This is a genomic window from Pseudomonas linyingensis, from assembly GCF_900109175.1.
Lineage (GTDB): Bacteria > Pseudomonadota > Gammaproteobacteria > Pseudomonadales > Pseudomonadaceae > Geopseudomonas > Geopseudomonas linyingensis.
The window spans coordinates 1-55,332 of sequence record NZ_FNZE01000014.1; the positions used below are offsets into that span (position 1 = coordinate 1).

General features: G+C 68.1%; 52 protein-coding genes and 1 riboswitch (1 of these 53 only partly in view). Of the genes, 28 read left to right on the plus strand and 24 right to left on the minus strand.

Features of this window, described 5'->3' with window-relative positions; all coding sequences use genetic code 11:
* The 8 genes from BMZ19_RS16180 to BMZ19_RS16215 form a co-directional block, all read right to left on the minus strand.
* Positions 1–1,429 (minus strand): hypothetical protein (locus BMZ19_RS16180; RefSeq protein ID WP_090312618.1); only part of this gene is annotated, 1,429 nt, incomplete at its 3' end.
* Positions 1,430–1,531: 102 nt separating this feature from the next.
* Positions 1,532–1,607, minus strand: a riboswitch (cyclic di-GMP riboswitch).
* Positions 1,608–2,008: 401 nt separating this feature from the next.
* Complete coding sequence (locus tag BMZ19_RS16185) at positions 2,009–3,046, minus strand: RNA methyltransferase (protein WP_090312619.1); 1,038 nt, start codon at positions 3,044–3,046, stop codon at positions 2,009–2,011.
* Between the two features lie 149 nt (positions 3,047–3,195).
* Positions 3,196–5,301, minus strand: a complete 2,106-nt coding sequence (locus BMZ19_RS16190; protein WP_090312620.1) for a TonB-dependent receptor — start codon at positions 5,299–5,301, stop codon at positions 3,196–3,198.
* Positions 5,302–5,370: 69 nt separating this feature from the next.
* Complete coding sequence (locus BMZ19_RS16195) at positions 5,371–7,488, minus strand: TonB-dependent receptor family protein (RefSeq protein WP_090312621.1); 2,118 nt, start codon at positions 7,486–7,488, stop codon at positions 5,371–5,373.
* A gap of 461 nt (positions 7,489–7,949) precedes the next feature.
* On the minus strand, positions 7,950–9,959 hold the full coding sequence (rep, locus tag BMZ19_RS16200) for a DNA helicase Rep (protein WP_090312622.1): 2,010 nt from the start codon (positions 9,957–9,959) through the stop codon (positions 7,950–7,952).
* Positions 9,960–10,045: 86 nt separating this feature from the next.
* Complete coding sequence (betT, locus tag BMZ19_RS16205; RefSeq protein ID WP_090312623.1) at positions 10,046–12,007, minus strand: choline BCCT transporter BetT; 1,962 nt, start codon at positions 12,005–12,007, stop codon at positions 10,046–10,048.
* Between the two features lie 193 nt (positions 12,008–12,200).
* On the minus strand, positions 12,201–13,697 hold the full coding sequence (locus BMZ19_RS16210) for a YifB family Mg chelatase-like AAA ATPase (RefSeq protein WP_090312624.1): 1,497 nt from the start codon (positions 13,695–13,697) through the stop codon (positions 12,201–12,203).
* A 41-nt stretch (positions 13,698–13,738) separates the two neighbouring features.
* Positions 13,739–13,999, minus strand: coding sequence for an accessory factor UbiK family protein (locus BMZ19_RS16215; protein WP_090312625.1), 261 nt, complete (start codon positions 13,997–13,999; stop codon positions 13,739–13,741).
* Positions 14,000–14,465: 466 nt separating this feature from the next.
* Between BMZ19_RS16215 and glnK the strand changes: the two genes are divergently transcribed.
* The 4 genes from glnK to sutA all read left to right on the plus strand — a co-directional run bounded on the left by glnK (position 14,466) and on the right by sutA (position 18,044).
* Complete coding sequence (gene glnK, locus BMZ19_RS16220) at positions 14,466–14,804, plus strand: P-II family nitrogen regulator (protein WP_090312626.1); 339 nt, start codon at positions 14,466–14,468, stop codon at positions 14,802–14,804.
* A 53-nt stretch (positions 14,805–14,857) separates the two neighbouring features.
* On the plus strand, positions 14,858–16,177 hold the full coding sequence (locus BMZ19_RS16225) for an ammonium transporter (RefSeq protein WP_090312627.1): 1,320 nt from the start codon (positions 14,858–14,860) through the stop codon (positions 16,175–16,177).
* A gap of 75 nt (positions 16,178–16,252) precedes the next feature.
* Positions 16,253–17,506: an ammonium transporter gene (locus BMZ19_RS16230; RefSeq protein ID WP_090312628.1), complete on the plus strand. Its 1,254-nt coding sequence runs from the start codon at positions 16,253–16,255 to the stop codon at positions 17,504–17,506.
* 226 nt (positions 17,507–17,732) lie between these two features.
* On the plus strand, positions 17,733–18,044 hold the full coding sequence (gene sutA, locus BMZ19_RS16235) for a transcriptional regulator SutA (RefSeq protein WP_090312725.1): 312 nt from the start codon (positions 17,733–17,735) through the stop codon (positions 18,042–18,044).
* 75 nt (positions 18,045–18,119) lie between these two features.
* Here sutA and BMZ19_RS16240 read toward each other — a convergent pair whose 3' ends face one another.
* The 7 genes from BMZ19_RS16240 to lptM form a co-directional block, all read right to left on the minus strand.
* Complete coding sequence (locus tag BMZ19_RS16240) at positions 18,120–18,935, minus strand: CPBP family intramembrane glutamic endopeptidase (protein ID WP_090312629.1); 816 nt, start codon at positions 18,933–18,935, stop codon at positions 18,120–18,122.
* Positions 18,935–19,636 carry an HAD family hydrolase gene (locus BMZ19_RS16245; RefSeq protein ID WP_090312630.1) on the minus strand — a complete coding sequence of 234 codons (702 nt, stop codon included), beginning with the start codon at positions 19,634–19,636 and terminating at the stop codon, positions 18,935–18,937. The genes BMZ19_RS16240 and BMZ19_RS16245 overlap by 1 nt, the downstream gene beginning before the upstream one ends.
* Before the next feature lie 78 nt (positions 19,637–19,714).
* Positions 19,715–20,686: a tyrosine recombinase XerC gene (gene xerC, locus BMZ19_RS16250; RefSeq protein ID WP_090312631.1), complete on the minus strand. Its 972-nt coding sequence runs from the start codon at positions 20,684–20,686 to the stop codon at positions 19,715–19,717.
* A 144-nt stretch (positions 20,687–20,830) separates the two neighbouring features.
* On the minus strand, positions 20,831–21,517 hold the full coding sequence (locus BMZ19_RS16255) for a DUF484 family protein (protein WP_090312632.1): 687 nt from the start codon (positions 21,515–21,517) through the stop codon (positions 20,831–20,833).
* Positions 21,514–22,344, minus strand: coding sequence for a diaminopimelate epimerase (gene dapF, locus BMZ19_RS16260; protein WP_090312633.1), 831 nt, complete (start codon positions 22,342–22,344; stop codon positions 21,514–21,516). The genes BMZ19_RS16255 and dapF overlap by 4 nt, the downstream gene beginning before the upstream one ends.
* Before the next feature lie 13 nt (positions 22,345–22,357).
* Positions 22,358–23,605 (minus strand): diaminopimelate decarboxylase, encoded by a 1,248-nt coding sequence (lysA, locus tag BMZ19_RS16265; protein WP_090312634.1) that lies wholly within the window; start codon positions 23,603–23,605, stop codon positions 22,358–22,360.
* 55 nt (positions 23,606–23,660) lie between these two features.
* Entirely contained in the window at positions 23,661–23,795 is a 135-nt protein-coding gene (gene lptM, locus BMZ19_RS16270; protein WP_090312635.1) for an LPS translocon maturation chaperone LptM, read from the minus strand.
* 162 nt (positions 23,796–23,957) lie between these two features.
* Between lptM and cyaY the strand changes: the two genes are divergently transcribed.
* Positions 23,958–24,290 (plus strand): iron donor protein CyaY, encoded by a 333-nt coding sequence (gene cyaY / locus BMZ19_RS16275; RefSeq protein WP_090312636.1) that lies wholly within the window; start codon positions 23,958–23,960, stop codon positions 24,288–24,290.
* A gap of 272 nt (positions 24,291–24,562) precedes the next feature.
* Entirely contained in the window at positions 24,563–24,967 is a 405-nt protein-coding gene (gene rnk / locus BMZ19_RS16280; protein ID WP_090312637.1) for a nucleoside diphosphate kinase regulator, read from the plus strand.
* A 133-nt stretch (positions 24,968–25,100) separates the two neighbouring features.
* Here rnk and BMZ19_RS16285 read toward each other — a convergent pair whose 3' ends face one another.
* The 5 genes from BMZ19_RS16285 to argH form a co-directional block, all read right to left on the minus strand.
* Entirely contained in the window at positions 25,101–25,769 is a 669-nt protein-coding gene (locus BMZ19_RS16285; RefSeq protein WP_090312638.1) for a hypothetical protein, read from the minus strand.
* 384 nt (positions 25,770–26,153) lie between these two features.
* A complete protein-coding gene (locus BMZ19_RS16290) occupies positions 26,154–26,390 on the minus strand; it encodes a hypothetical protein (protein ID WP_090312639.1) in 237 nt (78 codons plus the stop codon).
* Positions 26,391–26,615: 225 nt separating this feature from the next.
* Entirely contained in the window at positions 26,616–26,852 is a 237-nt protein-coding gene (locus BMZ19_RS16295) for a TIGR02647 family protein (RefSeq protein WP_090312640.1), read from the minus strand.
* A gap of 72 nt (positions 26,853–26,924) precedes the next feature.
* The gene (locus BMZ19_RS16300) at positions 26,925–27,386 is read right to left on the minus strand and encodes a hypothetical protein (protein ID WP_170847794.1); all 462 of its coding nucleotides are present in this window, start codon (positions 27,384–27,386) and stop codon (positions 26,925–26,927) included.
* Between the two features lie 91 nt (positions 27,387–27,477).
* The gene (gene argH, locus BMZ19_RS16305) at positions 27,478–28,872 is read right to left on the minus strand and encodes an argininosuccinate lyase (protein ID WP_090312641.1); all 1,395 of its coding nucleotides are present in this window, start codon (positions 28,870–28,872) and stop codon (positions 27,478–27,480) included.
* A gap of 168 nt (positions 28,873–29,040) precedes the next feature.
* Between argH and BMZ19_RS16310 the strand changes: the two genes are divergently transcribed.
* The 9 genes from BMZ19_RS16310 (at position 29,041) to BMZ19_RS16350 (ending at position 37,347) form a co-directional block, all read left to right on the plus strand.
* Positions 29,041–30,120 carry a sensor histidine kinase gene (locus BMZ19_RS16310; RefSeq protein ID WP_090312642.1) on the plus strand — a complete coding sequence of 360 codons (1,080 nt, stop codon included), beginning with the start codon at positions 29,041–29,043 and terminating at the stop codon, positions 30,118–30,120.
* Positions 30,117–30,860 carry a LytR/AlgR family response regulator transcription factor gene (locus BMZ19_RS16315; RefSeq protein WP_090312643.1) on the plus strand — a complete coding sequence of 248 codons (744 nt, stop codon included), beginning with the start codon at positions 30,117–30,119 and terminating at the stop codon, positions 30,858–30,860. The genes BMZ19_RS16310 and BMZ19_RS16315 overlap by 4 nt, the downstream gene beginning before the upstream one ends.
* 157 nt (positions 30,861–31,017) lie before the next feature.
* Positions 31,018–31,956, plus strand: a complete 939-nt coding sequence (gene hemC, locus BMZ19_RS16320; RefSeq protein ID WP_090312644.1) for a hydroxymethylbilane synthase — start codon at positions 31,018–31,020, stop codon at positions 31,954–31,956.
* Positions 31,953–32,726: a uroporphyrinogen-III synthase gene (locus tag BMZ19_RS16325; RefSeq protein ID WP_090312645.1), complete on the plus strand. Its 774-nt coding sequence runs from the start codon at positions 31,953–31,955 to the stop codon at positions 32,724–32,726. Before hemC ends, BMZ19_RS16325 begins: the two co-directional genes overlap by 4 nt.
* A 56-nt stretch (positions 32,727–32,782) precedes the next feature.
* Positions 32,783–33,988, plus strand: coding sequence for a uroporphyrinogen-III C-methyltransferase (locus tag BMZ19_RS16330; protein ID WP_090312646.1), 1,206 nt, complete (start codon positions 32,783–32,785; stop codon positions 33,986–33,988).
* Positions 33,985–35,205, plus strand: a complete 1,221-nt coding sequence (locus tag BMZ19_RS16335) for a heme biosynthesis HemY N-terminal domain-containing protein (RefSeq protein ID WP_090312647.1) — start codon at positions 33,985–33,987, stop codon at positions 35,203–35,205. Before BMZ19_RS16330 ends, BMZ19_RS16335 begins: the two co-directional genes overlap by 4 nt.
* Before the next feature lie 129 nt (positions 35,206–35,334).
* The gene (locus BMZ19_RS16340) at positions 35,335–35,826 is read left to right on the plus strand and encodes a disulfide bond formation protein B (RefSeq protein ID WP_090312648.1); all 492 of its coding nucleotides are present in this window, start codon (positions 35,335–35,337) and stop codon (positions 35,824–35,826) included.
* A 199-nt stretch (positions 35,827–36,025) separates the two neighbouring features.
* Positions 36,026–36,484, plus strand: coding sequence for a sigma D regulator (rsd, locus tag BMZ19_RS16345; RefSeq protein WP_090312649.1), 459 nt, complete (start codon positions 36,026–36,028; stop codon positions 36,482–36,484).
* A gap of 98 nt (positions 36,485–36,582) precedes the next feature.
* Positions 36,583–37,347, plus strand: coding sequence for an AlgP family protein (locus tag BMZ19_RS16350; RefSeq protein ID WP_090312650.1), 765 nt, complete (start codon positions 36,583–36,585; stop codon positions 37,345–37,347).
* Here the strand turns inward: BMZ19_RS16350 and BMZ19_RS16355 are convergent.
* Positions 37,304–37,825: a TIGR02444 family protein gene (locus tag BMZ19_RS16355; protein WP_090312727.1), complete on the minus strand. Its 522-nt coding sequence runs from the start codon at positions 37,823–37,825 to the stop codon at positions 37,304–37,306. The genes BMZ19_RS16350 and BMZ19_RS16355 overlap by 44 nt on opposite strands.
* Before the next feature lie 66 nt (positions 37,826–37,891).
* Between BMZ19_RS16355 and BMZ19_RS16360 the strand changes: the two genes are divergently transcribed.
* The 6 genes from BMZ19_RS16360 to BMZ19_RS16385 all read left to right on the plus strand — a co-directional run bounded on the left by BMZ19_RS16360 (position 37,892) and on the right by BMZ19_RS16385 (position 44,417).
* Complete coding sequence (locus BMZ19_RS16360; RefSeq protein WP_090312651.1) at positions 37,892–39,802, plus strand: ATP-binding cassette domain-containing protein; 1,911 nt, start codon at positions 37,892–37,894, stop codon at positions 39,800–39,802.
* On the plus strand, positions 39,799–40,392 hold the full coding sequence (locus tag BMZ19_RS16365; RefSeq protein ID WP_090312652.1) for a mechanosensitive ion channel family protein: 594 nt from the start codon (positions 39,799–39,801) through the stop codon (positions 40,390–40,392). Before BMZ19_RS16360 ends, BMZ19_RS16365 begins: the two co-directional genes overlap by 4 nt.
* A gap of 6 nt (positions 40,393–40,398) precedes the next feature.
* Entirely contained in the window at positions 40,399–41,157 is a 759-nt protein-coding gene (locus BMZ19_RS16370; protein ID WP_090312653.1) for a TerC family protein, read from the plus strand.
* Between the two features lie 104 nt (positions 41,158–41,261).
* The gene (locus BMZ19_RS16375) at positions 41,262–41,894 is read left to right on the plus strand and encodes a LysE family transporter (protein ID WP_090312654.1); all 633 of its coding nucleotides are present in this window, start codon (positions 41,262–41,264) and stop codon (positions 41,892–41,894) included.
* 104 nt (positions 41,895–41,998) lie between these two features.
* Complete coding sequence (locus BMZ19_RS16380; protein ID WP_090312655.1) at positions 41,999–43,891, plus strand: FTR1 family protein; 1,893 nt, start codon at positions 41,999–42,001, stop codon at positions 43,889–43,891.
* Between the two features lie 61 nt (positions 43,892–43,952).
* On the plus strand, positions 43,953–44,417 hold the full coding sequence (locus BMZ19_RS16385; protein ID WP_090312656.1) for a YaiI/YqxD family protein: 465 nt from the start codon (positions 43,953–43,955) through the stop codon (positions 44,415–44,417).
* 6 nt (positions 44,418–44,423) lie between these two features.
* On the opposite strand, the gene elbB is transcribed toward BMZ19_RS16385, so the two are convergent.
* Entirely contained in the window at positions 44,424–45,077 is a 654-nt protein-coding gene (gene elbB / locus BMZ19_RS16390; RefSeq protein WP_090312657.1) for an isoprenoid biosynthesis glyoxalase ElbB, read from the minus strand.
* A 255-nt stretch (positions 45,078–45,332) separates the two neighbouring features.
* Here elbB and hemB point away from each other — a divergent pair, with 255 nt between their 5' ends.
* Both hemB and ppk1 read left to right on the plus strand, forming a co-directional pair.
* Positions 45,333–46,346: a porphobilinogen synthase gene (gene hemB / locus BMZ19_RS16395; protein WP_090312658.1), complete on the plus strand. Its 1,014-nt coding sequence runs from the start codon at positions 45,333–45,335 to the stop codon at positions 46,344–46,346.
* A gap of 20 nt (positions 46,347–46,366) precedes the next feature.
* A complete protein-coding gene (gene ppk1, locus BMZ19_RS16400) occupies positions 46,367–48,595 on the plus strand; it encodes a polyphosphate kinase 1 (protein ID WP_090312659.1) in 2,229 nt (742 codons plus the stop codon).
* A 66-nt stretch (positions 48,596–48,661) separates the two neighbouring features.
* Here the strand turns inward: ppk1 and ppx are convergent, their stop codons facing one another.
* Positions 48,662–50,164 carry an exopolyphosphatase gene (ppx, locus tag BMZ19_RS16405; RefSeq protein WP_090312660.1) on the minus strand — a complete coding sequence of 501 codons (1,503 nt, stop codon included), beginning with the start codon at positions 50,162–50,164 and terminating at the stop codon, positions 48,662–48,664.
* 203 nt (positions 50,165–50,367) lie between these two features.
* Between ppx and trxA the strand changes: the two genes are divergently transcribed.
* The 5 genes from trxA (at position 50,368) to BMZ19_RS22840 (ending at position 55,166) form a co-directional block, all read left to right on the plus strand.
* Positions 50,368–50,694 carry a thioredoxin TrxA gene (gene trxA / locus BMZ19_RS16410; protein WP_090312661.1) on the plus strand — a complete coding sequence of 109 codons (327 nt, stop codon included), beginning with the start codon at positions 50,368–50,370 and terminating at the stop codon, positions 50,692–50,694.
* Between the two features lie 229 nt (positions 50,695–50,923).
* Positions 50,924–52,183 (plus strand): transcription termination factor Rho, encoded by a 1,260-nt coding sequence (rho, locus tag BMZ19_RS16415; protein WP_090312662.1) that lies wholly within the window; start codon positions 50,924–50,926, stop codon positions 52,181–52,183.
* Positions 52,184–52,317: 134 nt separating this feature from the next.
* Positions 52,318–53,784 carry a 4-hydroxy-3-polyprenylbenzoate decarboxylase gene (gene ubiD / locus BMZ19_RS16420; protein ID WP_090312663.1) on the plus strand — a complete coding sequence of 489 codons (1,467 nt, stop codon included), beginning with the start codon at positions 52,318–52,320 and terminating at the stop codon, positions 53,782–53,784.
* A gap of 69 nt (positions 53,785–53,853) precedes the next feature.
* Positions 53,854–54,834, plus strand: coding sequence for a CDP-6-deoxy-delta-3,4-glucoseen reductase (locus BMZ19_RS16425; protein ID WP_090312664.1), 981 nt, complete (start codon positions 53,854–53,856; stop codon positions 54,832–54,834).
* A gap of 197 nt (positions 54,835–55,031) precedes the next feature.
* Positions 55,032–55,166 (plus strand): hypothetical protein, encoded by a 135-nt coding sequence (locus BMZ19_RS22840; protein WP_280142174.1) that lies wholly within the window; start codon positions 55,032–55,034, stop codon positions 55,164–55,166.
* A gap of 75 nt (positions 55,167–55,241) precedes the next feature.
* On the opposite strand, the gene BMZ19_RS16430 is transcribed toward BMZ19_RS22840, so the two are convergent.
* Positions 55,242–55,332 carry the 3' portion of a 5-formyltetrahydrofolate cyclo-ligase gene (locus tag BMZ19_RS16430; protein WP_090312665.1) on the minus strand. Its footprint extends 566 nt past the window's final position, so 91 of the gene's 657 nt are visible here — the last part of the coding sequence; the start codon falls outside the window, past its right edge — the gene reads right to left on this strand; its stop codon occupies positions 55,242–55,244.

Sequence of the window (55,332 nt, forward strand, 5' to 3'; positions counted from 1 at the left end):
CGGCGAACAGCGCCGCCACGGCGGCATCGTCGGTGTCGTCGGCATCGGCGTCGAGGCCGGCGGTTTCGTCGTGGCTGACCGATCCGGTGCCGAGGGCGGCGTCGGCGGTCGGTCCGTCATCCTCGAAGCGGATTTGGCTGCCAACTTCGGTCTGGTCGGCATCCTGCCCGCCGAGTCGGATGTCGCCGAGGTCGAAGGTGTCGTTGGCTGCACCGCCTGCGCTGACGTTCTGCACGCTGAAGCGATCGAGCTTGCCAGTGTCATCCCCGTCCACTATGTCGACAAAGAATTCGACCCGGTAGTTCACCAGCAGGCCTTCGATGATCACCCCGTCATCATTGCTGGCGTTGATGGCGAAGGTGACATCTTCGTCGATGCTGTCGGGGTCGGTGCCGTCTGTACGAGTCCAGGCGCTGACCAGGGTGTCGCCGAGCCATACCTCAATGGCGACGATGGTCTGCGAGGCGCCGCTGATGACGCCATCGTGGTAAGCCGTGCCCAGTTCACTCGAGTCGTAGGCGAAGACCTCGGCGCCGACCCGGTTCTCGGCGTTGCCCCCGGTCTGCACCAGGGTGAAGCCGCCGCTCGGGCCTTCCACGCGCTCGTTGAAGTCGATGTTGGCCAGGTCATCAGCGCTGGTCTGGGTCGGTGCGGTCTGCCCCTTGACGAAGTCGACCACTATGCCGTCGCCGATGACGATCGACTGGCTGTTGCTGCCGATGGCGAAGTCGCTGGTGTTGACGGTGTCGCTACCCAGCTGAAAACCGGTGAACAGCAGCTGGATGCCCGAGGTGGTATCGGTCACCGAGTTCCAGAGGTTCTGTCCGGCGGCGGCGGTGGAGAAGTCGTCGAAGGCGACGTCCTGGACGGCATCGACGAACACCAGCCCGGTCAGATCCACCGCCTCGTCATAGGAGTCGCCACCAGTGGGATGGTGGATCGCCTCGTACTGAACTATGGTGATGTTGGCACCACCCGGATCGGTGGCCGTAGGGGCGATCGGCTCCAGATGCAGGGCGAAGGCGACGCGCTCGCCCGTCTCGCCATAGTTGGCGTAACCGAAGATGGTGGTGTCGTTGAGCCTGACCAGGGTGATGGGGTCATCGCCGGCGGTCGTGGTCAGGGTCGTAAGCTCGCTGTCCAGCAGAGGGTCGCCGCCATCACTGTCGACGCCGTCGAACAGCCGGAACTTCAGCACCGGATCGGCGCCTTCGACAAAGGTGAGGACCTGGTTGCGCGCCGCGCCGATGGCGGTGCTCGGTGCGCCCAGGCCGTCGAGGGTGGTGAGCAGGGCGCCGATGCTGCTCAGCAGTATGTCGTCGTCGTTGTTGTCTTCGGTGGTAGTGGCGACATTGCTGGTCTGTAGCCCCGGACTTTCGTCATGGGTGACGTCGTCGGTCAGGGTCGTGTCAAAAATGATAGTGGCCATGTGAAAACTCCTACCGCTATATGGTCCAGAGGAGTACTCGCCACCTTCGTGGCGAATTCCTGATCTCTGCAGACCGCATTGCGTGGGTGTCACGCTCGGTAGGTAGGCAACCTGGCTGTCTTGGGCAAGACCCTGGGCTTTCCGGCCCCGCATTGCTGCGGGTGTGGCTTTGGCGTTCCGAAGGATTCGGACATCAACGCAATAGCGTTCGGCAACACCTCTCTGCACCCAGGCCGAACAGCGGAATCACGTAGCGACCTGAGTGCGTCAAAAGCAGGCCGTCCAAAGCCAACCATTGAAATCGAATGCCTTGGAGATGTGCGCAAAATACGTGACGCGCATCACATCCCATACCGTAGATGAAAATCCGCCGCCTGCCGAATCGTTGTCTATCCTGATTTGACATTGTTCATATTGCTGGATGGAATTTGTACAGCTGCCGTGGTCAGGGCGTGGTGCCATGACGATGGGCGAGCGGGGCGGTATTGCTGTGCTTGCTGACTGGCGTGAAGGCCGTGGCGGGGTACGGGGGATACTTGCGCCGTCAGGCAGGGCGGCTGCCTGCCGGGCAACCAGGGCTCAGTCCGCCTGCGGCGCCTGCCGGCGGCTCCTGACCACCTCGGCCCGCGCGCGCAGCTGGCCGCAGCCGCCGTCGATGTCCTGGCCGGCCGAGTTGCGCACCTTGGTCAGCACGCCGCGGCTGTGCAGGTAGCGCACCATCTGCACGATGCGTTCGCCGTCCGGGCGCTGGAAGTCGTCGCCTTCCAGGCTGTTGTAGGGGATCAGGTTGAGCACCGCGTACTTGCCCTTGAACAGGTGCAGGATGGCGTCCATTTCCTCGACGCTGTCGTTGATGCCCTTGAGCAGGGTCCACTGGTACTGGATCGGGTAGCCGACCGTGCGCGCGTAGGCCTCGCCCAGTTCGACCAGCTCCGCCGGATCGATCTGCGGCGCGCGCGGCAGCAGCTCGCGGCGCAGGTCGGCGCGGGTGGTGTGCAGCGACAGCGCCAGCGCCGGTTTGACGTGCTCCTGGGGCAGGCGCTCGAACACGCGCAGGTCGCCGACGGTGGAGAACACCAGGTTCTTGTGGCCGATGCCGCCGTCGGTGCCGAGCAGGTGGATGGCCTCCAGCACGTTGTCGAGGTTGTGCGCCGGCTCGCCCATGCCCATGAACACCACCTTCTTCACCGCGCGGAAGCGCCGCGCCAGCGCCACCTGGGCGACGATCTCGGCGCTGCCGACCTGGCGCAGCAGGCCGCTCTTGCCGGTCATGCAGAACACGCAGCCCACCGCGCAGCCGACCTGGGTCGACACGCACAGGCCGTCGCGCGGCAGCAGCACGCTCTCCACCATCTGCCCGTCGGCCAGCTCGACCAAGAGGCGCGCCGAGCCGTCGGCACCCGGATGCTCGGAGCGCAGCCGGGCCAGGCCGGCGACTTCCTCGCTCAGCGCCGGCAGCGCCGCGCGCACCGAGAGCGGGAAATAGTCCTCGGCCGGGCGGTTGCGTGGCCCGCTGTCCAGCGCCCGGCCGTGCAGCCAGGCACGCAATATCCGTCCGCGGTGGCAGGGCTGGGCGCCGCAGGCGGCAAGACGGGTGTTGAGGTCGTGGATGCGCATAGGGCGCGCATCCTACCATCGGGCCGGCGGTGACGGCAGGGGGCGCGGATGGCTGGTGGCGGCGACCAGGCCAGTCGCCGTCGGCAAGTCTCAGGAAAGAGCAGAGGGACAGAGCGGCACTGTCCCTCTGCTGTTCGGGCTGGGCTGGTTTAGAAGTCGACCTGGTAGCCGAGGGTGAAGGTGCGACCACGACCGGCGAAGAACTGGTCGTCGCGGGTGCTGGCCGCTTGGGCGTAGTAGGTCATGTAGTCGCGATTGAGCAGGTTCTCGACGCCGAGGCTGACCGCACCGACCGGCAGCTGGTAGCCCAGCGAGGCGTCCACCAGGCTGTAGCCGTCGAAGTCCAGACCCGGGGTGTCGAAGCTGCGGCTGGCATAGTGGTTGGCCTGCACGCGGCTGTTCAGCTTGTCGGTCCAGTTGGCCTGCCAGCTCAGACCGTAGCGATCCGGGGAGATGTTGGCGCCGTCCAGATCGGTGTCCACCTTGCCGTCGCCGTCGGTATCCGACTCGCCGTTGAGCTTGGCGTAGCTGGCCTGCAGGCGATGGGTGTCGTTGATCTGCCAGCCGGCGGTGGCCTCGACGCCGTCGATCTCGGTGCGCTCGCGGCGGACCTGGTAGATGCCGCCGACGTTCTGCAGGCGCGAGCCGAGGTCGGAGTCGGACTCGAAGTAGCTGATCTCGAAGTCGACGTCCTGCCAGTTCAGGCGCAGGCCGATCTCGCGGTTGTCGGTGACGATCGGCTGCAGGTCGAGGAAGCTGTCGACGCTCTGGTTGGGCTGGCTGATGCCGCGCAGCACGCGGCCGACGTCGGGCATGCCGAAGCCTTCCGAATAGTTGGCGAAGATCTGTGCCCAATCGTTGGCCTGGAACACCAGGCCGGCGTTGTACAGGGTTTCCTCGAAGTCGGGTTTGCCGCCCTCGACGCTGACGCCGCCCGCCGAGGCGATGGTGCGGAAGCTGTCGACCTCCAGTTCGGCGAACTCGTGGCGCACGCCGCCGTGCAGGGTCAGGCGCTCGGTGGCGCGCACTTCGGCCTGGAGGAAGGGCGCGAGGTTCTGGAACACGGTCTCCGGCACCCACTCGCGGTCGGTGGCGATCAGCATCTGGCTGGTGGTGTCCTGGAGGAAGTCGAGGCCGCCGGTGAGCTTGAGGGTGCCGTCGAACAGGTCGTCGCGGCTGAGGCTGAGCTTGCCGCCGTACTTGTCCGACTCGTTCTGCGACTGGTCGAACAGGGTGCCCACCGGGGCAATCGCCGGATCCTGGAAGCTGGCCAGGATGTTGCCGCCATAGCGGGCGCGGAAGCGCTGGCTGAACAGCTGGGCGGTGAGCTGGTTGCCAGCCAGGTTGGTGTCGCTGTAGGTCAGGCTGGTGGCCAGCACCTCGTTCTGCGGCGCCTTGCCCGGCGGCTGGCCCTTGCGCGAGGTGGTCGGGATGCCGGCGTCGCGGTCGCCCGGCACGTTGACGTACTCGTGCTCGCCCTCGAGTTCGAAGCGGTTGACCATCAGCTCCAGGTTCCGGTCGGAGTCGAACCAGTAGCCGAGCTTCGCCAGCAGGTCGGTGCTGGTGGAGTCCATGATGTCGCCCTGGGTGTCATCGACGCCGATCAGCTCGCCATTGGCGTCGTAGTACATGCCGCGGGTCTGGCCGCTGATGGCGGCCAGGTAGTCCCAGTTGCCCTCGTTGCCCTCGACTCGGTAGTCCAGCTTGTAGCCCATGCCCTCGCCGTCGAAGTCGTCCGAGGCTTCCATGCTGACGCCGGCGTGCTGCTTCACGGCGCCGCCCTGCGGGCGGCGGGTGACGTAGTTGATGATCCCGCCGGTGGCGCCCAGGCCGTGCTCGGCGCTGGCCCCGTGGATCACCTCGATGCGCTCGACCATCTCCAGGTCGATGGTGTAGCCGTCGCGGCCGCCGGCGCGCAGCGGCGTGGATTGCGGCACGCCGTCGATCATCACCAGCGCCGCACGGCCGCGGAAGGTTTCCCCGGCGTTGCTGAGCTTCTGGCGGCTGGGCGAGTAGGAGGGGATCAGGTTGCTCAGCACCTGGCCGTGGTCCGAGGTGATCGCCAGTTGCTGCTCGATCTGCTTGCGGGTGATCACGGTGATCTTCTGCGGCGTCTTGCCGGCCTCGCTCTTGCCGCGGGTGGCGTTGACGGTCAGGGTGTCCAGCTCCAGTACCTCTTCGGCCAGAGCCGGGGCGCAGGGCAAGGCCATGAAGGCCAGGGAGATGGAGAGGCAGAGGCGGGTTTTGCGGAACACGTGGAAACTCCAGATCGATTGACACTGATGACCGCCCGACCGGGTGGGTCGGACGGTGCACGGGATTGCTTAGAAGCGGTAATTGACGCCCACGGTCAGGGTGCGACCCGGTGCTGGCTGGCGGCCCCACGGGCTGGTGTCGATGCCGCGGAAGTAGTACTCGCGGTCGAACAGGTTGCTGACGCCGGCCGAGGCGGTCAGCAGGCTGCCGTCCTGCATCTTGAACTCGCGCTCCAGGGCGGTGTTCCACAGCCAGTAGCCGGGGATCTTGCCGACCGAGGCGTTGGCGTTCTCGTCCTCGGTGTTGGCCGCGTCGGTGAAGGCGCTGCTCACGTAGAGGCCGTCGAGGCTGTAGGTCCAGTGCTCGGCGAAGCGGTAGCGGCCGTCGATCGCCAGCTGGTGCTTGGAGGAGAAGGGCACCTCGTTGCCGGCGAACTGGCCGGAGTGCTGCTCGGCTTCCAGGTAGGCGTAGCTGGCGTGCAGGTCGAGCAGCGGCAGGGTTTCGGGGGTCCAGAACACCTGGGTCTCGATGCCCTGGTGACGGGTGCTGCCGAGGTTCTCGAAGCGGGTGGTTCTCGCGTTGTATTCGATCTGATCCTTGAAATCGATGCGATACAGGCCGGCTTCCAGGCGCAGGTTGTTGCTCGGGCTGAAGCGCACGCCGGTCTCGTAGTTCCAGGCCAGCTCGGCGGCCACGTCGCCGTCGAAGACGATCGAGGTGATCTGCGGCATGCGCAGCGAGCGCTGGGCGTCGGCGTAGAGGAACCACTGGTCGCTCAGCTCGTAGCCGACGCTGAGGCCCGGCAGCCATTCCTCGGCGGTCTTCTCCTGCGGCTTCTGCGCCACGCCGTTGACCCGGCCCTCGTACTCCATGGTCGCATGCTCGTAGCGCACCCCGGGGGTGATGGTCAGGCGGCCGTCGAGCAGGCCGATGGCGTTGCTGACGTAGGCGGCTTCGCCCTGGTCGTCGAAGGTCCAGTCGCGGAACACGCTGAAGGCGCCGGTGTTCAGGTTGTCGCGGTTGACCTTGAAGTCCACGTCCTCCTTGACCAGGCGGGCGCCGAGCACCCAGGTCTGGCTGACCGTGTCGCCGTCGATGGACAGGCTCAGGCGCGGCTCGCTGCCCCAGACGCGGAAGTCGCGCGGTGCGTCCTGCAGGGTGGTCGGCGTGGCATCCGGGGTGAACGGCAGGCCGACGATGAAGTTGCGGTAGCTGTGGTGGGCGAAGTTGGTCCAGCTGAACTCCACGCTGTCGAAGGGGCCGAAGCTGCCGAGGTACTGGTTCCAGGTGGCCCAGACGCGGTCGGTGTCGCCCTCGAAGCGGTCGAGGTCGCGGGTCGACTGGCGCGGATCGTCCCGGTAGTCGGCCACGCTGAGGGCGCCGGCCAGGTCCATGTCGGCGATGTAGCGCTGCACGCCGAAGCTCAGGCTGCGCGCCTCGTCGATGTCCCACTGGCCGCGCAGGCGGTAGTTCTGTACCGCGGTCTCGGAGTGCTCGCGGCCGTACTCGCCGTCGAGGGTGTTGAGATCGAGCTGCAGGGCGAAACTGTCGGTGATCCGGCCGCCGGTGCCGATGTAGCTGTCGAACAGCTGGCGACCGCCGGGGGCGAAGGTGACGCGCTCCTGCAGGGTGGTTTCCCACTGCTCGGGAATCGGCGGGCTGATGAAGTTGATCACCCCGCCGACGTTGTTCGGGCCGTACTGCACGGAGGCGCCGCCGCGCACCACGTCGATGCGCTCGACGGTGGCCAGGGTCTGCGGGAATAGCGACAGGCTGGTCTGCCCGTAGGGGCCGAGGGCCAGCGGAACGCCGTCGGCCAGTGCCTGAACGCGGCCGCTGCGGCTCTCGTACAGGCCGCGCACGGACAGCTGCGGCAGCACGCCGGTGCCGGTCTCGTCGAAGATCTTCACCCCCGGCACCCGCTGCAGGGCATCGTCCAGACCGCGCACGCTGGCCTTCTTGAGATCCTCCGCCTCGACCACGCTGCGGCTGCCGGCGTAGGTGCGCACTTCCTCGTCGCTGGCCCGGCCGAGCACGTCACCCTCGATCACGAAGGGGGCTAGGGTGAGATCGTGGTCCGGTGACTCCGTGGCAGCGGCGGTGCTTTCGGCTGCGAACGCCGCCTGGGCGACTGCCAGGGCCAGCAGACTGAGGGACATGCCGATCTGGCGGGTGGTCTTGCTCATGGTGGGGCGAAACTCCTGATTGTTGGTCCGGCGATCCAGTCTTTTTCGAGGCGAACGGAAGCAAACCCCGGTCATGCAAGCGGTGTGTCTTGATCGTTGTTGGCAGGAGAGCGGCCTGGATTGCCTGGCAGGCCATCGGCTGGAGGGGCAGGCTGGGCCTGCGCCTGTGCAATGACGGCTCAGGATCCGGGCGGAGTGCTTACTAGGTAATGCAACTCTTTATCTAATGAGAATTATTATCGAAATGTAAGGAAGATGTAAAGCCGGACGCTGCTCAGCCCGATGGCACTCACACGGAGTCGTCCGCACAAGCAGAGGGGTAGAAGGGGGCGTGATGGTTGTCTGCCCCAGCCGGTCAAGTCCGGCCAGGCGGCATCGTGCAAGGGCAGTGCAGCGGTCAAGTCAGGGCAGCTGCTTGGATCGGAGCCGGAGCGGTAACTGGAGTGGAGCCGGATGGACCGTCAGCGCTTGAGCATCGCCCGGATATCCGCCAGCGCGCTGTTGCCGCGCACCGCCTTGACCTCCACCGGGGTGTCCTCCAGGCCTTCCCACTGCAGGTCTTCCTGGGGCAGCTCGTCGAGGAAGCGGCTCGGCGCGCAGTCGATCACCTCGCCGTACTGCTTGCGCTTGGCGGCGAAGGTGATGGCTAGGTTGCGCTTGGCGCGGGTGATGCCGACGTAGGCCAGGCGGCGTTCCTCCTCGACGGTGTCGGCCTCGATGCTGGAGCGGTGGGGGAGGATTTCCTCCTCCATGCCCATGATGAACACGCAGGGAAATTCCAGGCCCTTGGAGGCGTGCAGGGTCATCATCTGCACGCCCTCGGCGCCGTCTTCCTCCTCCTGCTGGCGTTCGAGCATGTCGCGCAGCACCAGCTTGGCGATGGCCTGCTCGATGGTCATGTCGCCGTCCTCGTCCTTCTCCAGGGTGTTCTTCAGCGCCTCGAGGAGGAACCAGACGTTGCTCATCCGGTAGTCGGCGGCCTTGTCGGTGGAGCTGTTCTCGCGCAGCCAGTTCTCGTAGTCGATGTCGGCGATCATCCCGCGCAGGGCGGCGATGGGGTCGTCCTGCGCGCATTCGCGGCGCACCCGGTCGATGAAGTGCTTGAAGCGCGCCAGGCGCTCGCAGTAGCGGGCGTCGAGGTGCTCGCGCAGGCCGATCTCGTCGCTGGCGTCGTACATGCTGATCTTGCGCGCGGTGGCGTAGTTGCCGAGCTTCTCCAGGGTGGTCGAGCCGATCTCGCGGCGCGGCACGTTGATCACCCGCAGGAAGGCGTTGTCGTCGTCCGGGTTGACCAACAGGCGGAAGTAGCTCATCAGGTCCTTCACCTCCTGGCGGGCGAAGAAGCTGGTGCCGCCGGACAGGCGATAGGGAATCTGGTGGTGCTGCAGTTTCAGCTCCATCAGCTTGGCCTGGTAGTTGCCGCGGTAGAGGATGGCGAACTCGCTGTACGGGCGGTCGGTGCGCAGGTGCTGGGTGAGGATCTCCATGGCGATGCGCTCGCACTCGGCGTCCTCGTTCTTGCAGCGGATCACGCGGATCTCGTCGCCGTGACCCATCTCGCTCCACAGCTGCTTCTCGAACGCATGCGGGTTGTTGGCGATCAGCACGTTGGCGCACTTGAGGATGCGGCTGGTGGAGCGGTAGTTCTGCTCGAGCATCACCACCTTGAGGCTGGGGAAGTCGTCCTTGAGCAGCATGAGGTTTTCCGGCCGCGCGCCGCGCCAGGCGTAAATCGACTGGTCGTCGTCGCCGACCACGGTGAACTGCGCGCGCTCGGCCACCAGCAGCTTGACCAGCAGGTACTGGCTGGCGTTGGTGTCCTGGTATTCGTCGACCAGCATGTAGCGCACCTTGTTGCGCCACTTCTGCAGCACCTCGGGGTGGTCCTGGAACAGCTTGACCGGCTGCAGGATCAGGTCGTCGAAGTCGACCGCGTTGTAGGCCTTGAGGGTGCGCTGGTAGTGCAGGTAGACGATGGCGGCGGTCTGCTCGCGCGGGTTGCGCGCCTGCTCCAGTGCCTGCTCGGGGAGGATCAGGTCGTTCTTCCAGGCGCCGATCAGGTTCTTGATCTCGTCGACGCCGTCGTCGCCCTGGTACTCCTTCTGCATGATGTCGGCGAGCAGCGCCTTGACGTCCTGCTCGTCGAAGATCGAGAAGCCCGGCTTGTAGCCGAGGTGGGCGTGCTCCTTGCGGATGATGTTGAGGCCGAGGTTGTGGAAGGTCGACACCGTCAGGCCCTTGCCCTCGCCGCCGCGCAGCAGGCTGGAGACGCGCTCCTTCATCTCGCGCGCGGCCTTGTTGGTGAAGGTCACCGCGACGATGTTTTGCGCGCGGATGCCGCACTGCTGGATCAGGTAGGCGATCTTGCGGGTGATCACGCTGGTTTTGCCGGATCCGGCGCCGGCCAGCACCAGCAGCGGGCCGCTGATGTAGTGGACGGCTTCCTGCTGGCGGGGATTGAGTCGGGACATGCGGGCAGGGGTGTCTGGCTGCGAAGGAGGCGGCAGTTTAGCAGGCTGGCCCGGTCGCTGAATGGGTGGGTGACCGGGGGAAAGCCTCAGCGCACCACGTGCAGGAAGTGCATGTGCTGCTCGTACTGGTCGAGGATGTCGTCGATCACCTCGTCGCGTGACCAGCCCATCACGTCGTAGTCCTGGCCGCCCTCGAGCAGGTGCACCTCGGCGCGGAAGTACTTGCGTTCCTCGTCGCCCTCGAGCATGACGAAGCTCGGTTGCACGTAGGCGCGCGGGTGCACCTCGTAGACGAAGTCGACTTCCGTGCCGTGGCGCACCTCGAGGCGCACGCGGTGGTCGTCGCCGCTCTGCACCTCGACGTTCAGGCCCTGCTTGCGCAGCTCCTCGGCCACCGCCAGGCAACCCGGTTGCACCACCTCGTCGAGGAAGCGGTTGACGTGGGCGCGGCGCGGGAACATCACCATGTTGCGCAGGCGCCGCTGCCAACCGCCGGGGCTGCGCGCCTGGCGCGTATGCCCTGAGGTCTGGTGGCGCAGCACGCGCTTGGTGGCGTCCAGGTGCAGGGCCTTGAGCAGTCCCCACATCGAGGCCAGCAGGATCACCGAGAACGGCAGCGCGCTGGCGATGGTGGCGGTCTGCAGGGCGCTGAGGCCGTCGGCCAGCAGCAGGGCGATGGCCACCACGCCGATCGAGCTGGCCCAGAAGATCCGTTGCCACAGCGGGGTGTGGTTGCTGCCGCCGGAGGCGAGCATGTCGACCACCAGCGAGCCGGAGTCTGCCGAGGTGACGAAGAACACCACCACCATCAGCACCGCCAGCAGCGACAGCACCGAGGAGAAGGGGAACTGCTCGAGGAAGGCGAACAGCGCCAGCGAGCTGTCCTGGCCAACCGTGTCGGCCAGGCTGGTCAGGCCCTGCTGCATGATCATGTGGATGGCGCCGTTGCCGAACACGGTCATCCACAGCAGGGTGAAGCCGGCGGGGACGAACAGCACGCCGCAGACGAACTGGCGGATGGTCCGCCCGCGCGACACGCGGGCGATGAACATGCCGACGAACGGGGACCAGGACATCCACCAGCCCCAGTACAGCAGGGTCCAGCCACCGAGCCAGTCGGTCGGCTCGTAGGCGTACAGGTTGAAGGTCTTGCTGACGATCTCCGACAGGTAGCTGCCGGTGTTCTGCACGAAGGTCTGCAGCAGGTACACGGTGGGGCCGAGCACCAGCACCAGCAGGAGGAGAATGGCGGCCAGCGCCAGGTTCAGCTCGGACAGGCGGCGGATGCCCTTGTCCAGGCCGGTGACCACCGACAGGGTGGCCAGCGTGGTGACCGCGACGATCAGGCCGATCTGCACCCAGGTGCCGACCGGCAGGTCGAACAGATGGTTGAGGCCGCTGTTGATCTGCAGCACGCCATAGCCCAGCGAGGTGGCCACGCCGAACACGGTGCCGAGGATGGCGAAGATGTCCACCGCGTGGCCGATCGGACCGTGGATGCGCTCGCCGATCAGCGGGTAGAGCGCCGAGCGCAGGGTCAGCGGCAGGCCGTGGCGGTAGCAGAAGAAGGCGAGGATCAGCGCGACCATGGCGTAGATCGCCCAGGCGTGCAGGCCCCAGTGGAAGAAGGTCAGCTTCATCGCCTCGCGCGCGGCCTGCACGGTGTTCGGCTCGCCGATCGGCGGGGCGACGAAGTGCATCACCGGCTCGGCGACGCCGAAGAACATCAGGCCGATGCCCATGCCGGCGGAGAACAGCATGGCGAACCAGGTGGTGTTGCTGTAGTCCGGCCGGCTGTGGTCGGGGCCGAGCTTGATGTCGCCGTAGCGGCTGACGGCGAGGAACACCACGGTGATCAGGATCAGGGCGACGGCGAGGATGTAGAACCAGCTGGCGTTGGTGATGATCCAGCTCTGCACGAAGCTGAACAGGCTCTGGGCGCTGTCCGGGAAGGCTACGGCGAAAACCACCAGGGCCAGGATGAGCAGGACCGAGGTGAAGAACACCGGCGGGTTGAGGGTGGCGCCGGGGCGCGGGGATGTTTCCATTGAGCAAGCTCTCCGTGTGTGCGGATGGCCGCCAAGGGCGGATAGCAGACAGACTGGACCGGCCGCCAGGCAGGCGCAAACGCGCGCGGATGCTCGCCGGCCGGAGGAGGTGACCGGTTACTCTAGCATCTTGATAGCTTTAGTTGAGACTTCAATGATTCCTCATAGCTTCGTTGTATCGATTTCCGGGCGCTCAACCGGATTCGCCCGGTGCGCGGTACTGCAGCGCTTCGGCCAGCTGGGCGCGCTGGATGTCGGCGATGCCGGCCAGGTCGGCGAGGGTGCGCGCCACCTTGAGCACCCGGTGCAGGGCGCGTAGCGAGAGGCGCAGGCGCTCGCCGGCGCTCTCCAGCCACAGGCGGTCGGCTTCGCCGAGCGGGCAGTGCTGGCGCAGGCCGGGCAGGTCGAGATGGGCGTTGGCGCAGCCCTGGCGCGCCTGCTGGAGCTGCTGGGCCGCCGCCACCTGCTGCGCCAGCGCGGCGCTGTCCGGCCCTTCGCTGGCGGCGTGCAGGCGGGTCGGCTCGCGGCGCACGTGCAGGTGCAGGTCGATGCGATCGAGCAGCGGCCCGGACAGCCGGCTGCGGTAGCGCTGCACCTGCTCGGGGGTGCAGCGGCAGCGCTGCTCGGCATCGCCGAGATAGCCGCACGGGCAGGGATTCATCGCCGCCACCAGCTGGAAGCGCGCCGGAAAACGCAGCTTGTCCTGGGCGCGGGCGATGACGATCTCGCCGCTTTCCAGCGGTTCGCGCAGTACCTCCAGGACCTTGCGATCGAACTCCGGCAGTTCGTCGAGAAACAGCACGCCGTGGTGCGCCAGGCTGATTTCGCCGGGGCGCGGCCGGCTGCCGCCGCCGACCAGTGCCGGGCCGGAGGCGCTGTGGTGTGGCTGGCGGAACGGCCGCGGCGGCCAGCCGACCAGTGGCGCGGAGCCGGCGATCGACTGGATGGCGGCGACTTCCAGTGCCTCGGTTTCGGACAGCGGCGGCAGCAGGCCGGGCAGGCGGCTGGCCAGCAGGGTCTTGCCGGTGCCCGGTGCACCACTGAGGAGCAGGTTGTGGCGGCCGGCGGCGGCCACCAGCAGGGCGCGCTTGGCGGCCAGCTGGCCTTGCACCTCGGCGATGTCCCCCGGGCTGGCGGTCGGCAGCGGCAGGTCGTGGGCCTGCCAGGGGGCGAGCGGTGTATGTCCGGCCAGATGGGCGGCGACTTCCAACAGGTGCTCGGCGGCGTACACGGTCAGCCCGGAGACCAGGCAGGCCTCCTCGGCATTGGCCCGCGGCACCAGCAGGGCGCGCCCAGCGCCGCGGGCGGCCAGCGCCGCCGGCAGCACGCCGCGCACCGGACGCAGGGCGCCGGAGAGGGCCAGTTCGCCGAGGCATTCAAGGTTCTCGAGGCTGGCGGCCGGCAGCTGCCCGCTGGCGGCGAGCAGGCCGAGTGCGATGGCCAGGTCGAAGCGGCCGCCGTCCTTGGGCAGGTCGGCGGGGGCTAGGTTGAGGGTGATGCGCCGGCTGGGGAATTCGAAGCCGCAGCTCTGGATCGCGCTGCGCACGCGGTCCTTGCTCTCGCGCACGGCGGTTTCCGGCAGGCCGACCAGGGTCAGCGAGGGCAGGCCGTTGGCCAGGTGCGCCTCGACGCTGACGGCCGGGGCGTCGATGCCGAGCTGGGCGCGGCTGTAGACGATGGCGAGGGACATGATCGCTCCTTGATCAAGTGTCCCGCGGAAGGTGCCGCTGCTTATTCGTGCGGCGTTTCCAGGCGGGCTTCCAGTTCCGCGACCCGTGCCTCGAGGGCTTCCAGGCGTGCGCGGGTGCGGGCGAGGACGGTCATCTGCGCGTCGAACTCGTCGCGGCCGACCAGGTCCAGCTTGCCGAACGCACCCTGCAGCAGGGCCTTGAACTGGGCTTCCAGTTCGGCGCGCGGCAATGGCGAATCGCTGCCGAACAGGCGGCTGGCTTGGCTGGCGAGAAGGTCGAAAACGGCTTTGGGCGGCAGCATGGCGGCATTCCATCAACAGAAGGCGCCAGTCTAGCAGATTGCATTGTCGGACCTGCGACGCAGGTCCTGCACGTGCTGCCGGCAGGCGTGCCCATTGCTGGTGCACGGGTGCGGTGCTGTGGCGGGTGGCAGCTCGGTTTTTGCGCAACTAGACTGGGCTTGTGCACTGTAACGGTGCGCAGTTGTTGGGCATTTTGCCGGTAAAACCGACGATCACGCGCAAATCACTGAAAAACAAGTGTTTGTGAAAAGCTGGCAAGGTTTCTGCAAGCGTTGTGCTGCCGGTGCCGAATGCCACTGTGGTGGATTGGGCGGAGCAGGGGAGAGCTTCGCCACTAGCTGCCGGTCAACGTTGAATCCAGCCTGCGTAGTGTCTGCCGCCTGTTACAAACGTGGGACTCTGCGCTTAGACTTGTTACGGGTTCGTTGTTCCTGGGGCAAGTCCACCATTACGGGAGAAACATTCATGAAGCTAGTCACTGCCATCATCAAGCCGTTCAAGCTCGACGACGTGCGCGAGTCGCTGTCGGAAATCGGCGTGCAGGGTATTACCGTCACCGAGGTCAAGGGCTTCGGCCGCCAGAAGGGCCACACCGAGCTGTATCGCGGCGCCGAATACGTGGTCGACTTCCTGCCCAAGGTGAAGATCGAAGTAGCGATTGCCGACGACCAGCTGGATGCAGTCATCGACGCCATCACCAAGGCCGCCAACACCGGCAAGATCGGTGACGGCAAGATCTTCGTGGTCAATCTGGAGCAGGCGATCCGCATCCGCACCGGCGAGACCGGCACCGACGCGGTCTGACCCCAGCCGCTACAACCGCTACTCCACCGAACCCCACGCCCCAGGAGTAACACATGACTCTGCGCAAAATCGCAGGGCTAGGAGCCCTATTGTCTCTCGTCAGCCCGGGCCTGGCCCTGGCTGCCGAAGAAGCGACCCTGAACAGCGGCGATACCGCCTGGATGCTGACGGCCACCGCGCTGGTCCTGTTCATGACCATCCCCGGCCTGGCGCTGTTCTACGGCGGCATGGTCCGTTCCAAGAACATCCTTTCAGTGATGATGCAGTGCTTCGCCATCACCGGCCTGATCAGCGTGCTGTGGGTCCTCTATGGCTACAGTCTGGCCTTCGACACCACCGGCATGGAGCAGGGGGTCGTCAACTTCAACTCCTTCATCGGCGGGCTGTCCAAGGCGTTTCTCAGCGGCCTGACCCCTGACAGCCTGATCGGCGCCTTCCCGGAAAGCGTGTTCATCACCTTCCAGATGACCTTCGCCATCATCACCCCGGCGCTGATCGTCGGTGCCTTCGCCGAGCGCATGAAATTCTCCGCGATGCTGATTTTCATGGCGGTGTGGTTCACCCTGGTCTACGCACCGATCGCCCACATGGTCTGGGCCGGCAACGGCGGCCTGATGTGGGACTGGGGCGTGCTGGACTTCGCCGGTGGCACCGTGGTGCACATCAACGCCGGTATCGCCGGCCTGGTGGCGTGCATCGTGCTGGGCAAGCGCAAGGGCTACCCGACCACCCACATGGCGCCGCACAACCTCGGCTACACCCTGATCGGTGCCGCCATGCTGTGGGTCGGCTGGTTCGGCTTCAACGCCGGCTCGGCGATCGCCGCCAACGGCACCGCCGGCATGGCCATGCTGGTCACCCAGATCGCCACCGCCGCTGCCGCGCTGGCCTGGATGCTCGCCGAGTGGCTCACCCACGGCAAGCCCAGCGCCCTGGGCATCGCCTCCGGGGTGGTCGCCGGCCTGGTCGCCATCACGCCGGCCGCCGGTACCGCCGGCCCGATGGGCGCCCTGGTGATCGGTCTGGCCTCCGGTGCGATCTGCTTCTTCTGCGCCACCAGCCTCAAACGCAAGCTCGGTTATGACGACTCCCTGGACGCCTTCGGCGTGCACGGTGTCGGCGGCATCGTCGGCGCGATCCTCACCGGCGCCTTCGCGGCACCGGCGCTGGGCGGCTTCGGCACGGTGGAGGACATCGGCGCCCAGCTGTTCACCCAGTTCAAGGGCGTGGCGTTCACCGTGGTTTACACCGCCATCGTCACCTTCGTGATTCTCAAGGTGCTCGATCTGGTGATCGGCCTGCGCGTCAGCGAGGAAACCGAGAGCGTCGGTCTCGATCTCGCCGAGCACAACGAACGCGGTTACAACCTCTGAGGCAATGTGGCGGGCACCCAAGGTCGGGTGCCCGCACGCCGGCGCGCCAGCGCCCCCCTGCACAAGGCTTTTCATATGGATACCAATGCTCTGATCCCCCTGCAATACGCCCTGGACACCTTCTATCTGGTGATCTGCGGTGCCCTGGTGATGTGGATGGCGGCCGGTTTCGCCATGCTCGAGTCCGGTCTGGTCCGGGCCAAGAACACCACCGAGATCCTCACCAAGAACGTCGCCCTGTACGCCGTGGCCTGCGTGATGTACCTGCTGATCGGCTACCACATCATGTACTCCAGCCCCGAGGGCGGCATCCTGCCGAGTCTGGGCTTCCTGATCGGTGACGAGCATGCGGTGGACCTGGTCGCCGCGGGCGGCGAGGATGCGCCGGCCTTCTCCAAGCGCGCCGACTTCTTCTTCCAGGTGGTGTTCGTCGCCACCGCCATGTCGATCGTCTCCGGCGCGGTGGCCGAGCGCATGAAGCTGCTGGCCTTCCTCGCCTTCGCGGTGGTGATGACCGGCTTCATCTACCCGGTCCAGGGCTACTGGAAATGGGGTTCGGGCTTCCTCAACCAGGCCGGCTTCCTCGACTTCGCCGGTTCCGGCGTGGTGCACCTGTGCGGCGCCGCCGCGGCCTTGGCCGGTGTCCTGCTGCTCGGCGCGCGGCGCGGCAAGTACGGCCCGAACGGCCAGGTCAACGCCATTCCCGGCGCCAACCTGCCGCTGGCGACCCTGGGCGCACTGATCCTGTGGTTCGGCTGGTTCGGCTTCAACGGCGGCTCGCAGCTGGCCATCAGCAGCATCGAGAACGCCAACGCGGTGGCGGCGGCCTTCCTCAACACCAACATGGCGGCGGCCGGTGGCCTGCTGGCGGCGCTGATCGTGGCGCGCATCCTGTTCGGCAAGTTCGACCTGACCATGGCCCTCAACGGTGCCCTGGCCGGTCTGGTGGCGATCACCGCCGAACCGGTGACCCCGTCGGCGCTGTCGGCCGTGCTGATCGGCGCCGTCGGTGGCGTGCTGGCGGTGGGCGGCGTGCTGCTGCTCGACAAGCTGAAGATCGACGATCCGGTGGGTGCCATCGCGGTGCACGGTCTGTCTGGCATCTGGGGCCTGCTGGCGGTGCCGCTGACCAACGACGGCGGCAGCTTCACCGCCCAGCTGCTCGGCATCGTCTGCATCTTCGGCTGGGTGTTCTCCGCCAGCCTGATCGTCTGGGCGATCCTCAAGGCGGTGATGGGCGTGCGCGTGGATGCCGAGGACGAGTACACCGGCGTGGACATCGCCGAGTGCGGCATGGAGGCCTATCCGGAGTTCACTCGCAAGAGCTGACCGGCGCGCTTTTTATCGCCACAGCACAAGGGCACCCTCGGGTGCCCTTTGCTTTTTCTGGCGGCGCGCTAGAATGCGCGCGAATGGGCCGCACAGCCGTATCCACTCATGCCGGATGGCATGGGGAGTCGCGGGGCGAGTTCGACGAATGTACACCGGCAGCGCGCGCACGTGACGTTGTTGGGCTATAAACAATCTGCCTTTGCAGAGCAGCATGGGGTTCATCATGAGCGAAGAAGATCTGGAACAGGACGAGCTGGAAGGCGCCGACGAGGCCGACGAGGAGCTGGGTGCGGCGCCGGATGACGATGGCGACAGCGACGACGAGGTGGCTGCCCCGGTAGCCAAGAAGACCAAGAAGGAAGCCGAGCCCGAGGAACTGCCCACCATCGAGGCCAAGCAGAAAGAGCGCGACGCCTTGGCGCGGGCGATGGAAGAGTTTCTCGCGCGCGGCGGCAAGGTACAGGAAGTCGAATCCAACGTGGTTGCCGATCCGCCCAAGAAGCCGGACAGCAAGTACGGCAGCCGCCCCATCTGATCGATCCGATCACTGGCAGGCGCAAAGGCGACCCCGGAGTTGATCCGGGGTCGCCTTTTTTGTGTCCGCGAATCGTCAGTTCAGGCGCAGCGGATAGCTGAGCAGCAAAAAGTGCAGCAGGTTGACTGCCGCGTGCAGCAGCACGGCCGCGGCCAGACGGCCAGACCGCTGCAGGACCCAGCCGTAGCCGAGCCCGGCGACGCCGGCGACCAGCGCAAAGGTCAGGCTGAAAGGCGCGTGGGCCAGGCCGAACAGGGCCGCGCTCAGGGCGATGCCGCGGCTGGCGCCGAGACGCGCGACCAGCGCGCCCTGCAGCACGCCGCGAAACAGCAGCTCTTCGGCCAGTGCCGTCACGCCGAGGTTGAGTGCCAGCCAGACGGCCAGCTCGGCCGGCCATTTCGGCTGCCAGGCCACCACGCCGAGGGCCAGGGCCAGCGCCGGCACCGCCAGCAGGGTGGCCAGGGCCCAGCGCCAGGCCGACCTCGCATGCTCCACCGGCCGGCGCGGCTGGCGCCACCACCAGGCCAGCAGGGTGACGCCGACCAGCAGCTTGTCCCAGGACAGGCGCAGCGCATATGGCGGCGCGTCCGGGCTGATCGAGCGTGGCACGCCAAGCGGCAGCGGGCTGAAGCCGGGCAGGACGTGGGCGGCGAGGGCCAGGCCGGCCAGCAGCGTGCCGCCCAGCCACAGCCCGCCGGACAGCCGCGGCCGGGCACAGAGCACCCAGGCGGCGAACAGCGCGCCGCCCAGCAGTCCGGCCGGCTGGATGCCGCCGGCGAGCAGCCCGGCCAGCAGCACCAGCGCCGGCGCCAGCAGCGGCCAGAGCAGCTGGCCGGGGCGGGTTTGTGGGTAGTCGGCAGTCACCGCGAAGGCGGGGCTGTCGTGCGGCATCAGGCGGCCTGCCAGCGCGCCAGCAGCGCCGGCAGCTCGGCGAGGCTGGCGATCTGCGCATCCGGCGTGCCCTCGCCGTCCCAAGCCTTGCCCTGCGGGTTGACCCAGATCGCCCGCATGCCGGCGTCCTGGGCGCCCTGGATGTCGTCGCGGGGATGGTCGCCGATATGCACGGCGGCCTGCGCCGGGACGCCGGCGTGCTGCAGGGCGGCGTGGAAGGCGCGCGGATCGGGTTTGCTGACGCCGAGCTGTTCGGCGTTGAAGGCGAAGCGGAAGTAGCCGGCGATGCCGATGCACTCGACGTCGGCGTTGCCATTGGTCAGCACGCCCAGGCTGAACTGTTCGGCCAGCTGTTCGAGGGTCGGGCGCACCTCGGGAAACAGGCTGACCTGCTGGCGCGCGGCGAGGAAGTGGCTGAAGGCCGCTTCCGCCAGCTGCACCGCCTCGCGTTCGGCATAGCCGGCCTGCTGCAGGCTGTGGCGCAGCACGCGGCGGCGCAGCTCGCTGATGCGCCCGTTGAGGCCCGGTTCCTGCTCTAGAAGCCACTGGCGGTTGTGCTGCAGCTGCGCGCTGGCTTCGTCGCCGAGGCGCGGGGCATGCTCGGCCAGCCACGCCAGCAGGCCGGCTTCGGCGGCCTGCAGCACCGGGGCGACATCCCACAGGGTGTCGTCGAGGTCGAAGGTGATCAGGCGCAGGGTCACGGGCATTCTCCGCTGTGGGTGAGAGGGCCGAGTGTTTCGGTCGGTTTCTGCATCATACCGCCGCTGTGCGGGGCTGGATCAGTCCTGGCCGTCATCTTCGTCGCCGCGGGGCGGCGCGGCGCTGTCTGGAGTGGCGTCGGTGCGCCGGTGCGCGCGCGGGTGGGCCTGGTCGTAGATGCGCGCCAGGTGCTGGAAGTCCAGGTGGGTGTAGATCTGCGTGGTGCCGATGTCGGCGTGGCCGAGCAGTTCCTGCACCGCGCGCAGGTCCTGGGAGGACTCCAGCATGTGGCTGGCGAAGCTGTGGCGCAGCATGTGCGGGTGCAGGTGCTGGCCCAGTCCGCGCACTCCGGCCTGGCGCACGCGCAGCTGGATGGCCCGCGGACTCAGGCGCTGGCCGCGCTGGCTGATGAACAGCGCCTGGTCGACGGCGGCGCCCTGACGGATCTCCAGCCAGGCCTGCAGGGCCTCGCGCGCCTTGCGCCCGACCGGCAGCGTGCGCACCTTGTTGCCCTTGCCGTGCACCCGCACCAGGCCGGAGTCCAGGTCGAGCTGCGCCAGGTCCAGCCCAGTCAGTTCGGACAGGCGCAGGCCGGAAGAATAGAACAGCTCGAGCATGGCCTGGTCGCGGCGCTCGAGAAAGTCGTCGGCCGGCGCAGCGTCGTCCGGCGTATCGACGCCCGGCGCGCCGTCGAGCAGCTGCTGGGCGCGGTCGGTGTCGAGCAGCCTGGGCAGGCGCTGTTCGCCCTTGGGTGGGTGCAGGCCGGCGCTGGGGTCGTGGCGGCAGTGGTTCTCGCGGATCAGGTAGCGGTACAGCCCGCGCACGGCGGAGAGGAAGCGCGCCAGGCTGGGCGCGGCCAGGCCCTGCTGGTGCAGGCTGGCGAGCATGCGCCGCAGCTGGCGGGTTTCCAGCTGTGGCCAGCGCTCGAGGCCGGCCTCGGTCATCAGCGCCAGCAGCTTGTCGAGGTCGCGGCGGTAGCCGGCCACGCTGTGCGGCGACAGCTGGCGCTCGCTGCGCAGGTGTTCGAGGTAGGCGTCCAGTTCGGTTTGCATGGCGGACTCCTGGTGGTGGCGGCTGGGGTGCCGCGTGCGGCCAGCCTGTGGGAGGCGCGACCTCGCGGCGATGCGGGCCGCAGGCCCGCCTCAAGCTCAACAGCTTCGCCCCGAGGGCGGACCTCCGACAACAGCGGCCGCGTGTCAGCGCACCGCGCGCAGCGGCGGCACCAGGCGCGGCAGCAGGCGGGCGACGATCTCCGCCACGTGGCCGAGGAACACGGTGCCCAGCGAACTCTTGTAGTGCTGCGGGTCGGGGCTGCCGAGGGCCAGCACGCCGTGCAGGCCCTGATGGCTGAGCACCGCCACCGCGGCCGAGCCGATGCTGGCGATGTTCTCGGCGGGGAACAGGAAGGCCAACTCCTCGGCGCGCAGCACGCCGCACACCGTCTTGTTGCCGGCGAGCAGGGCGCCGACCGCCTGCTGGGCCTCGCTCTGGCTGACCCAGTGGCCCACCGCCGGCGGGTTGTCGCTGAACAGCAGCAGGCTGACGAAGGGCACCTGGAAGTCGTGGCGCAGGCTGTCCTCCACCGCGGCGACCAGCTCCTCGAGGCCCTCGGCGTCGAGCAGGGCGACGATCAGCCGACGGGTACGCTCGAACAGCCGATCGTTGTCGCGGGCGATGTCCATCAGTTGGGTCAGTCGGGTGCGCAGCTCGTGGTTGCGCTCGCGCAGCAGGCGCAGCTGGCGGGTCACCAGCGACACCGCGTGGCCGGCCTCGTGGGGAATCTGCAGCTCGGCGAGCAGCTCGTCGCGGCCGACGAAGAACTGCGGGTGCGCGGCCAGCCAGGCGGCGACCTGTTCGGCGTCCAGCTCCGGCAGCTCGCTCACAGGCGCACCTGGCCTTCGAACACGCGTAGCGCCGGGCCGGTCATCATGACCGGCTGGCCGGGGCCGGCCCACTCGATCGACAGGCTACCGCCGGGCAGGCTGATCTGCACCGGCGACTGCAGCCAGCCCTGGCGAATGCTGGCCACCGCGGCAGCGCAGGCGCCGGTACCGCAGGCCTGGGTCTCGCCGCAGCCGCGCTCCCACACGCGCAGGCGCGCGTGGTGGGCGTCGACCACCTGCAGGAAGCCGATGTTGGCTTTCTGCGGGAAGCGCGGATGGGTTTCCAGCTGTGGGCCGAGCGTATGTACCGGCGCGGTGTCGACGTTGTCGACGCGCAGCACGCCGTGGGGGTTGCCCATCGATACCGCAGCCAGCTCGACGGTCTGACCGCCGACCTCGACCTCGTAGGCGAGCGCGGCCTCCGGGGCGACGAAGGGGATCTCCGCCGGCAACAGGCGCGGCGCGCCCATGTCCACGGTGATCTGCCCGTCGCTGCGCACGTTCAGCTCGATCACGCTGTTCTTGGTCTCGACGCGGATGCGCTTCTTGGCGGTCAGGCGCTTGTCGATGACGAAGCGGGCGAAGCAGCGCGCGCCGTTGCCGCACTGCTCCACCTCGGAGCCGTCGGCGTTGAAGATGCGGTAGCGGAAATCCACGTCCGGCCGGCTCGGCGGCTCGACGATCAGCAGCTGGTCGAAGCCGACGCCGGTGTGGCGGTCGCCCCACTGGCGCACATGCTTGGGCTGCACATGGGCGTGCTGGGTGACCAGGTCGAGGACCATGAAGTCGTTGCCCAGCCCGTGCATCTTGGTGAAACGCAGCAGCATGCCGGCCTCCGGATCAGTTGGGCAGCAGGCTTTCGCCGGCGTACAGCTCTTCGATGCTCTCGCGGCGGCGCACCAGGTGCACCTGCTCGCCATCCACCAGCACCTCGGCGGCGCGGCCGCGGGTGTTGTAGTTGGAGCTCATCACGAAGCCGTAGGCGCCGGCCGAACGCACGGCCAGCAGGTCGCCCTCGGCCAGGGCCAGCTCGCGGTTCTTGGCGAGGAAGTCGCCGGTCTCGCAGATCGGTCCGACCAGATCGTAGCAACGCACTTCGCCGGCATGCGGCTGCACGGCGCTGACGTCCATCCAGGCCTGGTACAGCGCCGGGCGGATCAGGTCGTTCATCGCCGCGTCGATCACCGCGAAGTCCTTGTGCTCGGTGTGCTTGAGGTACTCGACGCGGGTCAGCAGCACGCCGGCGTTGGCGACGATCGAGCGGCCCGGCTCGAACACCAGGGCCAGTTCGCGACCGGCCAGGCGCTCGCGTACCGCCTTGATGTAATCGCCGGCCAGCGGCGGCTCCTCGTCGCGGTACTGCACGCCGAGACCGCCACCCAGATCCAGATGCTGGATCTGGATGCCGCGCGCGGCCAGGCGGTCGACCAGCGCCAGCAGGCGCTCGAGGGCGTCGAGGAACGGCTCGAGCTGGGTCAGCTGCGAGCCGATGTGGCAGTCGACACCGACCACCTCAAGGTTGGGCAGCTCGGCGGCGCGGGCGTAGACCGCCTCGGCGGCGTCGATGGCAATGCCGAACTTGTTCTCCTTGAGGCCGGTGGAGATGTACGGATGGGTCTGCGCGTCGACGTCGGGGTTGACGCGCAGCGACACCGGCGCCTTGACGCCCAGCTCGGCGGCCACCTGCTGCAGGCGCTCCAGCTCGACGTCGGACTCGACGTTGAAGCAGTGCACGCCGACTTGCAGCGCACGGCGCATGTCGTCGCGGCTCTTGCCGACGCCGGAGAAGACGATCTTGCCGGGCTCACCGCCGGCGGCCAGCACGCGTTCCAGCTCGCCGCGCGAGACGATGTCGAAGCCTGCGCCGAGGCGGGCCAGCACGTTGAGCACGCCGAGGTTGGAGTTGGCCTTGACCGCGAAGCACACCAGGTGCGGCATGCCGGTCAGCGCGTCGGCGTAGGCGTGGTACTGCGCCTCGATGTGGGCGCGCGAATAGACGTAGGTGGGGGTGCCGAAGCGCTCGGCAATCGCGGACAGCGCCGCGCCTTCCGCGAACAGCTCGCCGCCGCGGTAGTTGAAAGGTTGCATGCAGGCCTCCTGAAGGAGTCCGGACGTCCGCGACTGGGCGGGATGCGCCGGACTCTTAGAATTCGAAACGGTCTTTGCTGCTACCGGCTTTTTCATCGCCCGGAAGATACAGCGGACCCTTCTGGCCGCAGCCGGTGAGGCCGGCGCTGAGCACGATCAGCGCAAGGAACGGAAGCAGCAGGCGCTTCATGGCGGAAATCCTTGTAAAAGCATCGATTGCGCCGGAGTATACCGACCCCCCGAGGGCTTGCCTATGCGCCGGGACGCACGGCGGGCGCGGCCTGCGCGGTGCGTCGCCAGCGTGCCCGGCAAGCGGGGCGATGCCATTTCCTGTTCGAGCGGAGAAGAGTCCATGAGTCTTACTGAAGCCCGCTTCCACGCCCTGGTGGATGCCCTGCAACTGGCGGTCGAGGACGCCTTCGATGCCACTGATCTGGATGTCGACCTGGAGAACAGCGGCGGCGTGCTGACCGTGCGCTTCGACAATGGCAGCCAACTGATCTTCAGCCGTCAGGAGCCGCTGCGCCAGTTGTGGCTGGCGGCGCGCTCCGGCGGTTTCCACTTCGACTACGACGAGGCGGCCGGTACCTGGGTCTGCGACGGCAACGGCGAGGCGTTGCCCGCCATGCTCGCGCGTCTGGCCAGCGAGCAGGGTGGCGCCGCGGTGGATTTCACCGCGCTCTGAGCGCGACCCGCCTGCGCCGCCGGTCGCCGGCGCTCGGGTTGCTTATTTGTCGCGCTGTGGTAGGGTCAGGGCAGACCCCGCCTGCGCCGGTTGTATAAAGACACCGCGTCGGGCGATGCGCCGTTGAAGCCGCGCCCCGCACCTGTCCCGCTCGGGAAAAGGTGCGGGGCGCGGTTTTGCTTTGCCTCGCCGACGTCCGCGATGTTTTCACACAGCCAGTGTGGCGGGGTTTTCCTTTTCGCGATCCATCCATCAGGAGCCCTGCCGACATCATGAGCCTGTCGCCGCCGATTACCATTACCCGCCTCGACCTGCAGCGTCTGGAGAAGATGCTGGACAGCCTGGAGGCGTTCAATCCCACCGCCGAGGCGCTGGAGCGCGAGCTGGGCCGCGCCGAGGTGGTCGGTCTTGACGAGGTGCCGCCGGGGGTGGTGACCATGAACTCCACCGCCCATTGCCGCGAGGAAGCCAGCGGCAAGGAGTACCACCTCACCCTGGTCTATCCACAGGAGTCCGGGCGCGAGGGCAGCGTCTCGGTGCTGGCGCCGGTGGGCTGCGCCCTGCTCGGCCTGTCGGTGGGGCAGACCATCGACTGGGCACTGCCCGGGGGCAAGACCCTGCAGCTGAGCCTGCTCGGCGTCGACTACCAGCCGGAAGCCGCCGGCGAGGTGCGCTGAGCCCGCGTCAGTCCGCAGCAATGCAAACAGCCCGCGCCGGGTGATCGGTCGCGGGCTGTTTGCATTTCAGGGGCGTGGCAATGGCTGTCGGGCACTGCGCCGCTGTCGCGCCTAGGCGCAGTCCCGCGGGCATCTACGGTCGGATGTGGCTGGCCACGGGTGCCGGGTCCTGGCTGAGCAGCGCCAGGCAGCGGAGCTGTTTCGCATCTTCTCGCGGGCCGTCGTAGCAGAGGCGCTGCGGCGGACCCTCGACCAGCCTGGCCGGGCCTAGGCCATAGGGATTGCCCTCGGCCGCCTGGGCCAGCGCCTGCGCGCTGGAGAAGCCGGGGGCGAGGGTGTTGAGGCGGTTGTAGAGCTGGATGCGCGCATCCAGATCGTGCAGCTGGGCCAGGTACTGGCTCATGTCGGGTATGGCGACAGCGACCAGTATATTGCCGATGGGATTGCGCCAGTCCTGGCGGCGCGGGGGCGGTGACTGCCGCAGCCCGTCGGCAAATTCGCTGGCCGTTAGTTGCGATGCACGGGCGATGCGCTGGTAGTCGGGCAGCGTGGCGTTGCTGCTCATGTTCGGCTTGAACAGCAGCTGCAGAGCGAGGCGCCCATGTTCCTGAGGGAAGTGCGGGTCCTCGCGCATCGACGCGAAGCCCTTGGCGAGCATCGCGAACTCGCTCTGCATGGCGCTCTGTAGCGAGCGCTCGGCGGCCGTCAGGGGCGGCAGAGCGGCCGGGCGCTCGATCAGGCCCTGCTGGTACAGCGCGGCGAGGACGCCGACATCACTGGCGAACAGGCGGACGATGGCCATCTTCTGGGTCAGGGTGTCGGCGGCGGCCAGGTGTCGGCGCCAGTGGCCGATGTCTTCCTCGAGCAGGGTTCTGGCCTGTTCGGCCTGGTCGTCTTGGCGTAGCCGGCAGGCGTCCAGCGCCAGCAGGCGATTGCCGGCCAGCAGGACGACATAGTTGGGCTGCGGTTCCGACAGCTCGCTGGCGGCCAGGCTGCGCAGGTCGGCGAGGCGCGCGACCTGCCGATAACGCTTGAGCAGCTCCCGCCCCTGCTCCAGATGCGCCTCGTCGCGCGCCGGCTCCAGGCAGTAGCCATGTTCGTTGTGTTGCGCTGCGAGCTTGGGAATATCCAGTTGCCGGAGTGGCGTCGGCTGGAACGAGTCATCGAAGGGCGAATGCGTGGCGCGTCACTGCCGGTATTCGGCCAGGCGTGCCCGGCCGGCGGCCCGCGGCTCTGTCGCGGCAACCAGGCCGAGCAGGTAGAGGTAGCCGTCGCTGCTGTCCCGCGGGCTGTCGACTGCCTGGACCCAGGCGCTGGCCTCGGGGTGCAGCGAATCGTCGCGAACCCAGTACAACGTCAGGGTAATGGCCAGGAGCAAGATGGCAGCGAGTGCGTAGCGGGTGATGCGCAGCGGGCGACTCATGAGGGGGACGTCCTGGTCCGGTGTGGGACCCGCATGATAGATCCGTCCCGGCCACGATGTTCGTCGAGGCGGTCAAGGAATGTCGCTGAAATGTGAGGCCGACCCATTGGCGGCTGGCGCAGGCCAGGGAAGGGCAAGGTGAGGCGGGAAGGTGAAGCCGCAGTCGCGTGCTGCAGGCGTGGTGGAGGCGGGCAGCGCAGTGCGCGCTGTCCGCCCGGGTGTTGGTCAGGCCGGCTGCAGAATGGTCAGCAGGCCGCGGACCTGTTCGGCCGCGTCCAGGCCGAGGCTGGTCAGGTAGCCGCCGTCGACTTCGGTGATCAGGCCCTTGGCGTGCAGGCGCTCGCCCGCGGCGATCTTCTGCGGTGCGGCGTCGTGGTGGATCTTGAGGCCCTCCTGGGTATTGTCCGGGTTGAACAGGGCGAGCAGTTCCACTTCGGCGATCAGCTCGGGGGTCAGGTTCATGGTGCCTCCAGTGCAGGGCAGGGCGACCGAAAGGGTCGCGCTCAAGGGATGTTGCCGGTTGTCTTGTTCGTTTTATTCGTCTTCTTCGTCGTCCGCATCGCCCAGCGCTTCCGGCAGTTCAGGCAGGGCGCGCAGCATGGTTTCGTAGCCGGAGCCGTCGAACGGCCGGTTATCCGCCAGCATGTTCTCGATCTCGTGGGCAAGGATCAGCGCCATCAGGCGCACGGCCTCGCTGCGTTCGTAGCCGACCAGGGTCAGCTTGTTGAGGGTCGCCTGGGCGGCGGCCGGCTCGCCGGCGGCGATCTGGTTCTCGATGGCTTCGATCAGCTTGTTTTCGGCGAAGACCGCATCGTCTTCGGCGGAGTTGTGACTCATGGCGGAGTTCTCGTCAAGCGCCGGAGGATTTTCTTCGTCCAGCTGGCAGAGGGTGCAGCTGCCGTCATCCGGGCGGCTGGTTTCCACGTAGCGCAGGCGCCGGCTGGCCGACTGGCGGTCGGCACTGACGCGAAAGCGCGGGCGGTCGGCGGTGGACATGGCGGGCTCCGGAGCAACTGACGGCTCCTTCATAACCCGCCGATGGTGGGGGCGGCAAGCGCTCCTTGGTCGGAGCGCTGCCGAAGCGACCTCAGCGCGCAGCCAGCAGGGCCTGGCCGCGGGCCACGGCGGCGCGCACCTGGTTGGGCGCGGTGCCGCCGATATGGTCGCGGGCGTTGACCGAGCCTTCCAGGGTCAGCACGGCGAACACGTCGTCGCTGATCTGATCGCTGAACTGGCGCAGCTCATCCAGCGACATCTCGGCCAGGTCCTTGCCGGTCGCCACACCGTACTTCACCGCGTGGCCGACGATCTCGTGGCAGTCGCGGAACGGCAGGCCCTTGCGCACCAGGTAGTCGGCGAGGTCGGTGGCGGTGGAGAAGCCGCGGCGGGCGGCCTCGCGCATCACCTCGACGCGCGGCTTGATCGCCGGGATCATGTCGGCGAAGGCGCGCAGCGAGTCGCGCAGGGTGTCGGCGGCGTCGAACAGCGGCTCCTTGTCTTCCTGGTTGTCCTTGTTGTAGGCCAGCGGCTGGCCCTTCATCAGGGTCAGCAGTCCGGTCAGCGCGCCGAACACCCGGCCGCTCTTGCCGCGCACCAGTTCCGGGACGTCGGGGTTCTTCTTCTGCGGCATGATCGAGGAGCCGGTGCAGAAGCGGTCCGGCAGCTCGATGAAGTTGAACTGCGCGGAAGTCCACAGCACCAGCTCTTCGGAGAAACGCGACAGGTGCATCATCGCCAGCGAGGCGGCGGCGCAGAATTCGATGGCGAAGTCGCGGTCCGACACGCCGTCCAGCGAGTTGCCGCCGATGGCCTCGAAGCCGAGCAGCTGGCAGGTGATCTCGCGCTGGATCGGGTAGGTGGTGCCGGCCAGCGCAGCCGAGCCCAGCGGCATGCGGTTGACGCGCTTGCGGCAGTCGACCAAGCGCTCGTAGTCGCGCGACAGCATCTCGAACCAGGCCAGCAGGTGGTGGCCGAAGCTCACCGGCTGGGCGGTCTGCAGGTGGGTGAAGCCGGGCATGATCACTTCGGCGTGCTGCTCGGCCTGGGTCAGCAGGCCCTGCTGCAGGCGGGTGATTTCGCCGAGGATGACGTCGATCTCGTCGCGCAGCCACAGGCGGATGTCGGTGGCCACCTGGTCGTTGCGGCTACGCCCGGTGTGCAGCTTCTTGCCGGTGATGCCGATGCGGTCGGTCAGGCGCGCCTCGATGTTCATGTGCACGTCTTCCAGATCGACGCGCCAGTCGAACTGGCCGGCCTCGATCTCGGCCTGGATCTGCTGCAGGCCGGCGATGATGGCGTCGCGCTCGGCGGCGCTCAGCACGCCGGCCTGCTCCAGCATGGTGGCGTGGGCGATCGAGCCCATGATGTCGTGGCGATACAGGCGCTTGTCGAAGTCGACGGAAGCGGTGAAGCGGGCGACGAAGGCATCGACCGGTTCGCTGAACCGGCCGCCCCAGGACTGGTTGGTTTTTTCGCTGCTCATCAGGTGTCTCGTGCTGTGTTCATGCAAAGGACGGAGGCCCCACGGGGCGTATGCCCGGCATGATACCAGCTCGCCCGGCAAAACCCGGCAGCGGCGTTCGGTGACCCAGGTCACCCCCTGCCATGCTGCGGGCTTGCCGGACGAACGGTCGCGGCGGACACTGGCTGGATGCGCAAATCCTGGTTTGCCGGCACCCGACCGCCGGCCTCGTCCGCTGACTTCTTCCTCCCCGAACTGTGCGCGCCCGAGGCGCTGCTCAGCCTGGTGCTGCTGGCCGAGCTGCTGGTGCTGGTGCTGGTGCTGGCCGAGCCGCTGCAGCCGTCGTTCGACTGGGTGCGTCTGGCGTTGACCTCGCTGTTCGTGCAGTGGCTGGTGCTGCTCTCGGCGGCGGCGCTGTGCCGCCTGCGGCCGTGGCTGATGGGCCTGCCGCAGGCGCTGGCCGGCATCCTCTGCGGCGCTCTGGTGGTGGCGCTGACCCTGGCCTGCACCTGGGCGGCCGGCTGGTTCGGGCTGTCCGTGCCGCGCCCCCAGGAGGGCCAGCTCAACCTGTATCTGCGCCACGGGCTGATCGCGCTGATCATGTCCGGGCTGGTGCTGCGCTACTTCTACCTGCAGAGCCAGTGGCGGCGCCAGCAGCAGGCCGAGCTGCGCGCCCGGCTCGAGGCGCTGCAGGCGCGCATCCGCCCGCACTTCCTGTTCAACAGCCTGAACAGCATCGCCAGCCTGATCGCCAGCGCTCCTGACAAGGCCGAGCTGGCGGTGCTCGACCTCTCCGACCTGTTCCGCGCCAGCCTGGCCAAGCCGGGCAGCCTGGTGGCCTGGCGCGACGAGCTGGCCCTGGCGCGGCGCTACCTGTCGATCGAGCAGTACCGCCTGGGTGAACGGCTACAGTTGGATTGGCAGATCGCCGGTGTGCCGGACGATCTGCCAATCCCGCAGCTGACCCTGCAGCCACTGCTGGAGAACGCCATCATCCACGGCATCCAGCCGCGCATCGACGGCGGCCTGATCGAGGTGCGCGCCAGCTACGCCGGCGGCCTGTTCCAGCTGTGCGTCAGCAATCCGCTGGCGGCCGAGGAGGCGGCGGAGTCGGGCGGCACTCGCCTGGCGCTGGGCAATATCCAGTCGCGACTTGCGGCACTTTTCGGGCCAGAGGCAGGTCTGAGCATCGAGCGCCGTGACGGACGGCACTTCACCTGTCTACGCTATGCTTGTGCAAGACCTACGCAGGAAGCCAGAACATCATGAATGTCCTGATCGTCGACGATGAACCCCTGGCGCGCGAGCGCCTGGCCCGGATGGTCGGGCAACTGGATGGCTATCGCGTGCTCGAGCCGCTGGCCAGCAACGGCGAAGAGGCGCTGAGCCTGATCGACAGCCTCAGGCCGGACATCGTCCTGCTGGACATTCGCATGCCCGGTCTGGACGGGCTGCAGGTGGCGGCGCGGCTGTGCGAGCGCGAGGCCCCGCCGGCGGTGATCTTCTGTACCGCCCACGACGAATTCGCCCTCGAGGCCTTCCAGGTCAGCGCGGTCGGCTACCTGGTCAAGCCGGTGCGTCCCGAGGCGCTGGAGGAGGCGCTGAAGAAGGCCGAGCGGCCCAACCGCATGCAGCTGGCGGCGCTGACTCGTCCGGCGGAGGACCACGGCGCCCCGCGCAGCCACATCGGCGCACGCACCCGCAAGGGCATCGACCTGATCCCGCTGGAGCAGGTGATCTACTTCATCGCCGACCACAAGTACGTGACCCTGCGCCACGAGCACGGCGAGGTGCTGCTCGACGAGCCGCTGAAGGCGCTGGAGGACGAGTTCGGCGAGCGCTTCGTGCGCATCCACCGCAACGCGCTGGTCGCCCGCTCGCGCATCGAGCGCCTGCAGCGCACGCCGATGGGACACTTCCAGCTGTACCTGCGCGGCCTTGGCGACGAGGCGCTGACCGTCAGTCGCCGCCATGTGGCCGGGGTGCGCAAGCTGATGAACCAGCTCTGAGGAAGAGCGTGCCGGCTGTCTTCTGCATACTGCGGGGTGCCTTGGCGCGTCGAGCGCAGCCTGCAGGCAACGGGCCGCTTTCCATCCCCCTGGCCAATCCAGCCTGAGCCCCGAGCCTGTTATCATCGCGGCAGTCCATCTGCTTCTGGAATTGCCCATGTCCCGCCAAATCCGCATTGCCACCCGCAAGAGTGCCCTCGCCCTGTGGCAGGCCGAACACGTCAAGGCCCGTCTGGAGCAGGCCCATCCGGGGCTGACCGTCAGCCTGGTGCCGATGGTCAGCCGCGGCGACAAGCTGCTCGATGCGCCGCTGGCGAAGATCGGCGGCAAGGGCCTGTTCGTCAAGGAGCTGGAAACCGCCCTGCTAGAGAATGAAGCCGACATCGCCGTGCACTCGATGAAGGACGTGCCGATGGACTTCCCCGAGGGCCTGGGCCTGTACTGCATCTGCGAACGCGAAGATCCGCGCGACGCCTTCGTCTCCAATACCTTCGCCAGTCTCGATGCGCTGCCTGCCGGCAGCGTGGTCGGCACCTCCAGCCTGCGCCGCCAGGCCCAGCTGCTGGCGCGCCGCCCCGACCTGAAGATCCAGTTCCTGCGCGGCAACGTCAACACCCGCCTGGCCAAGCTGGATGCCGGCGAGTACGACGCCATCATCCTCGCCGCCGCCGGTCTGATCCGTCTCGGCTTCGAGGCGCGCATCCGCGCCTTCATCAGTGCCGAGGACAGCCTGCCGGCCGGCGGCCAGGGCGCGGTGGGCATCGAGTGCCGCACCGCCGATACCGAGCTGCACGCCTTGCTGGCGCCGCTGCACCACACCGACACCGCCGACCGGGTAACTGCCGAGCGCGCGCTGAACAAGCGGCTCAACGGCGGCTGCCAGGTGCCGATCGCCTGCTACGCGCTGCTCGAAGGCGACCAGCTGTGGCTGCGTGGCCTGGTCGGCCAGCCCGACGGCGGCCTGCTGCTGCGGGCCGAGGCCCGCGCGCCGCGCAGCGAGGCCGAGGCGCTGGGCGTGCAGGTGGCCGAGGCGCTGCTGGCCCAGGGCGCCGCACGCATTCTCGCCGAGGTGTACGGCGAGGCCGGCCAGCCGTGAGTGGCTGGCGCCTGCTGCTGACCCGGCCGACCGAGGATTGCGCCTCGCTGGCGCAGACGCTGGCGGCGCAGGGCATCTTCGGCCACTGTCTGCCGCTGCTGGAAATCGAGGCGCTGGGGGAAACCCCGGAGCAGCGCACGCTGTTCCTCGACCTGGACCGCTACTGCGCGGTGGTGGTGGTGAGCAAGCCGGCCGCGCGCCTGGGGCTCGAGCTGCTCGACCGCTACTGGCCGCTGCCGCCGGCGCGCCAGGGCTGGTTCGCGGTCGGCGCCGCCACCGGCGCGCTGCTCGAGGACTACGGCCTGGATGCCAGCTGGCCGGACAGCGGCGACGACAGCGAGGCGCTGTTGGCGCTGCCCGCCTTGCAGCAGGCCATCGACGTGCCCAACCCGCGGCTGCTGATCCTGCGCGGCGAGGGCGGGCGCGACTGGCTGGGCGAGCGCTTGCGCGAGCGCGGCGTCGCCGTGGACTATCTTTCCCTGTACCGGCGGCGTCTGCCGGAATACCCCGCCGGCAGCCTGCTGCAGGCGGTGCGCGAGCAGGCGCTGAATGGCCTGGTGGTCAGCAGCGGCGAGGGCCTGAGCCATCTCTGCCAGCTGGCCGGCGACGACTGGCCGCAGCTGGCAGGCTTGCCGCTGTTCGTGCCCAGCCCGCGGGTGGCGGCGCTGGCCCGCGAGGCCGGCGCCCGGGATGTACGAGACTGCCGCGGGGCCAGCGCTGCGGCCCTGCTGGCGCAACTGGCGGCCGAATCCGGCGCCATGGAACGCTGAGAGCGCCCGGCGGCGTAGCGCTGCCGGACGTGTGAACCGACCAAAAGGATGCCGACGTGACCGACCCAGCCCCGCAAACCGAACAAGCCTCCGCCGCGCCGAGCGCCAGCCCCGTGGCGCCGCGCCAGGCGTCGTCGCGCAATGGCCGTACGCTGCCGCTGCTGGCCCTGTTGCTGGGCGCCGGCGGTCTGCTGGTGGCCGGCTGGAGCCTGTGGCAGGTGCGCAGTCTGCAGGTCGCCGCCGAGCAGCAGCAGATCCGCCTGGAGGAGGCGCGTACCCAGACCCTGGGTCTGGCCGAGCGTGACCTGGTGATGAGCCATCAGCTGTCCCGGCTGCCGTCGCCGGACGAGCTGGAGGAGCGCCGCCGCCTGCTGGCCGAGCTGCAGGCCGGCCAGCAGCAGCTGAGCGAGCGGGTCGACAACGTGCTCGGCGCCAGCCGCCAGGAGTGGCGCCTGGCCGAGGCCGAGCACCTGCTGCGCCTGGCCAGCCTGCGCCTGTCGGCGCTGCAGGATGTCGGCAGCGCGCGCTTCCTGGTCAGCGCGGCCGACCAGATCCTTCGCGATCACGACGACCCAGCGGCCTTCGCCGTGCGCGAGCGGCTGGTGGACAGTCTGGAAGCCCTGCAGGCCCTGCCGGTCATCGACCGCACCGGGCTGTTCCTGCAGCTCGGTGCCCTGGGCGAGCAGGCGGCGCGCCTGAATACCCGCCAGCCGCAGTTCCAGGCGCAGCAAGGTGGTGGTGTGCCCGCCGCGGCGCAGGTCGCCGAGGGCGATGGCGCCAGCCTGTGGGCCGACTGGTGGCAGCGCCTGAGCGGTTTCGTGCGCCTCGAATTCACCGCCAGCGACGAGGTCAAGCCGTTGCTCGCCGGACAGACCCTCGAGCAGCTGCGCATGACCCTGCGCCTGGCTCTCGAACAGGCCCAGTGGGCCGCGCTGCATGCCCAGCCGCAGGTCTACCAGGGTGCCCTGGAGCAGGGCCGTGCCGTGCTGCAGCGCTACTTCGGTCTGGACACCCCGGAAAACCAGGCGCTCTACGAGCGCCTCGGCCAGCTGGCCGGGCAGCCGGTGGCCCAGGAGCTGCCCGACCTGACCCCGGCGCTGGGCGCCCTGCAGGCCTACCTCGCACAGCGCGCGCGTGCCGAGCTGGAGGCGGCCGGCCAGGCGGTCAAGCCGGCCGCCGCGCCCGTGGAGCCTGAATCCGAGTCCTCCGAATCTGAATCCGATCCGGCGACTGGCGACGCTGCGCAGGAGGGCGGAGCATGAACCGCACCTTCCTGCTGTTCCTGCTGGCGATTCTTGCCGCTGCGCTGCTGGGCCTGGCGGTGGCCGAGCATGCCGGCTACGTGTTGATCGCCTGGAAGGGCTTTCGCTACGAATCGACCCTGTGGGTGTTTCTCGCCCTCGGGGTCGCGCTGTGGGCGCTGCTCTATGGCATCCGTCTGCTGCTCGGCCTGATGGGCGCCTCGGGGCGGCTGGTCAATCCCTGGTCGGGGCGCAACCGCGCGCGGCGGGTGCAGCTGGCCGCCCAGCGCGGGTTGCTCGAATTCGCCGCCGGACGCTGGTCGCATGCCCTGCGCCTGCTGCGCCGGGCTGCCGAGCACAGCTCGCAGCCGCTGGTGCCCTATCTGGCTGCCGCCCGTGCGGCCAGCGAGCTGGGCGAGCATGCCACCGCCGATCTGATGCTCGAGCAGGCCCGCCTGCGCGAGCCGAAGGCGGCGGTGGCGGTCGCCCTGGCCCAGGCCCAACTGCTGATGGCGCGTGGCGAGGACGAGCGGGCGGTGGCCACGTTGCAGCCGGTACGTGAGAAGCACCCGCGTCACCCCCTCGCCCTGCGCCTGCTGCAGCAGCTCCACCTGCGTCTCGGCAACTGGGCGGCGCTGTGCGAGCTGCTGCCCGACCTTCGCCGGCAGACACTGCTCAAGGACAGCGAGCTGGACGCCCTGGAGCGGCAGGCGCGCAGCGCCCTGCTGGTGCAGGCGGCGCAGAGCGGCGAGCAGCCGCTGGCGACCCTGCAGCAGGCCTGGAAACAGCTGCCGCAGGCGGTGCGGCAGACGCCGGCCCTGGTGGCCTGCTACGCCGAACAGCTGCAGCGTCTCGGCGCCGGCGGCGAAGCCGAGGATGTGCTGCGCGGTGCGCTCAAGGGCCAGTTCGACGAGCGTCTGGCCTATCTCTACGGACTGGCCGAGGGGCGCGATCCGGCCCGCCAGCTGGCCAGTGCGGAGGCCTGGCTGAAGGCGCACCCCGAGCACCCCGGCCTGCTGCTCAGCCTCGGTCGTCTGGCCCTGCGCAACCATCTGTGGGGCAAGGCGCGCGACTACTTCGAGCACAGCCTGCGCCTGGAGCGCAGTGCCGAAACCTATGGCGAACTGGCACGGCTGCTCGCCCGTCTCGGTGAGCTGGAGCGCAGCAACCGTCTGCTCCAGGAAGGCTTCGGCCTGCTCGCTCGCGATCTGCCGGTCCTGCCGCAGCCGGGGCGCTGATTGGGCCGAGGGTGACGGACGGCACGTTTCACGCGACGGTCGTCGCCTCTCGCCGGGTGGGCAGCCTTGAAAGCCTGCCCGGCTTTCCTCTACCGTAGCGGCCCTCTGTTTCCTCCCTCCGGAGCCGCCATGCCGCTGGCCAACCCCCGCCTGCTGAATTTCCTCGTCTTCCTCGCCTGTGCCGCGCTGCTGGCCTTCGGCCTGTATCTGGAGCATGCCGAGGGGCTCGAGCCCTGTCCGTTGTGCGTGGTCCAGCGCATCGAGTTCATCGGCGTCGGCCTGACCTGCCTGGTTGCCGCCATGCATGGCCCGCAGCGCCTCGGTCGGCGTCTGTATGCCGGTCTGACCCTGCTGTTCGGCGCCGCCGGCATCGCCTCGGCCGGTCGGCAGATCTGGCTGCAGGGTCTGCCGCCGGATCAACTGCCGGCCTGCCTGCCGAGTCTCGAGTACATGATGGAGGCGCTGCCGTTCCAGGACATCGTGCGTCTGATGCTGCACGGCACCGCCGACTGCGCCGAGGTGACCTGGACCCTGCTGGGCCTGAGCATCCCCGAGTGGAGCCTGCTGGCCTTCGTCGGCTTTGCCGCGGTGGCACTGCTGCAGCTGCTGCGTCGCGACTGATCCCGGCCTCAAACGGCCGTATCAAAGTTTTCCCGGCGATGGCTTGCTGGTGGCAGACAGCCGGCATAGTCTCGCCGGTACTGGCTGTAGCAGGATATTGCCCGTGGGAGGTACCCTGCCGTGGCCTGAGTCGATGCCGGGTGGCATCGTTTTCCCTTGCGCATAACAACATCGTCCAACGCGGGAAGCGAGGAATACCATGCTCGAGAACTGTCGCAATGCCCAGGAACGCTGGGGTGGGGTACATCTGCTGCTGGATCGCTGGCTGCAGTGCCGGCACCAGCTGGTCAGCGCCTTCCAGGATCTCAACAGTCGCCCGCAGACCAGCGGCCCGCTGCTGGAAGACTTCTGCGCGCAGCTGATGGACTACGTCTCCGCCGGCCATTTCGAAATCTATGAACAGCTGCTCGGCGAGGCGCGCGCCTTCGGCGACGAGCAGGCGCTGACCCTGGCGGCCAAGGTCTTTCCGCAGATCGAGGCCAGCACCGCCGTGATGCTCGACTTCAACGACCGCTGCGACAACGGCGACTGTCGCGACAGTCCCGGACTCAGCCACGAGCTGGCGCGCCTCGGTCAGCTGCTCGAACAGCGCTTCGAGCTGGAGGACTGCCTGATCGAGGTGCTGCACAACGCGCATCGCCAGGCCTCGCCTGCCTGACGGCAGAGCCGTCGCGGGGTACGGCTGCGCCGTCTGTCTGGATGCGGCGCGCCCGGGGGGCTAGTATGGGGTGACACTCATCGCCCGGAGGCGTCTTCATGGCAACCAGGAAAAAGCCGGTCCCCACTCCGCTGCACTTGCTGCAGCAACTGTCCCACAGCCTGCTCGAGCATCTGGAGCAGGCCTGCAGTCAGGCGCTGGTGGATGCCGAGAAGCTGCTGGCCAAGCTGGAGAAGCAGCGCAGCAAGGCCCAGGACAAGTTGCACAAGGCCGGCGCCCGCCTCGAGGCCGCGGCCGCCGAGGGCAAGGCCAAGGCGCAGACCCGCGCGCGGGCCAGCATCGTCGAGATCGAGGAGTTGCTGGATACCCTCAAGCAGCGCCAGGCGGAAACCCGTGACTACATCGCCGGCCTCAAGGCCGACGCCGAGCAGAGTCTGCACCTGGCCCAGGGCGTCGGCAAGGTCAAGGAAGCGGTCGGCGCGCTGCTGGCCCGCCGCGAGGTGGAGGGCACCAAGGTGGCCACCGCCAGCAAGCCACGCAGCCCGCAGACAGCCGTACCGGCCGCTGCCGCGCCGACCGTCGCGGTCAAGCCGGCACGCGCCCGGCGTGCGCCGGCAGCCAGCAAGACGGCCACTCAGTCTGCTCCTGCTCCTGCTCCTGCTCCTGCTCCTGCTGCTCCGGTCGCCGCGGCGCCGGCAGCCAGCAAGCCGGCGCGCAAGCGTGCCCCGGCGGCCGCCCCTGCCGCCGCTAAACCGGCCAGTCCGCGCAAGCCCGCTACCCCGCGCGCGCCGCGCAAACCGGCCAGTGCCGCCACGCCGGCTAGCGGGCAGGCCGCCCAGAAGCCGGTTCCTCAGAAGAAGTAGGCGAGAGCGACCCGGCCGCGTAGCGCAGCAGTTCATGGGCTGCTGCGTGCTGTGCTTGGTTGTCATCGCTGCGGCCTGGGCCCAGGCGCTCGAGCCAGTGCCCCGCGCTGTGCGCATCGGCCGGCCAGGCGCTGCTCAGCGCCTCCAAGCGTTCCAGCAGGATGCGCTCGGCCTGCAGCTCGAGGGTCGCCAGTTGCCGGCGCAGTTCGGTCAGTTCGATATCCTCCGCGGCGGCGGCCCTCCATGCCCGGCGCAGCTGGCGCAACGGGGTGCCGACCGCGGCCTGCCAAGGGGTCGCCAGCCGTTCGAGCTGCGCGATCCGCTCTGCCGTCGCGGCCACGCCGCGTCGTTCCAGCCACAGCGCGACCAGCAGCAGACAGACATCCGCACCGCGTTGGTCCTGCAATTGCAGGCAGCAATCGGCCACGCCAGGGCGGGCGTACAGGTCGACGGAAAAATCCCATAATGATTTGCTCATAGCGCTCCCCGGACGAGTGAGCCGCATGCTGATAAACTTCGCGGCTATCGAACCAGTCCCCAGATCATGATCCGACTCCAGAATCTTACCCTGCAGCGTGGCCCGCAGCGCCTGCTCGACGGCGCCGAACTGACCCTGCACCCCGGCCAGAAGGTCGGTCTCGTCGGCGCCAACGGCGCCGGCAAATCCAGCCTCTTCGCCCTGCTGCGTGGCGAGCTGCACGCCGACGGCGGAGATTGCCAGCTGCCGCCGGACTGGCGCGTGGCGCACATGCGCCAGGAGGTCGACACCCTCGAGCGCCGTGCGGTGGACTACGTGCTCGACGGCGACCAGCACCTGCGGCGCATCCAGCGCGAACTGGCCGCTGCCGAGGCGGGGCACGACGGCGCGGCCATTGCCCACCTGCACCACGAGCTGGATGCGGCAGACGGCTACAGCGCCGACGCCCGCGCGCGCAAGCTGCTGGCCGGCCTCGGTTTCCTGCCGGCGCAGATGGAGCAGGCGGTCGGCGACTTCTCCGGTGGCTGGCGCATGCGCCTCAACCTGGCCCAGGCGCTGATGTGCCCGTCCGAGCTGCTGCTGCTCGACGAGCCGACCAACCACCTCGACCTCGACGCCATCCTCTGGCTGGAAAGCTGGCTGAAAGGTTACCCCGGTACCTTGCTGCTGATCTCTCATGATCGCGATTTCCTCGATGCGGTGGTCGATCACGTGGTGCACCTCGAGCAGCAGAAGCTCAACCTCTATCGCGGCGGCTACTCGGCCTTCGAGCGCACCCGCGTCGAGCGGCTGGCCCAGCAGCAGCAGGCCTACGAGAAGCAGCAGGCGCAGCGCGCGCACATGGAAGACTTCATCCGCCGCTTCAAGGCCAAGGCCAGCAAGGCGCGCCAGGCGCAGAGCCGCATCAAGGCGCTGGAGCGCCTCGAGGAGCTGGCGCCGGCGCACATCGACTCGCCGTTCGACTTCGTGTTCCGCGAGGCCGACAAGGTTTCCAGCCCGCTGCTCGATCTGGCCGAGGGCCGCCTCGGCTACGGCGACAAGATCGTGCTCGACAAGGTCAAGCTGCAGCTGGTGCCCGGTGCGCGCATCGGCCTGCTCGGCCCCAACGGCGCCGGCAAGTCGACCCTGATCAAGACCCTGGCCGGCGAGCTGGAGCCGCTCGGCGGGCGCCTGACCCGCGGCGAGAACCTCGCGGTCGGCTACTTCGCCCAGCACCAGCTGGACTCGCTGGACCCCAAGGCCAGCCCGCTGCTGCACCTGCAGCGCATCGCCCCCGGCGAGCGCGAGCAGGTCCTGCGCGACTTCCTCGGCGGCTTCGACTTCCGCGGGCCGCGCTGCGACGAGCCGGTGCTGAATTTCTCCGGCGGCGAGAAGGCGCGCCTGGCGCTGGCGCTGATCGCCTGGCAGAAGCCCAACCTGCTGCTGCTCGACGAACCGACCAACCACCTCGATCTGGAAATGCGCCTGGCGCTGACCATGGCCCTGCAGGACTTCGAGGGCGCGGTGCTGGTGGTATCCCACGACCGTCACCTGCTGAAGAGCACCACCGACGAGTTCCTGCTGGTGGCCGACGGCCGCGTGCAGACCTTCGACGGCGATCTCGAGGACTACAGCCGCTGGCTGGTCGACTACCGTGCCCGCCAGCAGCCGGTGGTCGAGACGGCGCCGAACGCCGACAAGACCGACAAGCGCGCCCAGCGCCAGGCCGCCGCGGTGCTGCGCCAGCAGCTGGCGCCGCTCAAGCGCCAGGCCGACAAGCTGGAAAAGGACCTCGGTGGCGTGCACGAGAAGCTCGCCGCGCTGGAAGCCCGCCTGGGTGACAGCGCGCTGTACGAGGCGGCGCGCAAGGACGAGCTGCGCAGCCTGCTGGCCGAGCAGGCCACCCTCAAGCAGCGCGAGGGCGAACTGGAAGAGGCCTGGCTGCTGGCCCTCGAGCAGCTCGAGGCCCTGGAAGCCGAACTGGGCGGCACCGCGTGAAAGCCTGGCTGGCCCAGTGGCTGGGCGAGTGGAGCGAGACCCTGCTGCTCGGCGTGCAGGTGCTGCTGATCCTGCTCGCCGGCTTTGTGCTGCAACGCCTGGTGGCGCGCACCCTGAGTCGTGTCGGCCAGCGCTACCAGCAATTGCCCGCCGAGCTGCTGCTGCCGCTGCGCGGCGCCCTGCGCTGGCTGATCATGGGCAGCGCGCTGCTGCTGGCGCTGGAGCATCTGGGCGTCTCCGCCGGCGTGCTGTGGGCGGCGTTCTCCGGCTTCGTCGCGGTCGCCGCTGTGGCCTTCTTCGCCGTGTGGAGCGTGCTGTCCAACCTGTTCTGCGCCGTGCTGATCTTCACCGTCGGCCCGTTCCGCCTCGGCGACCGGGTCGAAGTCGTCGAGGCCGCCGACAAGCCCGGCGCCAAGGGCCGGGTAATCGCCATCAACCTGCTGTACACCACCCTGGAAGAGGACGCCGAGGCCGGCACCGGCGCGCTGGTGCAGATCCCCAACAGCCTGTTCTTCCAGAAGGTCGTGCGCCGCTGGCGCGGGGCCGAACATTCAACCTCAACCCCAATCCCCACCCACAACGAGACGTGAACCCTCATGGAATGGCTCTCTAACCCGGAAATCTGGGTTGCTTTCCTCACCCTGACCGCCCTGGAAATCGTCCTCGGCATCGACAACATCATCTTCATCTCGATCCTGGTCGGCCGTCTGCCCAAGGAGCAGCAGCCCAAGGCGCGCTTCTTCGGCCTGGCGCTGGCCATGGGCACGCGCATCCTGCTGCTGCTGTCGATCACCTGGGTGATGCGCCTGACCACCGACCTGTTCACCGTGCTCGAGCAGGGCGTTTCCGGTCGTGACCTGATCCTGTTCTTCGGCGGCCTGTTCCTGCTGTTCAAGAGCACCATGGAGATCTGGCACAGCCTCGAGGGCGAGGTGGACGAGGCGCAGGGTGGCAGCGCCAAGAAGGCCGGCTTCATGGGCGTGATCCTGCAGATCGCGGTGATCGACATCATCTTCTCGCTGGACTCGGTGATCACCGCCGTCGGCCTGGTGCAGAACGTGCCGGTGATGATCGCCGCCATCGTCATCTCGGTGTTCGTGATGATGCTGGCCGCCGGCACCATCAGCGACTTCATCGAGAAGCACCCGTCGCTGAAGGTCCTCGCCCTGTCGTTCCTCATCGTGGTCGGCACCCTGCTGGTGGCCGAGGCCTTCGGTCAGCATGTGCCCAAGGGCTACGTGTACTTCGCGATGATCTTCTCGCTGACCGTCGAGGCGCTCAACATCCGCATGCGCACCGCGATGAAGCGCAAGCTCAACGAGCCGGTCAAGCTGCACAAGGACCTGCCGGACTGAGTGCTGCCGGGGTAGGCTGATGCCTGCCCGCATGTATGCTGTACCCGCGCCGGCCCGTCATGGGCCGGCGTCGTCTCCACCATTCGCAACCGGAGAGTTCATCCATGGCCCTGCAAACCTGGCTTGCCTTCTTCGCCGCCTGCTGGGTGATCAGCCTGTCGCCCGGCGCCGGGGCCATCGCCTCGATGTCCAGCGGCCTCAACTACGGCTTTCGCCGCGGCTACTGGAACGCCGTAGGCCTGCAGCTGGCGCTGGCCCTGCAGATCGCCATCGTCGCCGCCGGTGTCGGCGCCATCCTCGCCACCTCGGAACTGGCCTTCGCCGTGATCAAGTGGTTCGGCGTGGTCTACCTGGCGTACCTGGGCTGGAAGCAGTGGCGCGCGCCGGTCGGCGAGCTGGCCGACGCCAGCGCGGTGCGTCCGCTGGGCCGGCCGCTGAGCCTGGTGCTGCGCGGCTTCGTGGTCAACGCCAGCAACCCCAAGGCGATCGTCTTCATCCTCGCCGTGCTGCCGCAGTTCCTCGACCCGGCGCGGCCGCTGCTGACCCAGTACCTGCTGATGGCGGCGACTATGATCGGCGTCGACCTGCTGGTGATGGCCGGCTACACCGGCCTGGCCGCGCGGGTCCTGCGCCTGCTGCGCACGCCACGCCAGCAGCGCCTGCTCAACCGCACCTTCGCCAGCCTGTTCGTCGCCGCGGCGGGGCTGCTGGCGCTGGTGCGCCGCGCGCCGACCTGAGGGGTGGGCGGCAAGGCGTCGCAGACATTCGACGGAGCATGGCTTGAGTGAGCGGCTGGGGAAGCGCAATATATTTGCCAGTCATTCTCATTTGGGATTCATTCATGCTTGTTTCCAGTCGATTCCTGCGCTGGCTGCTGCTGCCTGTACTGGCGCTGTGCAGCCTGACCGCCCTGGCCGAGCCCGAGGGCGCGGCCCAGGCCCTGCACCTGCTGAGCTATCTGGGCGCCGACTACCCGGCCACGGTGCTCGACGGCCAGGTGGTCGACAGTGGCGAATACCAGGAGCAGCTGGAGTTCCACGGAGTGCTGCAGGGGCTGGTCGCGGCCCTGCCGGCCAATGCCGGCAAGGCGGCCTTGGAGCAGGGCGTCGCCCGCCTCGGCGAGAACATCACCCGGCGCCGTGACGGCGCGGTGGTGGCTATCCAGGCCCGACAGCTGGCAGCCGACCTGGTGAGCAGCTATCGGATCAGCCTGACCCCGCGGATCACCCCCGATCCGGCGCGCGGTGCGGCGTTGTTCGCCCAGCATTGCAGCGTCTGCCATGGCGCAAGCGGGCTCGGCGACGGTCCGGCGGGGGTCGGCCTCGAGCCGCCGCCGGCGAACATGCGCGATGCCGCGCGCATGGACCGCCTGAGCCTGTATGACCTGTACAACAGCATCGGCCTGGGGGTTGAGGGGACCGACATGCCGGCCTTCGCCAGCGAGCTGGACGAGCGCGCGCGCTGGGACCTGGCCAGCCACGTCGCCGGTTTCAGCGCCAGCCCGGCAGCGACGGGCGGGGCGAGCTTCAGCCTCGAGCAACTGGCCGGGCGGACCCCGCAGCAGGTGGCTTCCGAGCAGGGGCCGGCGGCGCTGGCCGCCTTCCGCGCCCAGCGTGCGCAGCCGCCGCAGCCGCAGCGCGATGCGCAGCAACTGATCGGCTTTGCCCGCGAGACCCTGGCCCAGAGTCTCGCGGCCTACCGCGAGGGGCAGCGCGACCAGGCCTACGACCTGTCGGTGGCTGCCTACCTGGAAGGCTTCGAGCTGGTCGAGAGCGCGCTGAACAACGTCGATGGCGCGCAGCGCAAGGAAGCCGAGAAGGCCATGATGGGCTACCGCCAGGCCCTGCAGGACGGCGCGCCGGTGGAACAGGTCGAGCAATGTCTCGGCGTCGCCGACGCGGCCCTTCAGCACAGCGCCGAGCTGCTCGGTGGGGCCGCGATGTCCCGTTCGCTGAGTTTCTTCTCCAGCCTGCTGATCCTGCTGCGCGAAGGGCTGGAGGCGATCCTGGTGCTGGCGGCGATCCTCGCCTACCTGCGCAATACCGGCCAGGCGTCGGCGATGCGCAGCGTGCACGTCGGCTGGGGGCTGGCCTTGCTCGCGGGCGTGGCGACCTGGGCCCTGGCGGCCTGGGTGATCGACGTCAGTGGCGCCCAGCGCGAGTTGCTGGAGGGCTTCACGGCTCTGTTCGCCAGCGTGGTGGTGCTGTGGGTCGGGGTGTGGATGCACGACCGTCGCCATGCCGCGGCCTGGCAGGGCTACATCCAGGGCAGCCTGGTCGGCAGCGGCGGGCGCCTGGGCTTCGCCGTGCTGGCGTTCTTCTCGATCTATCGCGAGCTGTTCGAGGTCATCCTGTTCTACGAGACCCTCTGGCTGCAGGCCGGTCCGACTGGTCACGGCGTGGTGCTCGCCGGTGCGGGCGCTGCGCTGGCGCTGCTGGTCGGCCTGGCCTGGGTGATCCTGCGCGGCTCGCGCCGGCTGCCGTTGGCCACCTTCTTCAGCGTCAACGCCGTGCTGCTCTGCGTGCTTTCGGTGGTATTCGCCGGTCAGGGTGTCGCCGCGCTGCAGGAGGCCGGTGTGCTCGGCTTGCATCCGCTGCGCTTCTTCGAGTTCGAATGGCTGGGCATCCACCCCGATGCCCTCAGCCTCGGTGCTCAGGCACTGGCGTTGGCGGCCATCCTCGTCTTCTACGGGCGCAGCTGGCTGGGCTCGCGCCAGGACAGTCCGGCGGCCTGAGCCGCTGCTGGCGAAACCCGGTAGCATGCCGGGTTTCGCCAGCCGTGGAGAGTGAACGACTATGCGTGTGTGGATTGATGCCGACGCCTGCCCGCGGGCGGCGCGGGATCTGCTGGTGAAGTTTGCCCTCAAGCGCAAGTTCGAGGTGGTGCTGGTGGCCGGCCAGCCGCAGGCCAAGCCGGCGTTCGCCTGCGTGCGGCTGATCGTGGTGCCCAGCGGGCCGGATGCCGCCGACGACTATCTGGTCGAGCACGCGGTGCCCGGCGAGCTGGTGATCTGCTCGGACGTGCCGCTGGCCGACCGTCTGGTCAAGAAGGGCGTGGCGGCGCTGGATCCGCGCGGCCGCGAGTTCGAAGAGCGCAACATGGGCGAGCGCCTGGCGGTGCGCAACCTGTTCACCGACCTGCGCGAGCAGGGCCAGGTCGGCGGCGGCCAGGCGGCCTATGGCGAGAAGGACCGCCAGGCCTTCGCCAATGCGCTGGACCGCCTGCTCAACGCCCTGGCCCGGCGCAGTAGCCCGCCGTAGGGGCGATCAGGCCAGCTCGAGCACCCGGTCGACCAGCTTGTTGATCCCGCTGGCGGCCTCGGCCGGCGACTTGGCCAGCATGTAGGCCGGCGTGGTGACCAGTTTGCGCTGCGGGTCCTCGATGATGTCGTCCACCGCGCAATCGACGTGCTCGGCGCCCATGTCGGTCAGCCTGGCCGCGGTGTCCGGGTCGTGGCCGATGGTGCAGTGCACGCCGGCGCCGTAGATGCGCGCGGCCATCGCCGGGGCGATGCAGATCAGGCCGACCGGCTTGTGCGCCTCGGCGAAGCTGCGGGTGGCGGCCAGCACGTCGGGCTGCACCGCGCAGCTGGCGCCCTTGAAGGCGAAGTCGGAGAGGTTCTTCGCTGCGCCGAAGCCGCCGGGGATCACCAGGGCGTCGAAGTCGGCGGCCTTCAGTTCGCGCACGTCGCGGACCTGGCCGCGGGCAATGCGCGCCGACTCGACCAGCACGTTGCGGCTCTCGGCGCTTTCCGCCCCGGTCAGGTGGTTGATCACATGGTGCTGGGGGATGTCCGGAGCGAAGCACTGCACCTGCGCGCCGCGCTGGCTCAGGCGCAGCAGGGTGATCACGCTTTCGTGGATCTCGGCACCGTCGTAGACGCCGCAGCCGGACAGGATCACGGCAACCTTCTTGCTCATGGTGGTCACTCCTTGGTGGTCTTGCAGGCCCGCGCCGGGGCATCCGGCGCAGGCGGCAGGGGGATTTTCTCAATCCTAGCCGCAAGCGGGGCGCTGCGGCCATGCATCAGTGGCCGAGGAGGGTATCGGCGGGCTATGGTAGGGCTCTGAAGGAAGCGCCCGCGCGGCAACTGTGCACTGGGTCGCGTTGTCTCATATCCGTCATAATTTCTTCATAGACTGTCTAGCATGCCCGTCCCGGGCCTGGAGTGCGCCGTGAGCTTTACCCCCGCCAATCGCCTGTTCCCCGCCACCCGCCTGCGCCGCAATCGTCGCGACGAGTTCTCCCGCCGTCTGGTGCGCGAGAACGTGCTGACCGCCGACGATCTGATCCTGCCGGTGTTCGTGCTGGAGGGCGAGAACCGTCGCGAGGCGGTGCCGTCGATGCCGGGGGTCGAGCGCCTGTCCATCGACCTGCTGCTCGAGGAGGCGGCCGAGTGCGTTGCGCTGGGCATTCCGGCGCTGGCGCTGTTCCCGGTCACCCCGCTGGAGAAGAAGTCGCTGCTCGCCGAGGAGGCCTGGAATCCGGACGGCCTGGCCCAGCGCGCCACCCGCGCCCTGCGTGCGCGCTTTCCGGAGCTGGGCATCATCACCGACGTGGCCCTCGACCCGTTCACCACCCACGGCCAGGACGGCATCCTCGACGATAGCGGCTACGTGCAGAACGACGTCACCGTCGATGCGCTGGTCAAGCAGGCGCTGTCCCATGCCGCCGCCGGTGCCCAGGTGGTGGCGCCGTCGGACATGATGGACGGCCGCATCCAGGCGATCCGCGAGGCGTTGGAACTGGCCGAGCACCCCAACGTGCGCATCATGGCCTACTCGGCCAAGTACGCCAGCGCCTATTACGGCCCGTTCCGCGATGCGGTCGGCTCGGCCGGCAACCTCGGCAAGGGCAGCAAGAATACCTACCAGATGGACCCGGCCAACGGCGACGAGGCCCTCCACGAGGTGGCGGCGGACCTGGCCGAAGGCGCCGACATGGTGATGGTCAAGCCGGGCATGCCCTACCTCGACATCGTCCGTCGGGTGAAGGATGAATTCCGCGCGCCGACCTTTGTCTATCAGGTCAGCGGCGAGTACGCCATGCACATGGCGGCGATCCAGAATGGCTGGCTTTCCGAGGCGGTAATCCTCGAGTCTTTGGTCGCGTTCAAGCGCGCCGGGGCCGATGGCATCCTCACCTATTTCGCCAAGCGTGCGGCACAACTGTTGAAACAACAGGGCTGAAGGCCCTGCAGGAACAAGCGATGAACAATCCAGGACTGATTGATAGCGAACTGCCGGAACAGCCGGTGGCACCTGCCCTGCTACCCGAAGCGGAAGCGCCCGCGCTGCCGTCCATGGCCGAGCCGCAGGTCGAGGCCGTGGAGGACGTCGTCGAGGCGCCGGCCCCGATACCGGGGCTGGACGACAGCAGCCTGTACATCCACCGCGAGCTGTCGCAGCTGAAGTTCAATATCCGCGTCCTGGAGCAGGCGCTCGACGAGTCCACCCCGCTGCTCGAGCGCCTGAAGTTCCTGCTGATCTTCTCCAGCAACCTCGACGAGTTCTTCGAGATCCGCGTCGCCGGGCTGAAGAAGCAGGTCGCCTTCGCCCGCGAGCTGGCCGGCGCCGACGGCCTGCAGCCGCAGCAGGTGCTGGCGCGGATCAGCGAGCTGGTCCACGAGCAGGTCGATCGCCAGTACGCGATCCTCAACGACGTGCTGCTGCCGGCGCTGGAGCAGCACCAGATCCGCTTCATCCGCCGTCGCAACTGGACCACCAAAATCAAGACCTGGGTGCGCCGCTATTTCCGCGAGGAGATCGCGCCGATCATGACGCCGATCGGTCTCGACCCGACCCACCCGTTCCCGTTGCTGGTCAACAAGAGCCTGAACTTCATCGTCGAGCTGGAGGGCATCGACGCCTTCGGCCGCGACTCCGGTCTGGCCATCCTGCCGGCGCCGCGTCTGCTGCCGCGGGTGATCCGCGTGCCGGAAGAGGTCGGCGGTCCTGGCGACAACTTCGTGTTCCTCTCCTCGATGATCCACGCCCATGCCGACGAGCTGTTCCACGGCATGAGCGTCAAGGGCTGCTACCAGTTCCGCCTGACCCGCAACGCCGACCTGTCGGTGGACGCCGAGGATGTCGAGGATCTGGCCCGCGCGCTGCGCGGCGAGCTGTTCTCGCGGCGCTTCGGCGATGCGGTGCGCCTCGAGGTGGCCGACAACTGCCCGCAGAACCTGGTCGACTACCTGCTCAAGCAGTTCGGTCTGGCCGAGTCCGAGCTGTACCGGGTCAACGGCCCGGTCAACCTGACCCGGCTGTTCTCCATCACCGGCCTGGAAAGTCAGCGTGCCCTGCAGTACACGCCGCTGACCCCGGTGATTCCCAAGCTGCTGCAGAGCAGCGACAAGCTGTTCAACGTGGTCGGCAAGCAGGACGTGCTGCTCTACCACCCGTTCGAGTCGTTCACCCCGGTGGTCGACATGCTGCGCCAGGCGGCCAAGGATCCCCACGTGCTGGCGATCAAGCAGACCCTGTATCGCACCGGCGCCAACTCGGAGATCGTCGACGCGCTGGTCGACGCCGCGCGCAGCGGCAAGGAAGTCACCGCGGTGATCGAGATCCGCGCGCGCTTCGACGAGGAGTCCAACCTGGCCCTGGCCAGCCGCCTGCAGCAGGCCGGAGCGGTGGTGATCTACGGCGTGGTGGGCTTCAAGACCCACGCCAAGATGATGCTGATCCTGCGTCGCGAGAACGGCGAGCTGGTGCGCTACGCCCATCTCGGCACCGGCAACTACCACGCCGGCAACGCCCGCCTGTACACCGACTACAGCCTGCTGACCTCCGACGACGCGCTGTGCGAGGACGTCTCCAAGCTGTTCAACCAGTTGATCGGGATGGGCAAGAGCCTGCGCATGAAGAAGCTGCTGCACGCGCCCTTCACCCTGAAGAAGACCCTGCTCGACATGATCGCCCGCGAGGGGCAGCACGCCAGCGAGGGCAAGCCGGCGCACATCATCGCCAAGATGAACTCGCTGACCGATCCCAAGGTGATCAAGGCGCTGTACAAGGCCAGCCAGTCAGGGGCGCGCATCGACCTGATCGTGCGCGGCATGTGCTGCCTGCGTCCGGGGATTGCCGGGGTGTCGCACAACATCCAGGTACGCTCGATCATCGGCCGCTTCCTCGAGCACAGCCGCGCCTTCTACTTCCTCAACGGCGGCGACGAGCAGCTCTACCTGTCCAGCGCCGACTGGATGGAGCGCAACCTCGACAAGCGCGTGGAGGCCTGCTTCCCGCTGGAAGGCAAGAAGCTGATCACCCGGGTGAAGAAGGAGCTGGAAGCCTACCTGGCCGACAACACCCAGGCCTGGGTGTTGCAGAGCGACGGCCGCTACCTGCGCCTGCAGCCCAGCGGCAACCAGAACCCGCGCAACGCCCAGGCGCTGATGGTCGAGAAGCTCAGCAGTCCGGTGCTGTCGGTGCGCTGATCCGCTGCGGCGAGACGAAAAAGGGGCGGCTCCTTGCGGGGCCGCCCCTTTTGCGTTGCGGCGCGCTCAGCGGCCGCTGAGCGCGTAGCCCACCCGTGCCAGCCACTGCGCCTCGGACTCGATGTCGGCCTGGGTCAGCGGGTTGGCGGTCAGCCAGCCTTGCGGGAACACCGCCTCGAGGCTGCGCGGGCCGGCGTGAAAGGTCACCTCGGGCATTTCCTGGGTGCCGCGGATGTGGTGGAACAGGATGGCGAAGCGCAGCACGATGCACAGGCGCACCAGACGCTCGCCTTCCTCGCCGAATTCGGCAAAGCGCTCCACCGGGATGTTGCGCCGGTGGCCGCGCACCAGCAGCGCCAGCATCTCCTGGTCGAGGCGCGAGAAGCCGGCCAGGTCGGCGTGCTCGAGGATGTAGGCGCCGTGCTTGTGGTAGTGGTAGTGGGCGATATCCAGGCCGATCTCGTGCACCTTGGCGCCCCACGACAGCAGCTCGCGGTGCCAGTCGTCGTTGAGGTCCCAGGGCGCGGCCACCTGGGCGAGGATCGACAGCGCCTTGGTTTCCACCCGCGCGGCCTGCTCGAGGTCGACATGGCAGCGCTCCATCAGCGCCGACAGGGTGCGTTCGCGCACGTCCTCGTGGCTCTGCCGGCCGATCATGTCGTACAGCACGCCCTCGCGCAGGGCGCCTTCGGCGTGGATCATCGACTGGATCTCGAGGGCGTCGAAGGTCGCCTCGAGGATCGCCAGGCCCGCCGGCAGGATCGCCTGGCGGTCGGCCTTGACCCCGTCGATGGCCAGGTCGGCGAGGCTGTCGCACTTGAGGATCTTGCGCTTGAGCCAGGCGAGGCCGGCCGGGGTGATCTCTCCGTTGCCCTGGCCGCCGGCCTGGATCGCCAGACTGATGGCGCGGATGGTGCCAGAGGAGCCGACCGCCTCGTTCCAGCCCAGCTTGCGCACCGCCTGCTCGAAGCTCATCAGCTCCAGCCGTGCGGAGGTGTAGGCCTGGGCATAGCGCGCCAGGCTCAGCTTGCCGTCGGCGAAGAAGCGCTTGCTGTAGCTGACGCAGCCCATCTGCTGGCTCTCGCGCAGCAGCGACTCGAAGCGCTCGCCGATGATGAACTCGGTGCTGCCGCCGCCGATGTCCACGACCAGGCGCTTGCCCTCGGCCACCGGCAGGCTGTGCGACACGCCGAGGTGGATCAGGCGCGCCTCCTCGCGGCCGGAGACCACCTCCACCTGATGGCCGAGCAGCTCCTCGGCGCGGCGGATGAATTCCGCGCGGTTGCGCGCCTCGCGCAGGGCGTTGGTGGCGACGATGCGCACCGCGCCCTGCGGCAGTCCGGTGATCAGCTGGGCGAAGCGGCGCAGACAGTCGAGGCCGCGGCCCATCGCCGCCTCGTCGAGGTTGCGCTGCTCGTCGAGGCCGGCAGCCAGCTGGACTTTCTCGCCGAGGCGCTCAAGCAGGCGGATCTCGCCCTGGTCGACGCGGGCCAGTACCATGTGGATGCTGTTGGAGCCGATGTCGATGGCGGCAATCAGGGGAAAGGCTTCGGCGGGAGTGTGCGGCATGGTCGGTGTTTCTCGCAGCAAAACGGCAGAATCCTGCCATGATAGAGCAATAGCGCCCGCTGCAGGTTACGTCGACGGCTCCGACAATAGATGCCGTTGACTTCCGTCATAGCCATTGCCAATCGCCTGCGCCTTTCGGTTGCCGGCGAGTGGGGCTATCATGGTCCGTCATTTTTTTCGCATCCGAATCACGGAGAACTCCCATGAGCGAATTCATCACCAACGTCACCGACGCCAGCTTCGAGCAGGACGTGCTCAAGGCCGACGGCCCGGTACTGGTCGACTATTGGGCCGAGTGGTGTGGTCCGTGCAAGATGATTGCCCCGGTGCTGGATGAGATCGCCAAGGACTACCAGGGCAAGCTCACCGTGTGCAAGCTGAACATCGACGAGAACCAGGACACCCCGCCGAAGTACGGCGTGCGCGGTATCCCGACCCTGATGCTGTTCAAGAACGGCAACGTCGAGGCGACCAAGGTCGGCGCCCTGTCCAAGTCCCAGCTGGCCGCCTTTCTCGACAGCAACATCTGACCCCGATGCGTGAATAACCCCGTCCCAGTGCGGGGTTTTTTCTGTTTGCTGTCTAGACTCTGCAACGAATGCAGTGATAAATTCGGGCAGCAGTCATTATCCGACTGCTTCCTGCATGCCGTCGCCGCCGCCCTCTCGCCCCGGATTCGCGCAGTGAACCTGCCGTCTTCCTGCGGCGCGGCCTCCCGAGCTCAACGCTTTCCTTCTCTCCCCCGATGTACCTCATCCTATGAACCTGACTGAACTCAAGCAAAAGCCGATTCCCGAACTGCTGGAAATGGCCGACCAGATGGGCCTGGAAAACATGGCCCGGTCGCGCAAGCAGGACATCATCTTCGCCCTGCTGAAGAAGCACGCGAAAAGCGGTGAGGAAATCTCCGGGGATGGCGTGCTGGAGATCCTGCAGGATGGTTTCGGATTCCTGCGCAGCGCGGATTCTTCCTACCTGGCCGGCCCGGACGACATCTATGTCTCGCCCAGCCAGATCCGCCGCTTCAACCTGCGCACCGGCGACACCATCATCGGCAAGATCCGCCCGCCGAAGGAAGGCGAGCGTTACTTCGCGCTGCTCAAGGTCGACACCATCAACTATGATCGACCGGAAAACGCGAAGAACAAGATCCTGTTCGAGAACCTCACGCCGCTGTTCGCCAACAAGCGCCTGAAGATGGAGGCCGGCAACGGTTCCACCGAGGATCTCACCGGCCGGGTGATCGACCTCTGCGCGCCGATCGGCAAGGGCCAGCGCGGCCTGATCGTCGCTCCGCCGAAGGCGGGCAAGACCATCATGCTGCAGAACATCGCCGCCAACATCACCCGCAACAACCCCGACTGCCACCTGATCGTCCTACTGATCGACGAGCGTCCGGAAGAAGTGACCGAGATGCAGCGCACCGTGCGCGGCGAAGTGGTCGCCTCGACCTTCGACGAGCCGCCGACCCGCCACGTGCAGGTCGCCGAGATGGTGATCGAGAAGGCCAAGCGCCTGGTCGAACACAAGAAGGACGTGGTCATCCTGCTCGACTCCATCACCCGTCTGGCGCGCGCCTACAACACCGTGATCCCCAGCTCCGGCAAGGTGCTCACCGGCGGTGTCGATGCCCACGCCCTGGAGAAGCCCAAGCGCTTCTTCGGTGCCGCGCGCAACATCGAGGAGGGCGGCAGCCTGACCATCCTCGCCACCGCGCTGGTGGAGACCGGCTCGAAGATGGACGAGGTGATCTACGAGGAGTTCAAGGGCACCGGCAACATGGAGCTGCAGCTGGACCGCAAGATCGCCGAAAAGCGCGTGTTCCCGGCGATCAACATCAACCGCTCCGGTACCCGTCGCGAAGAACTGCTGACCACCGAGGAGGAGCTGCAGCGCATCTGGATCCTGCGCAAGATCCTCCATCCGATGGACGAGATCTCCGCGATCGAATTCCTCCTCGACCGTCTGAAGGACACCAAGACCAACGAGGAATTCTTCCAGTCGATGAAGCGCAAGTAAGCGCGGCGCCCTGGAAGCACGCAACGGCCGGTCCCTACCGGCCGTTGTCGTTTCTGCGCGCTGCGTCGCTGTTCCGCCGCGGCGCCGTTCGGCGCTAGACTCTGCGCCTTCGACAGTCCCACCGAGGCTCAAGCATGCAGTATCGCGACCTGCGCGAATTCATTCGCGGCCTGGAGGCGCGCGGCGAACTGAAGCGCATCCAGGCGCCGGTCTCCCCCGTGCTGGAAATGACCGAAATCTGCGACCGCACCCTGCGCAAGGGCGGCCCGGCGCTGCTGTTCGAGAACCCCACCGGCTTCCAGACGCCGGTGCTCGGCAACCTGTTCGGCACGCCGAAGCGGGTGGCGCTGGGCATGGGTGCCGAGGAGGTGTCCGAGCTGCGCGAGATCGGCAAGCTGCTGGCCTTCCTCAAGGAGCCGGAGCCGCCCAAGGGACTCAAGGACGCCTGGTCCAAGCTGCCGATCTTCCGCAAGGTGCTGGCCATGGCGCCCAAGGTGCTCAAGGATGCGCCCTGCCAGGAGGTGATCGAGGCGGGCGACGACGTCGACCTCGGCAAGCTGCCGATCCAGCACTGCTGGCCGGGCGACGTGGCACCGCTGATCACCTGGGGCCTGACCATCACCAAGGGGCCGAACAAGGAGCGCCAGAACCTCGGCATCTACCGCCAGCAGGTGATCGGCCGCAACAAGCTGATCATGCGCTGGCTCAGCCACCGCGGCGGCGCGCTGGACTACCGCGAGTGGTGCCTGAAGCACCCCGAGCGTCCCTATCCGGTGGCGGTGGCCCTCGGCGCCGACCCGGCGACCATCCTCGGCGCGGTCACCCCGGTGCCGGATACCCTGTCCGAATACGCCTTCGCCGGCCTGCTGCGCGGCCAGCGCACCGAGCTGGTCAAGGCCATCGGCTCGGATCTGCAGGTGCCGGCCTTCGCCGAGATGGTGCTGGAGGGGCACATCTACCCCGGCGAGATGGCCGACGAGGGTCCCTACGGCGACCACACCGGCTACTACAACGAGGTCGACCGCTTCCCGGTGTTCACCGTCGAGCGCATCACCCGGCGCCGCGATGCCATCTACCACAGCACCTACACTGGCCGTCCGCCGGACGAACCGGCGATCCTTGGCGTGGCGCTCAACGAGGTGTTCGTGCCGATCCTGCAGAAGCAGTTTCCCGAGATCGTCGACTTCTACCTGCCGCCGGAAGGATGTTCATACCGCATGGCGGTGGTGACCATCAAGAAGCAGTACCCCGGCCACGCCAAACGGGTGATGCTCGGCGTGTGGTCGTTCCTGCGCCAGTTCATGTACACCAAGTTCGTCATCGTCACCGACGACGACATCGATGCGCGCGACTGGAACGACGTGATCTGGGCGATCACCACGCGCATGGACCCCTCGCGCGACACGGTGTTGATCGACAATACGCCGATCGACTACCTCGACTTCGCCTCGCCGGTCTCCGGGCTGGGCTCGAAGATGGGCCTCGACGCCACCCACAAGTGGCCGGGCGAGACCGACCGCGAGTGGGGCCGCGCCATCGTCAAGGACGAGGCGGTGGTCAAGCGCGTCGACGCGCTGTGGTCCAGCCTGGGCATCGACTGAGGACCCGGGGTGCGCGCTGCGCACCCCGGGTGTGAAATCGTCACCACCACCTTCGTAACGGGAGTCGTCATGCGCATCACCCTGCAACCCTCCGGCCTCAGCCTGGAACTGCTGCCCGGCGAGCGCATCCTCGACGGTGCGCGCCGGCTGGGCTTCGACTGCCCGCAGAGCTGTCGCAACGGCAACTGCCACGTCTGTGCCGCGCTGCTGGTTGAAGGCAAGGTACGTCAGCAGGGCGTCGAGCTGGAGCATGGCGAGCTGTTCACCTGCGTCGCCGAGCCGCTGGAAGACTGTCTGCTGCACTGGGACGGCGTGCTGGCGCCCGGCGAGCTGCCGCTACGCAAGCTGGCCTGCCAGCTGGTCGAGTGTGCCGCCGTGGGCGGCGACGTGTTCCGCCTGCGCCTGCGCGCACCGGCCGGCAAGCCGCCGCGCTACCATGCCGGCCAGTACCTGCTGCTCGAGCGCGAGGACGGCAGCCAGGCGGCCTTCTCGATCGCCTCGGCGCCCCACGCCGGCCGCGAGCTGGAGCTGCACATCCTCGCCCGCGACGACGGCACCCGCAACCTGCTCGAGTTCATCCGCCGCCAGGGGCTGGCCCGCGTGCAGCTGCCGTTCGGCGACTGCCACCTGGCCGAACTGCCCGTAGGTCCCTTGTTGCTGCTCGCCGCTGGTACCGGATTGGCGCAGATGCACAGCCTAATCGAGCACTGCCGCTCCGCCGGCTTTGCCCATCCGGTGCACCTTTACTGGGGCGTACGGCGCCCGCAGGAGTTCTACCGCCTGCCGGTCTGGGAGGAGTGGCAGCGGCGGCCCAACCTGTTCCTGCATCCGGTGGTCAGCGATCCGCAGCCGGACGATGGCTGGAGCGGGCGCTGTGGCCTGCTGCATCAGGCGGTGTGCGCCGACTTCCCCGACCTGGCTGAACTGCACGTCTACGCCAGCGGATCGCCGGCGATGGTCTATGGCACGCTGGATGCGTTGGTCGCGGCGGGCATGGACGCGCGGCAGATGCGTGCCGACGTGTTCGTCTATGCGCCGCGGCCGGCCTGAGGCGTCGCTCACCGCTCGACTGTGGACGCGGTCGCAGGCCGCGCATTTGCCGACCGCCGGTTGCACGGACAAATTGCATGGCCGGCCGACTTGCCGGAGAATGCGCCCGCTCGAGCTCAGCCTCGAGCCGCCCGCCAGGTCGCCAGAGAAGCGCCGGCGCTGCGCACTTCAGCTTGCCTGCGAGGGGGAGGCAATCGATGCAACGCAAGAAACCCGACATGCTCTGGGTTCTGGTTTTCCTGTTCGGCCTAGGCGTGGTCACCACCAGCTATGCGCAGAGTTTGTGGCCGAAGCCGGGCGACCTGCCGGCGGTCTACAGCAGTAAGCCCTGATCCCCATCTGAATCCGATCCGACCTGCGCCGGCCGCGTTGATGGCTGCCGGTTGCGGCCACCTGTCGCGATGCGCTCACGCGTGATGCAGGTGCTGCCCGGCGCGGGCCTCTTCCAGTTCTTCCCGGCGACAGCCGGCATGCCAGCCACGGTCGGTCACGGTCGCG

Bases quoted from the DNA above. Each gene is read 5' to 3' on its own strand.
- lysA (WP_090312634.1), bottom strand. From the start codon at position 23,605: ATGCAACCTTTCAACTACCGCGGCGGCGAGCTGTTCGCGGAAGGCGCG.
- hemC (WP_090312644.1), top strand. From the start codon at position 31,018: ATGTCCCGCCAAATCCGCATTGCCACCCGCAAGAGTGCCCTCGCCCTG.
- BMZ19_RS16370 (WP_090312653.1), top strand. From the start codon at position 40,399: ATGGAATGGCTCTCTAACCCGGAAATCTGGGTTGCTTTCCTCACCCTG.
- BMZ19_RS16295 (WP_090312640.1), bottom strand. From the start codon at position 26,852: ATGAACCTGACCCCCGAGCTGATCGCCGAAGTGGAACTGCTCGCCCTG.
- BMZ19_RS16340 (WP_090312648.1), top strand. From the start codon at position 35,335: ATGCCGCTGGCCAACCCCCGCCTGCTGAATTTCCTCGTCTTCCTCGCC.
- xerC (WP_090312631.1), bottom strand. From the start codon at position 20,686: ATGCAAACCGAACTGGACGCCTACCTCGAACACCTGCGCAGCGAGCGC.
- BMZ19_RS16240 (WP_090312629.1), bottom strand. From the start codon at position 18,935: ATGCCGCACGACAGCCCCGCCTTCGCGGTGACTGCCGACTACCCACAA.
- ppx (WP_090312660.1), bottom strand. From the start codon at position 50,164: ATGCCGCACACTCCCGCCGAAGCCTTTCCCCTGATTGCCGCCATCGAC.
- BMZ19_RS16185 (WP_090312619.1), bottom strand. From the start codon at position 3,046: ATGCGCATCCACGACCTCAACACCCGTCTTGCCGCCTGCGGCGCCCAG.
- rnk (WP_090312637.1), top strand. From the start codon at position 24,563: ATGAGCCTGTCGCCGCCGATTACCATTACCCGCCTCGACCTGCAGCGT.
- BMZ19_RS16335 (WP_090312647.1), top strand. From the start codon at position 33,985: ATGAACCGCACCTTCCTGCTGTTCCTGCTGGCGATTCTTGCCGCTGCG.
- betT (WP_090312623.1), bottom strand. From the start codon at position 12,007: ATGGAAACATCCCCGCGCCCCGGCGCCACCCTCAACCCGCCGGTGTTC.
- BMZ19_RS16225 (WP_090312627.1), top strand. From the start codon at position 14,858: ATGACTCTGCGCAAAATCGCAGGGCTAGGAGCCCTATTGTCTCTCGTC.
- BMZ19_RS16375 (WP_090312654.1), top strand. From the start codon at position 41,262: ATGGCCCTGCAAACCTGGCTTGCCTTCTTCGCCGCCTGCTGGGTGATC.
- BMZ19_RS16285 (WP_090312638.1), bottom strand. From the start codon at position 25,769: ATGGCCATCGTCCGCCTGTTCGCCAGTGATGTCGGCGTCCTCGCCGCG.
- lptM (WP_090312635.1), bottom strand. From the start codon at position 23,795: ATGAAGCGCCTGCTGCTTCCGTTCCTTGCGCTGATCGTGCTCAGCGCC.
- BMZ19_RS16195 (WP_090312621.1), bottom strand. From the start codon at position 7,488: ATGAGCAAGACCACCCGCCAGATCGGCATGTCCCTCAGTCTGCTGGCC.
- elbB (WP_090312657.1), bottom strand. From the start codon at position 45,077: ATGAGCAAGAAGGTTGCCGTGATCCTGTCCGGCTGCGGCGTCTACGAC.
- dapF (WP_090312633.1), bottom strand. From the start codon at position 22,344: ATGCTGCTGCGTTTCACCAAGATGCACGGGCTGGGCAACGACTTCATG.
- BMZ19_RS16380 (WP_090312655.1), top strand. From the start codon at position 41,999: ATGCTTGTTTCCAGTCGATTCCTGCGCTGGCTGCTGCTGCCTGTACTG.
- BMZ19_RS16425 (WP_090312664.1), top strand. From the start codon at position 53,854: ATGCGCATCACCCTGCAACCCTCCGGCCTCAGCCTGGAACTGCTGCCC.
- sutA (WP_090312725.1), top strand. From the start codon at position 17,733: ATGAGCGAAGAAGATCTGGAACAGGACGAGCTGGAAGGCGCCGACGAG.
- ppk1 (WP_090312659.1), top strand. From the start codon at position 46,367: ATGAACAATCCAGGACTGATTGATAGCGAACTGCCGGAACAGCCGGTG.
- BMZ19_RS16355 (WP_090312727.1), bottom strand. From the start codon at position 37,825: ATGAGCAAATCATTATGGGATTTTTCCGTCGACCTGTACGCCCGCCCT.
- BMZ19_RS16360 (WP_090312651.1), top strand. From the start codon at position 37,892: ATGATCCGACTCCAGAATCTTACCCTGCAGCGTGGCCCGCAGCGCCTG.
- BMZ19_RS16385 (WP_090312656.1), top strand. From the start codon at position 43,953: ATGCGTGTGTGGATTGATGCCGACGCCTGCCCGCGGGCGGCGCGGGAT.
- ubiD (WP_090312663.1), top strand. From the start codon at position 52,318: ATGCAGTATCGCGACCTGCGCGAATTCATTCGCGGCCTGGAGGCGCGC.
- trxA (WP_090312661.1), top strand. From the start codon at position 50,368: ATGAGCGAATTCATCACCAACGTCACCGACGCCAGCTTCGAGCAGGAC.
- glnK (WP_090312626.1), top strand. From the start codon at position 14,466: ATGAAGCTAGTCACTGCCATCATCAAGCCGTTCAAGCTCGACGACGTG.
- argH (WP_090312641.1), bottom strand. From the start codon at position 28,872: ATGAGCAGCGAAAAAACCAACCAGTCCTGGGGCGGCCGGTTCAGCGAA.
- BMZ19_RS16290 (WP_090312639.1), bottom strand. From the start codon at position 26,390: ATGAGTCGCCCGCTGCGCATCACCCGCTACGCACTCGCTGCCATCTTG.
- BMZ19_RS16315 (WP_090312643.1), top strand. From the start codon at position 30,117: ATGAATGTCCTGATCGTCGACGATGAACCCCTGGCGCGCGAGCGCCTG.
- BMZ19_RS22840 (WP_280142174.1), top strand. From the start codon at position 55,032: ATGCAACGCAAGAAACCCGACATGCTCTGGGTTCTGGTTTTCCTGTTC.
- BMZ19_RS16210 (WP_090312624.1), bottom strand. From the start codon at position 13,697: ATGTCCCTCGCCATCGTCTACAGCCGCGCCCAGCTCGGCATCGACGCC.
- BMZ19_RS16215 (WP_090312625.1), bottom strand. From the start codon at position 13,999: ATGCTGCCGCCCAAAGCCGTTTTCGACCTTCTCGCCAGCCAAGCCAGC.
- cyaY (WP_090312636.1), top strand. From the start codon at position 23,958: ATGAGTCTTACTGAAGCCCGCTTCCACGCCCTGGTGGATGCCCTGCAA.
- BMZ19_RS16230 (WP_090312628.1), top strand. From the start codon at position 16,253: ATGGATACCAATGCTCTGATCCCCCTGCAATACGCCCTGGACACCTTC.
- rep (WP_090312622.1), bottom strand. From the start codon at position 9,959: ATGTCCCGACTCAATCCCCGCCAGCAGGAAGCCGTCCACTACATCAGC.
- BMZ19_RS16310 (WP_090312642.1), top strand. From the start codon at position 29,041: ATGCGCAAATCCTGGTTTGCCGGCACCCGACCGCCGGCCTCGTCCGCT.
- BMZ19_RS16350 (WP_090312650.1), top strand. From the start codon at position 36,583: ATGGCAACCAGGAAAAAGCCGGTCCCCACTCCGCTGCACTTGCTGCAG.
- rho (WP_090312662.1), top strand. From the start codon at position 50,924: ATGAACCTGACTGAACTCAAGCAAAAGCCGATTCCCGAACTGCTGGAA.
- BMZ19_RS16300 (WP_170847794.1), bottom strand. From the start codon at position 27,386: ATGTCCACCGCCGACCGCCCGCGCTTTCGCGTCAGTGCCGACCGCCAG.
- rsd (WP_090312649.1), top strand. From the start codon at position 36,026: ATGCTCGAGAACTGTCGCAATGCCCAGGAACGCTGGGGTGGGGTACAT.